The 55129-nt window shown below is 39.2% G+C and carries 28 protein-coding genes and 1 tRNA gene; 22 read left to right on the forward strand and 7 right to left on the reverse strand.

The features are described from left to right. Positions 1-86: 86 nt before the first annotated feature. The 5 genes from ACT3CD_RS11575 to ACT3CD_RS11595 form a co-directional block, all read right to left on the reverse strand. Positions 87-1130, reverse strand: a complete 1044-nt coding sequence (locus tag ACT3CD_RS11575) for an AlbA family DNA-binding domain-containing protein (protein ID WP_444645791.1) — start codon at positions 1128-1130, stop codon at positions 87-89. 351 nt (positions 1131-1481) lie between these two features. After that, complete coding sequence (locus ACT3CD_RS11580) at positions 1482-2483, reverse strand: hypothetical protein (protein ID WP_444645792.1); 1002 nt, start codon at positions 2481-2483, stop codon at positions 1482-1484. 723 nt (positions 2484-3206) lie between these two features. Next, positions 3207-4523, reverse strand: coding sequence for an RNA-binding domain-containing protein (locus ACT3CD_RS11585; RefSeq protein WP_444645793.1), 1317 nt, complete (start codon positions 4521-4523; stop codon positions 3207-3209). 707 nt (positions 4524-5230) lie between these two features. Beyond that, complete coding sequence (locus tag ACT3CD_RS11590) at positions 5231-5989, reverse strand: hypothetical protein (protein WP_444645794.1); 759 nt, start codon at positions 5987-5989, stop codon at positions 5231-5233. Between the two features lie 138 nt (positions 5990-6127). Beyond that, positions 6128-8395 carry an AAA family ATPase gene (locus ACT3CD_RS11595; protein WP_444645795.1) on the reverse strand — a complete coding sequence of 756 codons (2268 nt, stop codon included), beginning with the start codon at positions 8393-8395 and terminating at the stop codon, positions 6128-6130. Between the two features lie 511 nt (positions 8396-8906). Between ACT3CD_RS11595 and rlmD the strand changes: the two genes are divergently transcribed. The 18 genes from rlmD (at position 8907) to ACT3CD_RS11685 (ending at position 45651) form a co-directional block, all read left to right on the forward strand. Then, complete coding sequence (gene rlmD, locus ACT3CD_RS11600) at positions 8907-10316, forward strand: 23S rRNA (uracil(1939)-C(5))-methyltransferase RlmD (protein WP_444645796.1); 1410 nt, start codon at positions 8907-8909, stop codon at positions 10314-10316. Between the two features lie 141 nt (positions 10317-10457). Continuing rightward, a tRNA-Leu gene (locus tag ACT3CD_RS11605) sits at positions 10458-10541 on the forward strand. 558 nt (positions 10542-11099) lie between these two features. Beyond that, positions 11100-13514, forward strand: coding sequence for a glycoside hydrolase family 3 N-terminal domain-containing protein (locus ACT3CD_RS11610; RefSeq protein ID WP_444645797.1), 2415 nt, complete (start codon positions 11100-11102; stop codon positions 13512-13514). Positions 13515-13664: 150 nt separating this feature from the next. Then, positions 13665-16475 carry a heparinase II/III domain-containing protein gene (locus tag ACT3CD_RS11615; protein ID WP_444645798.1) on the forward strand — a complete coding sequence of 937 codons (2811 nt, stop codon included), beginning with the start codon at positions 13665-13667 and terminating at the stop codon, positions 16473-16475. A gap of 668 nt (positions 16476-17143) precedes the next feature. Next, the gene (locus ACT3CD_RS11620; RefSeq protein ID WP_444645799.1) at positions 17144-20221 is read left to right on the forward strand and encodes a SusC/RagA family TonB-linked outer membrane protein; all 3078 of its coding nucleotides are present in this window, start codon (positions 17144-17146) and stop codon (positions 20219-20221) included. A 17-nt stretch (positions 20222-20238) separates the two neighbouring features. Next, positions 20239-21909, forward strand: a complete 1671-nt coding sequence (locus ACT3CD_RS11625; RefSeq protein ID WP_444645800.1) for a RagB/SusD family nutrient uptake outer membrane protein — start codon at positions 20239-20241, stop codon at positions 21907-21909. A gap of 417 nt (positions 21910-22326) precedes the next feature. Beyond that, positions 22327-24333, forward strand: a complete 2007-nt coding sequence (locus ACT3CD_RS11630) for a glycosyl hydrolase 115 family protein (RefSeq protein WP_444645801.1) — start codon at positions 22327-22329, stop codon at positions 24331-24333. 227 nt (positions 24334-24560) lie between these two features. Beyond that, entirely contained in the window at positions 24561-26897 is a 2337-nt protein-coding gene (locus ACT3CD_RS11635) for a GH92 family glycosyl hydrolase (RefSeq protein WP_444645802.1), read from the forward strand. A 199-nt stretch (positions 26898-27096) separates the two neighbouring features. Next, on the forward strand, positions 27097-29649 hold the full coding sequence (locus tag ACT3CD_RS11640) for a glycoside hydrolase family 3 C-terminal domain-containing protein (protein WP_444645803.1): 2553 nt from the start codon (positions 27097-27099) through the stop codon (positions 29647-29649). A 33-nt stretch (positions 29650-29682) separates the two neighbouring features. Further along, positions 29683-31551 (forward strand): alpha-L-rhamnosidase-related protein, encoded by a 1869-nt coding sequence (locus tag ACT3CD_RS11645; protein WP_444645804.1) that lies wholly within the window; start codon positions 29683-29685, stop codon positions 31549-31551. Positions 31552-31875: 324 nt separating this feature from the next. Then, entirely contained in the window at positions 31876-32949 is a 1074-nt protein-coding gene (locus ACT3CD_RS11650; protein WP_444645805.1) for a phosphatidylinositol-specific phospholipase C1-like protein, read from the forward strand. A 38-nt stretch (positions 32950-32987) separates the two neighbouring features. Then, positions 32988-35954: a glycosyl hydrolase 115 family protein gene (locus ACT3CD_RS11655; protein ID WP_444645806.1), complete on the forward strand. Its 2967-nt coding sequence runs from the start codon at positions 32988-32990 to the stop codon at positions 35952-35954. 324 nt (positions 35955-36278) lie between these two features. Next, on the forward strand, positions 36279-38126 hold the full coding sequence (locus ACT3CD_RS11660) for a metallophosphoesterase (RefSeq protein WP_444645807.1): 1848 nt from the start codon (positions 36279-36281) through the stop codon (positions 38124-38126). 397 nt (positions 38127-38523) lie between these two features. After that, entirely contained in the window at positions 38524-42534 is a 4011-nt protein-coding gene (locus ACT3CD_RS11665) for a hybrid sensor histidine kinase/response regulator transcription factor (RefSeq protein WP_444645808.1), read from the forward strand. Between the two features lie 359 nt (positions 42535-42893). Next, entirely contained in the window at positions 42894-43163 is a 270-nt protein-coding gene (locus ACT3CD_RS11670; protein WP_444645809.1) for a SemiSWEET family sugar transporter, read from the forward strand. Between the two features lie 33 nt (positions 43164-43196). Further along, the gene (locus tag ACT3CD_RS11675) at positions 43197-44489 is read left to right on the forward strand and encodes a S28 family serine protease (RefSeq protein WP_444645810.1); all 1293 of its coding nucleotides are present in this window, start codon (positions 43197-43199) and stop codon (positions 44487-44489) included. An 85-nt stretch (positions 44490-44574) separates the two neighbouring features. After that, on the forward strand, positions 44575-44865 hold the full coding sequence (locus ACT3CD_RS11680; RefSeq protein WP_444645811.1) for a hypothetical protein: 291 nt from the start codon (positions 44575-44577) through the stop codon (positions 44863-44865). Positions 44866-45000: 135 nt separating this feature from the next. Continuing rightward, positions 45001-45651 (forward strand): energy transducer TonB, encoded by a 651-nt coding sequence (locus ACT3CD_RS11685; protein ID WP_444645812.1) that lies wholly within the window; start codon positions 45001-45003, stop codon positions 45649-45651. A 3-nt stretch (positions 45652-45654) separates the two neighbouring features. Here ACT3CD_RS11685 and ACT3CD_RS11690 read toward each other — a convergent pair whose 3' ends face one another. Beyond that, the gene (locus tag ACT3CD_RS11690; protein WP_444645813.1) at positions 45655-47778 is read right to left on the reverse strand and encodes an ATP-binding protein; all 2124 of its coding nucleotides are present in this window, start codon (positions 47776-47778) and stop codon (positions 45655-45657) included. A 217-nt stretch (positions 47779-47995) separates the two neighbouring features. Here ACT3CD_RS11690 and argS point away from each other — a divergent pair, with 217 nt between their 5' ends. Further along, positions 47996-49789, forward strand: coding sequence for an arginine--tRNA ligase (argS, locus tag ACT3CD_RS11695; RefSeq protein ID WP_444645814.1), 1794 nt, complete (start codon positions 47996-47998; stop codon positions 49787-49789). Between the two features lie 137 nt (positions 49790-49926). Here the strand turns inward: argS and ACT3CD_RS11700 are convergent, their stop codons facing one another. Next, the gene (locus tag ACT3CD_RS11700; RefSeq protein ID WP_444645815.1) at positions 49927-52365 is read right to left on the reverse strand and encodes a TonB-dependent receptor; all 2439 of its coding nucleotides are present in this window, start codon (positions 52363-52365) and stop codon (positions 49927-49929) included. Positions 52366-52880: 515 nt separating this feature from the next. On the opposite strand from ACT3CD_RS11700, the gene ACT3CD_RS11705 reads away from it, so the two are divergent. From ACT3CD_RS11705 to ACT3CD_RS11715, 3 genes are all read left to right on the forward strand, one after another. Next, positions 52881-54014, forward strand: a complete 1134-nt coding sequence (locus tag ACT3CD_RS11705; RefSeq protein WP_444645868.1) for an RHS repeat-associated core domain-containing protein — start codon at positions 52881-52883, stop codon at positions 54012-54014. Between the two features lie 80 nt (positions 54015-54094). Further along, positions 54095-54454 (forward strand): hypothetical protein, encoded by a 360-nt coding sequence (locus ACT3CD_RS11710; protein ID WP_444645816.1) that lies wholly within the window; start codon positions 54095-54097, stop codon positions 54452-54454. A 77-nt stretch (positions 54455-54531) separates the two neighbouring features. Next, on the forward strand, positions 54532-54759 hold the full coding sequence (locus ACT3CD_RS11715; protein ID WP_444645817.1) for a hypothetical protein: 228 nt from the start codon (positions 54532-54534) through the stop codon (positions 54757-54759). Positions 54760-55129 lie beyond the last annotated feature (370 nt).

Here is a 55129-nt window from a genome sequence, read left to right on the forward strand (position 1 = left end):
ACCTGATTCACGCCATTGTTCTACCATTGCAAACATTTTTTCTTTCTTGCTCATGTTTTTTTTGATGCAAAAATATTTCCGATCATCTAATTATGAAATATGCACGCAATGGGGTGGATACTTTCAAACCTAAAATAATCATTCCTTTCCTTAGAAAGTCTTGCCTTTAAGTTACTAACCTTAGGCCCTTTTTCTTTTAACAACAGCTTTTCAACACTTGCTAGATTCAATTTTGAAGTTACTAAATAGTAATAGATTGGGTAATAAACGGTGTTCTCATAAGCTACTTTTCTAAAGAATTCTTTTGCTGATTCAATATCCAAATCTTGTTCAATAAATGACTTATATAACTCAAAATGAGTAATAATCTGATATTTTTTTTCAATGAGCTGAATCACTTTATTACTATCAATTGGCAAAACATCTCCAATCAATTTTAACGCAGGTGCTCCATCTTTCTCTACGAAACTACCTTCATTTATGAAAGTTAATTTCTCTAATAATTCCTCGGGAATCAATAGCTTATTGCCACTTCCCATAAGTTCACCATTCTCTATGTTCAGTAGTCCGACATTTTCAACTCCAATTGTTGCAACATTATTCATTAGTTTTAACCATCGTTCATTTAAACGATTATATTTTTCTTCAATAATGTTTCTCAAATCACCATATGAAATACGGCGACTTTGTCCTGGATATCGATAGAATATGTCACTCTCATGGATTGTATCGCTTGCTGCTTTAATCGCAACCACGGGTTTGTCATTATTTTTATAAACGTATAAGAACCCTAAATCAATACCTTCTACCTCTTTAATAAATAGTTCGAATTTTATCTCAGGCGCAAAATAGTCAAGCAATTCTTGAGATAAATCTTTATTGTCAAAATCACGCAACCTATTATTTTGCAAGCCTATTAACTCTCCATTATTTTTAACACCATAAAGAATTAATCCTCCATTTGCATTTGCAAAACTTGCAATCCATTTATGGAGTTTTTTATCCTTATGTTTAGGACTTTGGAAACTTTCTTTAAATTCAATTTCAGAATGCTCTTTTTGACGAATTACATTTTCACTTATAATGAAATATTGTCTCCAATCAAATTCCTTTTCAAATGATTTATTCACATTATTCTAATTTTAGGTAGTCTGTTTCTTTAAATTACACACAACGTCTTTACACCGCTATTACCATTTATGGTTTAAAAAGACTATTGACGTTATGAATATTATAGGTTAATGCATTTATCTTCGTAACTCCCTGATATAACGAATATATATCCTTTTTTGCTATATTTTATTATCATCATCAAAAAAGAACCGATTGATGTAAAAACCAGTCTTCTTAAAATCCCTCTTTCCACGATACAAAAACCGTCGTTAATTACCATATAATTTGGCCGGGATGTAGTTCAATCCCGAGGCCTCGGGACTGGGTTCCCGATCCTCGGGACTAGTGCGTGCCGACCGCTCAGAGTCCTATTTATTAGGGGCTGCCATTTCTATTATCTCGTTTAAATTTATAAAGTCAGGTTTATTATCAATCCAATCATAATATAAAATTTTAATGCCCAATTTTTCAAAACGATTCTCCACAATTTTATTCAATTTATCTGGTAATACAGCAATCAGATCAAGATTATTCCTTACTGGAATACTATATATTAACAGTTGTCCAATTGCAGAATAAAGACTTTGAGTTGATGAATTTGTTTTTATTTCAAATAGTCTATTTACTTTTCCTTCATTATATGTAAACAAATCTCGGTTTCTATCATTACCTATTTTTAATCCAGAACGTTCAAGCATAGATGCAAGAGAATTTACAACAATTCCATGAGTCCGTTCAATTACAATCGGTTCCGTTCTTTCAGTAACTGAAGTCCCAGATTTTTCATTTGTATAATTAAAATCAAAAAAAACACTAAAATCATCTAGTTTATCTGAATTGTGTAAGTTTTTAACCCTATGAATTTCCGATATAAAATTTGATACTTGTCTGGGAAAGTGATTAGATTCTAATTCGCCAATTAAACAAAATTCAGTTTCTCTATCTCCATCGATTACAGAAACAAAATCACCACGATAGTTATTTATAAAGAAGTTTTTTCCAATTCCTTTTTTCCCTCCACCAATTTTACCTCTGTGAAGTACAATTATTTCTCCACTGTCTTGTTTTGCAAATGCACCTGCAATACTTCTATTAATACCAGTAATTGGAAAATTTATTTCTCCATTTAATGAATTTCCTCTTCCTTCAAAAGGACGTCCAATACCAAATCCATTCCAATATTTATTGTTAATGATTTCGGTGGAAGTCCATATGTTTAATTCATTTGAGTATCGTACTGTATCAGAAAAACTACCGCCTGGAAAACCTACTATACAATCAATTTTTTCTGTAAAAAAGTCATTTAACCGAGACTGAAATCTCTCATGAAATTTAGCAATCTGTTTTCTATCCTCTATTACTGTAATCATTTTAATGTCTATTTTTGATAATGTAGTGGTTTTTCATGGTTGCCCCTAACGTTTAGTATATGCAAAGTAGGCGATTGCGGGCTTTAAACTTATCAAACCGTTGAAATTACTACTGTTTCGCCTGTTTTGTATATACATTGTGTGTGCCTTGAATGGTAAATATAAACAAATTTTCACATTTTATTGTGAGAAAGTCTGGAGAGTGCAAGTCTCTTATGTGCCTGGTTAACACCGGGAAACATTAGTAAGTCGCAAGCTGGTTTGGAGTGATTCATGCAGTGAAATAAGCGAACCTGCAAAAGTCTGAACTGACGAACAGGAACGGAAAAAGAGGCATAATTGTATGGGTAAGTAACCACATCATTAGTCGTTCCCGGAAAGGGGGATGGCCAATTGCTCAAAGTCCTGTTTTAGGAACAACTATCACTATTTCAAGACTAACGAGACGCGGTTACCTATCTATGCCGGAACTTCATGTGTCGCTTAACCCATCAAGGTACGAACCGCCATATATGCAACAGAGTGAAAAATATCCTGTGAATATTTTGAACGAAAGGTGGGAGCAGAGCTTGCGTACGTACGGTTGTGTGAGATGCTTTCCGTTTGGCTTTTAGCCTGGCGGCAGTCTGCTCGATTATGCGTTCGTGCTCGATTGCTGTTTTGTTGCTTTTTTCAATCTATCAATTATTTTCCATGGTGCAATTGGTGCAATTATGGTGCAATTCAAATTTCATAAAATGAACCTGCTCCTTTCGCGTCAGATGCTTTTATTAAGCCTTTTTCAACCAGTTCGGATAAATCTCTACTGGCTGTATTTCTGGAAACATTGAAGTTTGATTGATATTCACGATTGGTTATTCGTTTCTTATTCTTTAGAAAATCAATTGCTCTTCGCTGTCTGTCATTCAAATCAAGTGATTCTAAGTACTCTTCACTAAGTTTATCTTTCGTGAATTCAACCCAAAAACCTGACATTTCATAAAAATATTTCGGCGAAGGGATGCCAAATCTAACACAATCATTAATCATTTTGATGGTTCCGCGTCCCCATGCTTCAATGTATCCACTTCTGAACAGGGTGTTTGCAATATCAGGATTGTATGGTTTAGATGGATGCTTTGTTAATAGTTTCTCAACCGACCAATTCTCTGGCAATTGGGCATCATTCCAGAAAATTATTTTGTTTTGATAAACACTTATTTGTATTGGTGTTCCCTCGGAATAATCTTTATGAGAAACCGCATTTAATAATGCTTCTCTTATGGCTTCTTTAGGATAATCGTATTTTTCAACTCTGTTTAATCCATCATAACTTATTGAAGAGTGAATATATTTTGCAAATAGCAAGTCCATGGTTTTTTCAATTTGTTCAAATAAATTTCCATGTGCTTCATCTTGAAATTTCAGTTCATCATCAGATTGGAAGAAACCAATTTTTATGTATGCACCGGTAACAAATTTTTCAGGATTTGGATGAAAAAGCAACAGTGCAGCTCTTTTCAAATATTTATTCTCAACTAATTGCAGATTTTCAAGTAAATGGTCGTTTGTGTCTGTAAGCACATCCTCTTCAATCCTTTGTGCTTTAACAGCTTTTTTGCGAAAATGGTCAAAAGTGTCTGATTTTAAATCTTCTATTGAAACATTTGGAATTGGAACCCCATCCCAACGTATCCCTTTTTTCTGTAACAAGAATTTGTCCAAAGCATTGCCTTTCAACTCTTGTTTTGTACTTCCGCTTCGATAGTGATATTGTCCTTTGTAATTTACTGGATAGGGATGTGCCTCAACTCTGATTTCTAAATATTCACCATTTTCGGTTTCGTATAAATTTACATCGACGATTATACCTAAAACATCTTTGACTTTATTGGGAATATCTTCAAGTAGTCTTTTCGCATTCTTTATACCAATTATTTTTCCCTTATCATCTTTTCCGATAATTATTGAACCACCCTTGGCGTTAGCAAATCCACATATCCATTTTAGATACTCGTCTCTCCACGATTCTTTCCATTCAATATTTTGATTTTCTGCCATTTTTCATCATTTTATTCAAAGATAGAAAAAATGAGCTTTAAGCGTGAAATCTTCTCTCTTGCAATAAACGGCAACGTTTACGCGGTATGCGCTTTGCGGGGATTTCGAAGCACAATCCTATCAAACTGTTGAAATGGTTATTAGCTGTACTCACTTTCGAACTTACACCATCCCCCGCATTGCGTATTACCGCCAGTGTGTGCCTTGAATGGTAAATATAAACAAATTCTCTCTATAATTAGAGAGAAAGTTCAGAGAGTGAAAGTCTCTTATGTGCCTGGTTAACACCGGTAAACATTAGTAAGTCGCAAGCTGGTTTGGAGTGATTCATGCAGTGAAGTAAGCGAGCCTTCAAAAGTCTGAACTGACCAGCAGGAACGGAATAAGAGGCATAATTGTATGGGTAAGTAACCACATCATTAGTCGTTCCCGGAAAGGGGGATGGCCAATTGCTCAAAGTCCTGTTTTAGGAACAACTATCACTATTTCAAGACTAAAGAGACGCGGTTACATATCTATGCCGGAACTTCATTTGTCGTTTAACCCATCAAGGTACGAACCGCCATATATGCAACAGAGTGAAAAATATCCTGTGAATATTTTGAACGAAAGGTGGGAGCAGAGCTCGCGTATTTACGGTGGTGTGAGAGGCTTTGCGTTAGGCTTTTAGACTGGCGGCAGTCTGCTCGATTAGCAACCGTAATTTTCTATTTCTTTCCTGCACCTGAATAATCAACTAAAAACTCCATTCCCTTTCCTTTAGGCAAGTGAATTATTGATAATGAATCATCTGATTGTAATCTAAAAGGTTCCACTTCTTTTCGTATAGAATTATCCGAAATATAAAAGATTACAATATATCCACCTATTATAAAAGAATAATGTGTCTTTCCATCTTTTTTATGTCGTCTAGGTTGTGCAATTATATCTTTGGCGGTCTTATCATCATTATGCCATGACATTACAACTATCGATATATCCTTGTCGTTAGATGGTGTCTCAGAATCAATCATCTTTCTGATTTTTTCTCCTAGTGGTCCTAAATCTACTTCATTAAACATTGGTCTATTTGAAATACTTGCTCTCCATAGTATTGAAAGTAAAGCAAGTTTCACTGATTTATAGTCAATATTAGTCACTCTTGTAAACTCAACGCCTGTATCGTTTGTAATTTTTTCACATTTTGGTTTTTGGTCTTCTGGGATGTTCGGATTCGTAAGGATTTTTGATAAATAGCTCTCAAATTGCCCTATCTTTTCATTATCACATTCTTTACAAAGAATTCCACCTTCATATTCTCCAGTTGGAGGTTTTGATACTTTATCAATTCCCTTTGATTTTTCAATTGCATCAAATTTTCGAATTCTGTGGTTTTCGTCATATAAGTCTTTATACATGAAGTTTGGAATAATATGAGACTTCTTAATCAAAGGTTTTTCTTCATTACAAAGCTTACATTTAGGCATGATTCTGTTTTTTTATATTTGCTAACGGCTCGGATTTGCGTAGTGCGGGATTTCAAGGCACTTCACTATCAAACCGCTACGTTGTTTATTAAATGCTTTAAAATTCGAATTTATTAAATCGCCCCGCATTACGCATATTTATTGTTGTGCATTCGTACTTAATATTTCATTTATTTTTTCAAATAATGGCTTTACACTTATGAAGTCATTATTATTTAAGTCATTTAAATTAAGTGCAAAATCTCTTTTTTTGCCTTTAAATAGAACTATCTCACCACCACCTTTTATTTGCTCTTTTTTAAAATAATGATTCAATGATTCTAGACCATAGAACAATAATTCAATAGAGAGAATAGATTCATTTTTAAAGGTATCATTACCTGATTTTATCACCTGCTTAATTATGCTTTCATTTTCAGGAACAGGCAATAGAATCGCATATGCACTTTTTGTTTTATGCTTGATTGTTAATGCCTTTTTGGGATTTTCTTCACAAATCAAATATTTTTTCTTTAATCCATTCCACACATTATATCCCTCTTGGTCAAAATCAAACAGGGCAATAAATGTTTTCTCTGGATAATTCGAAAAAATTCCGTCTTGTGCATCTTCCGCTCTCCTAAAGAGATTACCTAAAAAAGAAGCGTCAAAGCAGTCTTGTATAAAAAAAGGCATCGCTGTTTCAAATAGCTTTTTCCAAGCTGTTTCTAGTATAATTTTGTCAGTTATACCTTCTGTAAATAGAACAGGTAAATCAGTATTTCCAATATTATAATTAATACTTGTACTACTATCCTCATGTGATATTGTTGCTATACCTTCAGTTAGAATATTTATGGCATTTGACTTTATTTCTTTCTTGATTTTCTGTTCTCCATTCTTCTCAATGATGTAAATTGATTCTTCAGGACTTAATGCCACTGTAGTAGGTGAATGTGTTGCCATTATAACCCTAAATCCCTGCTCTTTAATAAATAAATTCTCTAATACATTGAGCAGTCTACTTATCATAGAAGGGTGAAGTGATGAATCAACTTCATCTAATAATAAAACCCTTGGAGTAATTTTGTTTTTTCTTGTCTTATATATCAGTAAGGATAACGCAATTAGTGTTTTTTCTCCTGATGAAAGTTGTTCAAATGTAGTAGTATATCCTTTTTCTTTATGTATTAAAGTAATTTGAACTTTTATGTTCTTTTTATCAACTCCTAGAAATTGCTGATTTGGTGCAGTATGCAAAAAGTATCCATTACAATCATACTCAGTTAATACATTGTTTATTTGTTCAACAGGAGATAAACCATGCTTTTCTATAAATTTCTCTGCACTTAAAAATGCAAGGTTTTGACCATATTCTGTAGCTTGAATTTTATTTAAGCTATTCTGAGTCTTCTTTAATTGATATTCTTTTTCCTCATTAGCTATGTCTTCAAGAAAAAGGTTGGGAGACTCAAAGTCATTGTTGTTAAGACTAAAAATACTTTTACCTTGGACTGTATTCTTTAGAAACTTAAACAAACCCTCATCTTCATCAGATAAGTACTCGTCACAAGTGTTTTCTATTTCATTAAACTTCAGTTTTAGTTTGTCATATGTAAAATCTTCAATTCTGCCTTTACTGCCATTTAAGTATTGATGTGCAAACTGAAAAAACTGAGGAGTAAATAACTGTTGTTTTGCCTGAATAGCATTGGAAATATTTTGTTCATCTTTAAACTGTACAAGCAATTCAAAATCCCTTTTATTGCCAAAACATTGTTCGAAATTAAAATTAGGTTGATTATTAAAATTGAAGATTAATTGGTTAACTAGAGATTCTTTTAATTGAGTGTATCTTATTTTTAAGTTGTCATAACTTATGTCATTTACACTACCTTTAGCATTGTTTAGATATTGATATGCAAATTGAAAGAATTTAGGAGTAAATAACTGTTGCTTTACTCTAATAGCATTAGGGATATTTTGCTCTTTTTTACATTCATCAATTAATTCAAAGTCCTTTATATTATTAAAATGCTGCTCAAAACTAAAACCAGGTTTTTGCATTAAATTATATAAATGTTGGTCTAGTGAGTTGTTTGTCTGTACACTAAATTGGTTGGCTTTATTTTTAAACTGCTGAATCTTATTAAAGTATTGCTGCTTTTCTGTATTCCATTCATTTAATCGATTTTGAAACTGAGGGTTCTGCTGCAAATTACCAGTAAAAACTGTGAAGTCATTGTAGTTATAATACACAATTTCAGACTTATCAACTCCTTCAATTCCAACATTACCTTTTTTTACTGCATTCAACAAATGAGTCTTACCTGAGCCATTTTTTCCTGTTATAATTGAAAAATCATTTAGCTCAATCGAGTCAAATTTTGTTATTGAAATGTATGGTTGTATAAAATTAAGTTTCATTCTTTTCAATTTTAGCAAATGGTTTCATGTATGATGCCCAACGCACTCATAAAGTTATTATTATTTATAAAGTATTCGCGTAATTTTTTTTACGAATACAAAAAAAACTCGCACAGATACTTACATCTATTAAGCTGAATCCATTTGAGATAAACAGTCGATCGTACCAAATTTTATTTTTTTAATTCCCGACTTTCAAATCTTTTTTCTTTAAGCGTTGACGTCGATTCTTCATCGTAAATAATTTACAATAATTAACCGTGACCAAAGAACTGCCGTGATCACTTATAAAGTGCCGGCGGGAAAAGTCTTATTTCGGGGCTTTGATAATAAAACGTCGAGGACAAGGCTTTTGAAACCAGTGCGTTTGCTAATTGTAAATGACTGTTTCAAAAACGAGAATAACGCAGTATGTGGCTTTTCCTTGCAAAGACGATATATTACAGAAACTAAATGCCGAAGGTTTTAACCGACCAATTATTTAATATCTTTGGCGCAAAATAATTTTGTTGTGGGAAGATCCAGAAAAAACAAACCGGTGCTCGAAGGGCTCGAGATTACAGATATAGCCGCTGAAGGAAAATCTTTGGGGAAAGTTAACGATAAGGTGGTTTTTGTCACGCAAACCATTCCTGGCGATGTGGTGGATGTGCAGGTGACCAAAAAACGACGTAATTATTATGAAGGGTTTCCGATCCTTTTTCATAGTTATTCAAAGTTACGAATAGAGCCTTTTTGCGAGCATTTTGGCGTGTGTGGTGGCTGCAAATGGCAGCAATTGCCGTATAAAGAACAGCTGGCTTTTAAGCAACGCGAAGTATTTAACAATTTAACAAGGATAGGGAAGGTGCAGCTGCCCGAAATAATGCCCATCCTGGGGTCGCCGTCCGAAACGTTTTATCGTAATAAACTGGAGTTTACCTTTTCAAATAAACGTTGGTTAACGCAGGATGAAATGGCCTCCGATGAAGTAATAACCGACAACAATGGTCTGGGTTTTCACATTCCCGGTATGTTCGACAAGGTGGTGGATATCAAACAGTGTCATCTGCAACCCGAACCTTCCAACAGTATTCGGTTGGACATAAAAGAATATGCCGAAGCCCATGGTCTCACTTTTTTTGATTTGAGGAATAGGGGCGGTCTGCTGCGCACACTGATGATTCGCACCGCCACCACTGGCGAAGTCATGGTTGTTCTCTCTTTTTATGAGGACGATGAGGTTGCGCGTGAAGCTTTGCTGAACCATCTGATTGAGAAATTCCCGCAGGTAACATCGTGGATGTACGTTATTAATGGTAAAGCCAACGATACAATTACCGACTTGCCCATTGAATTGTTTGCCGGCCGTGATCATATTTTTGAGGTGATGGAAGATCTGACCTTTAAAATAGGGCCTAAATCTTTTTTCCAAACCAATTCGGAACAGGCACTGAATCTGTATCGGGTTGCCCGTGATTTTGCAGGCCTGACAGGTGACGAAACCGTTTATGATCTCTACACCGGAACGGGAACCATTGCTAACTTTTTGGCACATCAGGCCAAAAAAGTAATCGGAATTGAATATGTTCCGGAAGCCATTGAAGATGCCGTTGTGAATGCCGAAATTAATAAAATTGACAACACTACTTTTATGGCGGGTGATATGAAAGACTTGCTAACGGCCGAATTGTTTGATAAATATGGTCATCCCGATGTTATTATTACCGATCCGCCGCGTGCCGGGATGCATGCCGATGTGGTTCAATCTATATTGAATGCGGCGCCCGAACGGATTGTTTATGTGAGTTGTAATTCGGCCACTCAGGCCCGTGATCTTAATTTGCTCGACATTCGTTATACGGTGGCTAAAGTACAGCCCGTTGATATGTTTCCACATACGCACCATGTTGAAAATGTGGTATTGCTGGAACGGCGTTAGACATTTTTTTGACGGGTGTAAATCAATTAATAGTGGAGGAGTGGTACGCCGGCGCTTAAAAAACATTCTTTTTTTTTGCCGATAATTATTGTTACAAAAGGATAACTTCCTATATTTGCACCGCTGAAAATATTAATGTCTGCCCAGATGGCGAAATTGGTAGACGCGCTAGTTTCAGGGACTAGTGTACGCAAGTACGTGCAGGTTCGAGTCCTGTTCTGGGCACTTTTAAAAAAGCACTTAAATCATTTGGTTTAAGTGCTTTTTTGATTTATAAAGCGCAATAGAAAATTCTCTGTCGGTATTCAATTTCTATTTTTCTACATTTTTCACGGCTGTTTGCAACCGAAAGTCACCCTGATATTTTTTGGCTTCTATCAAATTGTTTTATTCGATGTTGATATCTGCCTGGCTAATCGCTTTGATCGCTGTAGTTTTAAAAATGGCAGTGATTGGCGCTGTTGTTTGTGTTGCTCTATGGCTTTTATAGCTGTAAAGCCTTGATCTCAAATTTATAACTTAATTTTTTGACTGTGAAGCATCCACTCTGAATTGAATCGTTTATCCATGCAAATGGTACAAAAATGCATTGTTTGGAAGTCTAAATGGTGTAGTTTTGTTTATATATGGTAAAAAATGATAAATCAGATTGCATTATATTGTTGATTGGTCGAGAAATCATTTTGTTTGATGTTGAGTAAATGAATGGCTTCATGAAGAGGCGGTTTTTGTAATCCAATAGAGAACAGTTAGCTAAAAACAAATACTATGAATTTATTCCGAATGAAAATTTACAAAGTTATTCTATCTGCTTTGTGCTTGATATTATTGACGTCGGCAGGGCGGAAAGATGAACACAAAATCTATCACAAAGGATGGATTGATTTCAATAAAAATGGAGAGAAGGATTTATTTGAAGATCCGACTCAGAGTGTTGACGTACGTGTTGCCGATCTTTTATCGCAAATGACGATGGAAGAAAAAACCTGTCAGATGGCTACACTTTATGGTTTTTCACGGGTTTTGGAAGATGAATTGCCCAATGAGAAATGGAAAAGCAGAGTGTGGAAAGATGGTATTGCAAATATTGATGAACACTTGAATACGATACAAAACCGGCCATATACCTACACCAAATATGCTTATCCGTATAGCAATCATGCCGAGGCCATAAATGTTGTTCAAAAATGGTTTATTGAAGAAACACGGATGGGTATTCCGGTCGATTTTACCAATGAAGGGGTGCATGGATTGTGTCACAAAAGAGCCACTCCTTTGCCGGCTCCCATTGGAATTGGGGCTACCTGGAATAAAGAGTTGGTTTATCAGGCGGGTCAAATTGTTGGACGCGAGGCCAAAGTTTTAGGATATACCAATATTTATGCTCCAATACTTGACGTTGCCAGTGATCCTCGTTGGGGACGGGTTGTTGAGTGTTATGGTGAAGATCCGTTTCATATCGGTGAATTGGGGGTGGCGATGACTAAAGGTTTGCAATCGGAGGGCGTCGCATCCACCGTTAAGCATTTTGCGGTGTATAGTGTGCCTAAAGGGGCCCGTGATGGCCAGGCGCGAACTGATCCGCATGTTGCGCCACGCGAAATGCACCAACTGTATCTTTATCCCTTTAAAAAGGTCATTGAAGAGGCTAAGCCTATGGGAGTCATGAGTAGTTACAACGATTATGACGGCGTGCCGATAACGGGCAGTTATTACTTCCTGACCGAGTTGTTACGACAGCAATTTGGATTTGAAGGGTATGTGGTATCTGATAGCGAAGCGGTTGAATATTTGTTTGATAAGCATGCTGTTGCGACGGATTATAGTGATGCCGTGCGGCAAGCAGTTGAAGCCGGATTGAATGTTCGCACTACCTTTAGAACGCCGGAATCATATATTGAACCTTTGCGTGAGTTGATTAAGGAAGGGCGTATTTCGATGCAAACCATTGATGCGCGTGTGGCTGATGTATTGCGAGTAAAAATGAGACTGGGTTTGTTTGACAATCCTTTTGTCAGTGATCCCCAGTTGGCCAACAAGATTGTTCATACCGACGAAAATGAAGCTTTTTCACGGCAGATCACCAGAGAGTCGATGGTTTTATTGAAAAATGAAAATAATCTTTTACCTCTTGATGTCAATAAAATTGAGGATTTGTTGGTTGTCGGTCCTTTGGCCGATGCAACCGGTTATACTTTTAGCCGGTATGGCCCGGCCGATAATACGTCTGTGTCGGTTTATAAAGGAATTAAAGATTATGGCGAAGGTAAGTTCAATGTGAATTACGTAAAAGGTTGTGACGTGATGGATGCGAGCTGGCCCGAAAGTGAATTGATGGATGTGCCTTTAACTGAGGAGGAGCAAGCTGGTATTGACGAAGCCGTTGAGCAAGCAAAAAAATCAGATGTCATTATAGCCGTTGTAGGTGAGGATGAGAAGAGAGTTGGTGAAAGTAAATCGCGTACTTCACTTCAGTTACCCGGCCGGCAATTGCAACTGGTGAAGGCGCTCTATGCGACCGGAAAACCGGTTGTTCTTGTTTTAATTAACGGACAGCCTTTAACTATTAATTGGGAAAATAAATATATCCCGGCTATTTTAGAAGCCTGGTTTCCCGGAACATCGGCAGGTGATGTGGTGGCTGAAACTTTGTTTGGCGACAATAATCCGGGGGGAAAATTATCTGTTACATTTCCAAAATCAACCGGTCAAATACCTCTGAATTTTCCATTTAAAAAAGGTTCGCATGGCGGACAGACCGAAGATGTGGGTAACGGATATGGAACAACCCGCGTCACTGAACCTTTATATCCGTTTGGGTATGGATTGAGTTATACAACATTTCAATATAACGATTTAAAAATTAGTCCTGTAAGTGCTTTTTCTCAGGCTGATATTCATATTTCGTTTAAGGTAACTAATACCGGGGAAGTTGAAGGTGATGAAGTCGTTCAATTGTACCTTGAGGATGTTGTTAGTAGTGTAACAACTTATGAGTCGCAACTGAGAGGTTTTGAGCGGGTCCGTTTATTGCCGGGCGAGACAAAGACGGTAAATATAACTCTGCATCCTGATGATTTGCAGTTGTTGGATAAAAATATGAACTGGACGGTTGAACCTGGTCAGTTTAATGTGAAAGTTGGAAGCTCATCGACTAACATTAAATTAAATGGAAGTTTTGAGATTCATAGCCTTTAGCATTGTCTGTTGTGCTGAATGAAAGGCCTCGCTTAATAAAGTAGCTTTTTTTGTGCATCATTAATGTGATGCGAGCATGAGAGTGATCACTCATAAAGATGAATGATTACTCTCATGGTTCGTTTCATATGGTAAAAACAAACAAATTATATGAGTTGTAGATTGATAATGGTCCTGACGGCATTCATGTTGTTTTTTGCAGTGGGTAGCGCCTGTGCAGGAAATGAAAATCACCCACGCATCTATTCGGGGAGCACAAGTAATGCCGATTTTTTAAAGTCCGTCAATAATGTTGAGTGGAAGAAACAGTTAATACAGAAGAAGAAAGAGAATGTAGAAAAATATTTGGAGAAATGTAAAGATGAACCTGAGTGGTTGGTTTCCCGCTTACAGATGAATTGGACGACAAAACATACTGAGGTGTTTTTACATGGCGGTAAGTTTTCCCATTCATCAGGAAAAGCGCCGGTGCCGACGGTTCGTTTTTCAGGAACACGTGATTGGGCAACTGATTATCGAACGCCTTCCATCGAAGAGGTGGAGCCTTATTTCGACGACGAAAGAGGAATGCATCTGGAAAATAAGAAAACCGGTGAAAAAGAGTGGGTTCACCCTTCTAAAGTGGGTTTTGCCATTGAAAGAATTAACCAAAGTATAATGAGTGTGGCCGAAGATGCTGCTTTTTTGTATTGGTTAACGGGCGAGGAAAAATACGCGGCGTTTGCTGAGCCCCTGTTTTTAACATACATAGAAGGAATGTATTACCGAAATGCACCCATTGATTTGGATAATTCCCATCAGCAAAGGGTTTCGGGATTATCGACTTTTGAAGTAATTCACGATAAAATCGTAGATTACTTAGCGATTACCTACGATTTTTTGCATCCTTATTTATTAAAGAATAACAGAGACTTTGATCATATTTCGGCTGTTTTTCAAAAGTGGGGCGATCAAATGATAAAAAATGGCATCCCTGATAATAATTGGAACCTTTTTCAGGCCAATCATTTAACGCATATAGCATTGGCTTTAGATGATGATGAAAATTATGCCAATGGTAAAGGCCAGCAATATTATTTGAAATATACTTTTGATCAATCAACAGAACGACAATGGTCTATCAAAGAAGCGGTTTTGGCCTATGATCAAAACACAGGTATCTGGCCTGAGTCTTCCTCGTATTCTTTACACGTGACCAGTTCCTTACTGCATATATTAACTTTGCTCGATAATGTGAGCAATGCCAATGAGCTGGCTAATTACCCGGTTATTGAAAAAGCTGCGCTGGCTGCCTTTCAGTATCTTTTCCCAAGTGGATATACCGTTGCTTTTGGGGATGCTCGTCATGGCATCATTCCACCCGAAAACTTCGAGCTTTTAATTTCTTATTATCGAAAATATAATATGAAGGAAAAAGAGCTGGTTATAACCGGATTGCTTGAGCAATTGATAGATATGGGAGAATATACGCGGGAGGGCAAAGATCTTTTTGATTTATTTTTTTATACCAATCAGTTACTTGAGACCGATGCTGCTAAAACAAAGGAATTAAGCAAGCAATTAATAACGCCGGCTTTTTATGCCCCCAATGTGAGTCTGTTTATTCAACGTATGGGTGAGGCTGATCAGGCTATGATGGTTTCCACGGTTGGAACTTTTGGTAATCACTCGCATGTAAATGGGATATCCATGGAGTTATATGCCAATAACTATGTTTTGGGTCCTGACATGTCAAAAGGCCCCAGCTATTGGCATACCGATCATCGTGAATATTATTCTCAGTTTCCGGCGCATAACACAGTGGTTGTGGATGGAGTCTCCAGTTATGGCAGAATGCGCGGGTATCATCCTTTTACATTGGATAACAATTATCCGGCTGCGGGCGAAGCTAAGGTTACTTTTGATAAAGTGTCTTTTGTAAATGTCTCTTTTGTGGAACCTAAAACACTTTCTGATCAGCAACGATTAACAGCTATGATTAAATCGCCACAGGGAAATGGTTATATCGTGGATGTTTTCAGATCGCGCAAAAAGAGTCAGTCCAATCAAAAACATGAATATTTTTATCATAATCTGGGGCAGTCGCTTGAGCTGTTTGACGGTAATGGTAAACGTTTCAAATTGCATGCGACGGATGAACTGGGAACAGCTCACGGTGATATGAAGGCCTACGATTATCTCACTGATAAAAAGGCGGCGCTCACTTCTGAAAATGTGAATGCCTTGTTCACATTAAAGCGTGAAGGTCAGTCTGATAATTTAATGAAAGTATGGATAAAAGGTGCTGAAGGACAGACTGTGTTTACCGCCCAGGCGCCAAAATCCAATGCCTTATCAAAGGGGACCGCTCCGGTTGAAATGTTGGGGCAGAAAATTCCAACTCTTATTTTAAGGAGAGATGCAGAGGCCTGGCGAAATCCCTTCGCCGTTGTGTTCAACCCTTATATGGATGGAGAAGTTAATTCTGTTTTAGCCGTCGATTATCCGGAGTTAGAAGATAGTCCTGATGCACAAAAAATAGCACTGACACATAACGATGGTAAAACCAGGGATGTGATTGTTGCCAATGCTTCACAAAACGATATTGCACTGGAAAAAGACTTTTACCAGAAGGGACTTCTTTCTGTCATTCGACAACTGGACGAGGAAAAGATGCCCATATTTTTATTTTTGTCGGGTATGTATAAGTTCGATTACAAAGACTGGGGGATACTTGCCTATGCCAGAGCCGTTAATATAAGTATCGAGCGAACCGAACAGGGCTATGTGATACAGAATGATCAACCGGTGGCGGTTAAAATACCTTTTTACGAAGGACACAAACCTGTTCAACTGAAATTTTACAAGAATGAAGAACTTGTTGAACAACGACAGATATTTGTAAATAGAAATAATGGTGCTCAAGTCGATTTTCGTTTAGATAAAGCATACGAAAAAGTACTTGTAGTCCTGAAAAAATAAATAGCCAGTGATTTCAAAATCCTTTTTGTGGCTGGTAAGAAGAGTTTATTTCTGAAGCTTGCGAAGCCAGAGAAACTTGAGTTTCCTGGTGTAAATGATCGTTTTGAAAGCGGACGTGACGAAAAAAAATGCTGTTCTCCTGCTAACATTCGTTAAATGTTTAAGTGAAATTGTATAACAAGAAGCCCGATTCTGTAAAGAATCGGGCTTTTTTAATCAATAGAATTCCTTAATGCCAGTAAAAGGGAGCTGTTTTTTAAGATAGATGTTTCAGAAGTTGCTGTACATGAAAGATGTTTATGAATAAAATTTGTCAAATGCCTGCTGATAATATGCTTTTCGCAGGGAAACTTCAACAGTAAAGTTTTTTTGTCGCTAAGATGATTGTCTTTTTTCATACAGAATGTAATCCGCAAGAATAGAATATCCATCTGTATGATCAAAATGTCCATATCCCATTTCTGATTTTTGCAATTGTTTAATAAACATTAATCGGTGGTTACGATTGTATATTATATTAGGTCGTATATTTATTTTAATTGTATGATTTCTGTGTGTAATCGTCACATAATCAATGTGTGATAATTTATCCATGTCTCTGGTCTGATAATCCATGTGTTAAAAAAGGATGTGCTTTACATTTGAGCCGTTAATAAAAATTAAACTATATGAAAAAGATTAAAACCAGATTCTTGTTGCTGGCTATCGCATGCTTGATGACTTCATTTAGTTGGGCTCAGCAAAGAACCATATCGGGAACCGTTATAGATGAAGGTAATGAAACATTGCCGGGTGTAAATGTTTTTGTTAAAGGAACAAACTCGGGCACTATTACGGATATAGACGGTAATTATTCGTTAATGATTACTGACGCATCTGCTGCGACGCTTATATTTTCTTTTGTAGGATTTACAAATCAGGAAATAAAGGTTGGCAACAAGGCCGTTATCGATGTGCAACTGGTTGCTGATGCTATTGGCCTTGATGAGGTGGTAGCTATTGGTTATGGTTCGGTTAAAAAGAGTGATTTAACAGGTTCTGTGGAATCCATTGGTGCTGAAAAGTTAACCGAGATGAATAAAACGGATGTTGGACAAGCAATTCAAGGACAGGTAGCGGGTGTTGATGTGCGCAGATTGAGTTCTAAACCGGGTGCGCAGTTGTCCATTAAAATTCGGGGTAATACGGTACTTAAGAATACCAATGTTAAAAAGGATGGTGTTAGTAATGACCTGGATGATGACTTGTCAAAACCACTATATGTTGTAGATGGCGTATTTATGGATGATTTGAGCATTTTAAATCCTTCGGATATCGAAAAAATGGATGTGTTAAAAGATGCATCCGCAACAGCTATCTACGGTTCAAGAGGTGCCAATGGGGTAGTTATTATTACTACAAAAAACGGCGTAAGCGGTAAAATGCAAGTTACTTACGATGGCACTTTTGGTGTGAATACGGCTACTAATACTCCTGATTTTTACAATGGAGATGAATATGTTAGCTATGTTTCTGACGCACTAAGAGGAGGTCAATGGGAAAGCCAATGGGAAGATGGTGTTGCCAGTGTAGAAGATTGGAATAATACGGTGATTGATACAGATACTGAATTCTACGACGAAGATGAAAGAAATAATGTGGCCAATAGAAATTATACCAACTGGATTGACTTAGTAAAAGAAACAGGTATTCAAACAAGTCATACCTTGGGTTTTTCAGGCGGAGAATCAGGCCTGCTTTATAATGCTTCTGTGGGTTATACCAAAGATGAAGGATTAGTGGGAATTGAAAATTACGAACGTTACAATATAAGCTCATCTCTTTCTAAAAAAATAAGCAAGGTTGTAACAGCCGGAATCCGATCTTATTTTTCTTATTCCGATCGCGAAGAAGGGAGTATGGAGTTATTCAGAAGTTCTTTTCGTTTAGCGCCAACGGTAAGTGCTTATGAAGAAGATGGTTCCATTAAAACTGTACCTGATGCGCAGGATGTACGTTTTATCAACCCGCTTCATGAAGCAAATGGTTCATGGAATGTGAATACCAGAAAGTATAATATTATTGCCAATGCATTCATTGAAATTAAACCGACAGCGTGGTTTAATTTTAAAACAAATTTTGCACCGGAGCTGATTACCCAACGATATGGTGAATATCGGGGTTTGTTGACTAAAACAGCGCGTAACGATCAAAGTCGCACACGGTCCTATTATCGGGCAAATTATTCAAATTCATATACATGGGATAATATTGCCAACTTTGATTTTAATGTCAGAGAAGGGCATAACCTGAAGGCGACCTTAATTTCGTCTATCTATCTTCAACAAGAAGAAGGTTCGGCTTTGCAGGTTCGTAATATCGATTCTGACTCTTATTCTTATTACAATACTGCCGGAGGAGATGATATACAGGAATATGGTACATTTTATTCAAAAGAAACATTGACTTCTTTTGCCTCCCGTATTAATTATAATATCTATGAAAAATATCTTTTCACATTTACCGGTCGTTATGATGGATCTTCCAAATTAGCGAAGGGAAATAAGTGGGCCTTTTTTCCGTCGGCAGCATTTGCCTGGAGAGTCAGTCAGGAACCTTTTCTGGCTGATAAAGATTGGTTGTCGAACTTAAAATTGCGTTTATCCTATGGTGAATCAGGGAATGATGGGGTTGTGAGTCGGTATGCTTCGCAGGCTTATTTAAGCGATGATTCCTATCTTTTTGGCAATCAATCGGCCTCAGCAAAGGTGATTGATGATTTATCCAATGATGATTTACGCTGGGAGCGTTCAAAAGAGTATAACATTGGCGTGGATCTTGGTTTCTTTGATAGTAGAATAAGGTTAGGAGCTGAATATTATAACAAGAAGACTGTTGATGCGATATTGGGAAAAACACTAATGGCACTAACAGGTTTTTCTGAATCGGAAGGAAACTACGGTTCTGTTCGTAACAGTGGTGTAGAGCTGGTCTTAAATACGGTTAATATACAAAAAGGGGACTTTAGCTGGAGCTCAAGTTTCAATTTTGCCAAAAACAAAAATGAGGTTGTTGAGTTAACCGATGATATTGAAAAAGAAGTTTACGGAACGCACGGCGTACTGATGGTTGGTGAACCAATTGATGCCATGTATGCATACGAAAAGATCGGAATCTGGCAAATGGATGAGGCCGAAGAGGCTGATAAATATGGATATGTCCCCGGTCAATACAAATTTAAAGACCAAAACAATGATGGTATCCTTTCTGCCGAAGATGATAAAGTAGTGATTGGTTCGCACTCTCCGGATTGGACTGGCGGAATGACCAATAATTTCAGCTACAAAAATCTTGATTTATCAGTAATGGTTTATACCCGTCAGGGTGTATTTGGTCACTCTGAATTTTACTCGCATTTTGCCACACACAATGGTGACGGAGCCACATTCAATCATATAGATATGGATTATTGGACGCCCAATAATCAGAATTCAACAAATCCTATGCCCGGTGTTGGCTCTGACGACGAATGGTATTTTGCTGATATGTCTTTTGTGAAAGTAGGTAATATCGGCCTTGGGTATAATATGCCAAAACAAATTATAAAGAAGTTAAATATTTCAAGTTTACGTCTTTCTTTCGATCTTCAAAACCCATTTACATTTACCGATTATAAAGGTCCTGACCCTGAAACTGGTTTGCAGAATTCTTATAACATGGCTTATTCAGTTCAGACTGTTTTATTTGGATTGAAACTTAAGTTGTAACCGAAAAAATTAAAGCAATGAAATTAGGAAAGAAAATTATATATACATGCTCGATGTTAAGTCTCTTATTGGGATTTAATGCATGCGAAAGTTTTTTAGAGGAAGAAAATCCTTCTGAAATTACCGCGGAAAGTTACATAACAGAAGACACCGCAGATGAGTTGGTGGTTGGTATGTATAGTTCGTTGCGTGATGTTTATAAGCAATATGCGACCGCTTTTTATGGGACCGATATTTTTACCACTCAAAATGCTTTTTACAGTAATAATAGTTTGAACGAATATTACAATATGACTTCTTCGGTAGGCGGAGTCGAGGGCGTTTGGGATTCTAACTACAAGGTTATTAGTAATGCCAACTCGACCATCGATCAATACGAAAATGTTATTAGTTGGAGCGAAAGCAATGCCACTGCAAAAGCTTATGGTATTGCACAAGCCAAAGGATTAAGAGCATTGGCGTATTATAATCTGGTGCAACAATTTGGTGGTGTTGTACTTGTGTTGGATGATGTAAATGATATATCATTTAGTTATACAAGATCCAGCGAGGAAGAGGTCTTTAATCAAATCATTGCCGATCTTGAAGATGCCATTCCAGACCTGGAGTCCGCGCCTGAATTTGGGCGTTTTTCCAAAAGAGCTGCTCAGCATCTACTGGCTGATGTTTATGTAACCCGCGGTTATAAATCTTTTGGAAGTTCTGATGATTTCACAACAGCTGCTCAGTATGCTGAATTAGCCATTGATTCTTATGATATTTTAAGCCAAACTTATGCTGAGGTTTTTGATTATGATAATCAGGAAAATGATGAGATTTTATTTTCTATTCAATATGGCGAGGGTGGGGAAGCCGACGATCGTGATAACGATAAACAAGGTATTCTTATGAACCAGGTCTTTAATTATCTCGGGATTGAGCGTACAACAAGTCCTTATGGTGAGGTGGTGTTTGCGGCAATGCCTACCGATTTTTTCTATGGTTTGTTTGACGATAATGACACCCGTGATGAGGTAACGGTATTTCGGGCACTTTTAGCAACCGAAGCCACATCGTATACTTCCGGTTATGGTACTGATGAAATAAATATTGGCGATACAATTATTTATTATCCTAAGAATAAGCTAACCACGGCTGATTTAAAAGATAAATTAAATCGATACTTCGTGTATCAGCCTGGGCAATATGGTTACGATGCGGTAGGCGATAATATTGAAAATGTCATTTATCAATACTCAGATAACCAGATTAAAACAAATTTTCCGATTTTCAGGAAATTCAATGATGAAAATTCAGCAGGTACCGAAGGTGGATATAGAGATACTTATGTATTTCGTGTCGCAGAAACCCATTTAGTAGCCGCCGAAGCATACCTGAAAGCGGAAAATATGACGGCTGCTTTAGCACATATTAATAAAGTTCATGAAAGAGCTACCGGCGTTTCCGATTATTACGTATCCATTGACATTGATGATGTCTTAAATGAAAGAGCAATGGAGTTGGCTGGTGAGTCCAATAGATGGAATATTCTGAAAAGAACAGGAAAACTGGAGGAACGAATTAATATGTATAATCCGCATGTAATAGATCATGGTGCGTTTGATGCAGATATTCACCTGGTTCGTCCTATTCCTTCTGCTGAAATGGAGTTGTCTGATGGTTCACTAAAGCAGAATCCTGAATACTAATTAGTGTTTGTCTATAAAGTCCAACTTCTGCGTTACGCTTGCTTTCAAAATGGTCATTTACGGGAGTAAACTCACATTTTTCGAGCTGCGCAAGCCTTGTATTTGAACTTTATATTTCAAACACTTAGTTTCCGGACAGGCTCTGGTCATAGTTCGTTTACAATACCCGGGCATGTGTTTTTTATACATGCTCAGGTAATATGTCTTTGAACGCGAAATTCAGATATCCATCTGTTTTGCTATCCCTTTTTTACACAGATACATTTTTCTCTTTTTCAAGAGAAGTGGGGATTGTATTTTTTATAAAAAGGATTTTCAAAAGAGGTGTGCGGACGATTTATGTCAGGCAATTTGATGTTTGCTTGCAGGGTGTATAATATCATAAATAAAAATAAAATGATATGTAATTTAAAAAATATGACAATTAAGCTATTATACTTACTGGTTGGGATATTCATATTAAATGCATGTACTTCATCCATCGACGGGGTTTATTTGGTACAAGGGGACAATGCAACAGATCTTGAAAAAAATGCTATTCAGGATTTGAAAAGGGACCTGATGAAAGTAACGGATAAAAATATCGAAATTTTCACTGAGTCCGAGGATATGCCGGAGGATGGAGTGGTGTATTTATTGGGGACTATTGATAGTCATCATAAAATAGCTCAGCTGGCCGGTAGTCATGAAATATCCTTATCTGACGAAAAACCCGGGCCGCGTGGAGGTATTTGGGCAAAAGTTCCTTTAAAAAAAGGAAGAAAGGCTATTGTGATAGCAGGTTCTGATGTTCAGGGATTACAATATGCGATATATGATTATTCACACGAGGTGTTGGGTATTGATCCTTTTGAATACTGGACCGGGAGAACGCCTGATATTATATCTGACAATGATTTATTGGATTTCGAAAACCGACAAATTGCGCCTCCTGAAATTCCTGTTTTATGTTATTTCGAAAATGATGTGGATGAATTGGCAAATTACCGGGGTAAGTTGCTGGAGTACGATTGGGAGACGTATACCGAAATGATTAATTCATTGGTTCGGTTAAAATATAATGCCATTCAGCTGTTCGATATGTTGGGACGGCCTGAGTTTTTCTTACGCGAAGCCTACCAAAAACTGAAACCTGATTACGATATTGATATTAAGTATATTGAAAAGCTCATCGATTATGCCCACCTGAAAGGGATGAAGGTTCAGATTGATATGTCGTTGGGTTACAAGTTGTATCAGTTAAGTGAGGCTGAAGCTAGCTGCTGGAAAGAGAATAAGGACAAATGGATAGAAGCCTGGACTTACTACCTGGAGAAAACGCCTGTGGGTAAATGTGATATATTCTCGCTTCGTCCCCGAAATCAAGTATGGGATTGGGAATACAAGAGTACTTGCGGTGAAGATAAAACCGAAGTGTTTAATGAGGTGTATGCTGAGTTTGGGAAGTTAATAGATAATCATAATCCGGATGCTGTTAAAGTGCTGATTTGCTATCATGACGGGATGGAGATTTTTAATGAAGATTTTAATCCGCCAAAGGATTTTATTGTTGCCTGGAGTGATAATGGCTGGCTCGGATTCGAATACTTACCTAAGAGTACTAAAGGTTATGACTTTGGAACGTATATGCATGCCGGTTTCTGGCGCAATCATACGGTGCCTGATCCTTGTCCTGAGCTTATCGACGAAACCATGACTCATTTTATTGATACCTATGGCGCCAATAAGTATTTACAGGTCAACGGGCAAACATTTCGTTTGTTTATTTTAAATATTACGGCTTTCTCAAAGGTTGCCCAGTCATATAAAGATTTTGACGGTGAAGATTTTTATCGGAAATGGACGCGCTACTATTTTGGGGAGGACGCAGCTGAATATGTGGTTTCAGCCTATAAACATCTGCACCAGGCACAGCTAAATGAAGATGGCTATGTTGAAATACTCTACCGTATTAAGATGTATCATCAGCATTTAAAAACCGATGCTTTAATTGAGAATAGCGAAAGTTATCAACGAGCGTATAGTGCCGATTTGGATCAGCGTATGGCCATCATTGATAGCGCCTGGGAGTTTGTTGAGAAAGGTAAAGAGGTGGAAAAAAGTAAAGCTTATTTTTATCATGATCAGGTTGAATTGCCTGTTTTACTGATTCGACAGTTGCTTTACTACCAAAACGAATTGCAGAATATTGCCATAGCTCGCGATAAATATCAAAAATCGGGAAATAAGCTTGAAAAGCAGGATGCATTGGAGAAGGTAGAAAATGCCCGCATGTTACTCCAGGAGCATATTGCCACACGTATGCGTGGCGATATGAATCCAAAGTGGAAAAATTGGTATAATCCTGCCATACGAAGGCCTAATAATGGTTTCCCTGAATTGGAGGATCTGGTTGAAATAAAGAATGTAACAGAGGCAATGTAGGTAGGTCGTTGTGTTGTTGAGGGGGCAAATGGACAGGAAAAACAGATCTGTAATGGTATGCGAAAAAGGATGTCCGTATTTTTTTGTTCGCTTGCTGTTTTTTGTTGCTATAACCAGACTTTAAATAACGATTAATCTTAAGCAGATAAAAATTATTGTTTTGTAAGGAACATGTGACGTGTTGATTAACCAAAATCAGGGTAATCAGTCAAGTAATTATAGTGAATATGAAGCCGACTAAAAAGAAAATGTTCAAGAATGTGAAAGGTATATTGCTTAACATAGGGGTGTTGGGATTGTTATGCTTTAGTTATTGCAGTACCCCAGATTCAAAACAGCACAAAGCCGTTGTTAAAGAACCTGTTGATCTGGTTTATCCTTTGCTGGATACGGAAAATTCACGTTGGTTCTTTTTTTCTTCCGCCTGTCGTCCTTTTGGGATGGTAAACCTGAGCCCGGACACGCAAGTGGGAGGCGCCTGGGGAAGCGGATATCGTTATAAAACTGATACAGTAAAAGGATTCAGTCATATTCACGCATGGCAGTTAGCGGGTCTTTCTGTGATGCCCCTTACTGTATCAAAGGATCGTGAAAAGTCTGTTTATACCGACTACTATTCTAAATTTAGTCATGAAAGCGAAAAAGTAACCCCCGGCTATCATTTTCTCGAGTTGGAAAGGTATAAAATAAAGGTGGAGCTAAGCAGTACTAAACGAGTGGGGTTTCATCGTTATACTTTCCCCCAGGATGAACCAGCTGCTATTTTATTTAATGTAAACGGGAAATTGGGCCCTTGTGATATTGTGGATGGAAAGCTGGTAAAGAGTGGGGATAAGGAATTAACGGGTGAGTTGGTGAATGCACCAACCATACGACGCCCTAAACCGACCAAAGTTTTTTTTAAGGTAGCGTTAAATACTGAGGTGGAGTCTGTTGTTAGGGATGGTGAAACAGGAAATTACCTGGTTCGTCTTTTAAATAAGGCCCCCGAAGTATTAATGAAAGTGGGGATCTCTTATACTTCAGTTGAAAATGCGGCTGTTAATATGCAGACCGAACTGGCACATTGGGATTTCGATCAGGTGGTTCATGCGTCGAAAGAGGAATGGAATGGTCTTCTAAGTCGTATTGAGATAGAAGGCGGTTCCGATACCGCTCAAAGAAGATTTTATACCGACTTGTGGCATGCCTTGCAAGGGCGCAGAATCATTAGTGATGCCAATGGCGCTTATCCGGACAATACGGGTCATACCTTTAGAGTTGGCCAATTGCCTTTGGATAATGAGGGGAAACCTTTGTTTAATCATTATAATTCAGATGCTTTTTGGGGCGCTCAATGGACCATTAATACCCTTTGGGGATTGGTGTATCCCGAAATAATGAATGAGTTTGTTCAGTCTTTAATGCAATATTATCACGATGGCGGTATTGTTCCGCGTGGCCCTTCCGGCGGTAATTATACTTATGTGATGACCGGGGCGTCCTCAACACCTTTTATCGTTAGTGCCATTCAAAAAGAAATTGTCAAGGATGATCTGGAGGCTATTTATCAGGCATTAAAGATAACACATAGTGCTGGTGGAATAATGGAGAAGGCAGGATATGAACACAAAACATCCATTGGTGGAGGATTTAAATACTATCACGAAAGAGGCTATGTGCCATATCCCCTCCCTGAAGGAGATTACGGCTTTCATCAGGATGGCGCAAGTTTAACGATGGAATATGCTTATCAGGACTGGACCTTGGCCCAGTTGGCAAAGAAACTGGGGCATCACGAAGATTACCAGTATTTTTTAAAGCGCTCTGGCTATTACAAAAATACTTTTGATAAGGAAGCCGGTTGGATGCGGCCTCGCGAGGTGAATGGTCAATGGCATGGAGCCTTGGATCCATATAAGTATGAAACAGGATTTAATGAATCCAACGGAGCTCAGTCAACCTGGTTTGTTCCACATGATATTGAAGGATTAGCCGAGTTGATGGGTGGTAAAGAAAAGGCTGTGGAAAAACTGAATACTCAGTTTGAAACAGCTGAAAAAATTGGCTTTACTTCTGGTGGTTCTCATGATCGGGAGCTACATCCTGAATACCGACGCATACCTATCAATTATGGAAATCAACCTTCTATGCAAACGGCGCAGGTGTTTAACCTGTTAAACCGTCCTGATTTGTCACAGTACTGGACTCGTAAGGTCGTGAATAAAGTGTTTTCCGGATTGAGTCCTGCCACAGGTTTTAATGGCGACGAAGATCAGGGTTTAATGGGGAGTTTATCTGTCTTATTGAAATTAGGTTTGTTTCAAATGAATGGTGGTACTGAGGAGAATCCTCAATATCAAATCGGAAGCCCAATATTTAATCGGGTAACGATTCATTTGAATCCGGATTTTTATCCGGGCGAAACCTTTGTGATAGAGACCAATAATAATAGCGATGATAATTTTTATGTTAAAAGAATAAAGTTGAATAATCAGCTGTTAAATAGTTTCAGTATTCAGCATGGTGATATTGTAAAAGGGGGCACATTGGTTTTAGAAATGACGGATGCATTGAATAAATAGATTTTATGAATCGGGATTGTCCGATTGTGTCTTTGGTTGTTTTATGTCCTTAAGGTGTTGGTCTTTAGCTGAGAAATTTAATTGAAGTTTGTGAAGTCATAAAAATTAAGGAGCTTGCTTTTCGTAAATGACTGTTTTTGTGGCAAGCATAACGAAGTCGTTGACTTTATAGATAAATACTAAATAGAAAATTACGAAAATGAAGTTGTTTCTTATATTGATGATTGCTTTATGCCCATTTATTGGCATTGCTCAAAATAGTTATCCTTTTAAAAATACAGCTTTACCTGTAGAAAAAAGGGTGGATGATTTGTTGAATCGCCTTACTATAGAGGAAAAGGTATCTTTGTTAGTCAGCACATCAGAGGAAATTACACGTCTGGGGGTTGCCAAATATTATCACGGAAATGAAGGCTTGCATGGAGTAGTTAAAGGTGGACGTTTTACCGTGTTTCCACAGGCCATAGCGCTGGCTGCCACATGGAATCCTGCGCTTATTAATGATGTGGCTACAGCCATCTCTGATGAAGCCAGGGCCAAATGGAACTTCTATAATCAGGGTAAAGATCAGCTGAACCCTTATAGCGACCTGCTAACAATGTGGTCGCCCACCATCAATATGGCCAGAGACCCTCGTTGGGGACGAACCCCGGAAACATATGGTGAAGATCCTTTTTTAACCAGTAAAATTGGGGTGGCTTTTGTTAAAGGGCTCCAGGGTGATGACGAAAAATACCTAAAGGTGGTTTCTACGCCCAAACATTTTGTTGCCAATAACGAGGAGGAAAACAGGTTTGCATGTAACGCTGATATTTCAGAAAGCGCATTGCGGGAGTATTATTTGCCTGCCTTTAAGTCTTGTATAACCGAAGGTAAGGCACAGTCAATAATGAGCGCTTACAATGCCATCAACCAAACACCCTGTTCTGCCAATAGCTGGTTGCTAAACGATGTTTTAAGGGATGAGTGGGGTTTTAAAGGTTATGTAGTGAGCGATTGTGGCGCACTAACTTACCTGGAGAAATCGCACCATTTTGTGGCCGATAAAAAGCTGGCTGCAAAAGCAGCTATAGAGGCTGGACTGGATTTGGAGTGTGGTAACGATATCTATAGAAATTACCTGGTTCCTGCTTTTAAAGAGGGACTGGTGAGCGAGGCTTCTATTGATAAGGCGGTTCGAAGGGTGCTGGAGGCTCGTTTTAAATTGGGTATCTTTGATCCGGTAGAGGATAATCCTTATTCCCGAATTTCGCCCGATGTCATTGCTTCGAAAAAGCATCAGGATCTGGCACTGGAAACAGCAAGGCAGTCCATTGTGTTGCTTAAAAACCAGACCCATTTATTACCGTTGAAAGCGAATGAAATAAAGAAAATTGCAGTGGTTGGTTTTAATGCCGACCAGGTCGTTTTTGGTGATTATAGTGGTCTGCCTGTGATATCTCCTGTTTCTCCCCTTAAAGGAATCCAAAATAAAGTGGGAGACCGGGTAGAGATACAACATGTGAAATGGAAAACAGCTGCAAGAAACCTGTCCTTACTTGAGTCGGAATATTTGCGTAATGATATGAATGATGAAAAGGGTTTGTATGCTGAGTATTATGATGATAAGTTTTTAGAAGGGACGCCACAAACCCGTACAGATAAAGTGGTGAATTTTGACCCGGTAAATCAGCCACCGGATTCATATAGTAATTATCGCCATAAGTCCATGAGGTGGACTGGTTATATTGTGCCTGATATTTCAGGTGCCTATAAAATTGGCGTAAACTCAGATGATGGAATTCGGTTGTGGTTAAATGATAAATTGGTGGTTGATGAGTGGCACAACCGCGGTACAACAACCGATCAGGTGGATATTAAAATGGAGGCAGGTAAGAAATATGCCATTAAGTTGGAGTATTTTGACAATGGAGGTGATGCTATTTGTCAATTACTTTGGAAAGTACCGGGTAATTCAGGTGATTTGTACGAAGAAGATAAACAAGCGGCTCAAACGAGCGATTATGTGATTGCCGTCATGGGAATCAATAAAACCATTGAAAAAGAGGGGAAAGATAGGGTGGAGTTAGGTCTTCCTGAGGACCAAATAGCTTATTTAAAGGAAATCTACAGCATCAATAAAAATATGGTGGTTGTGTTGGTAGCCGGAAGTTCTTTGTCTGTTAATTGGATGGAGGCGCATGTTCCGGCTATTGTAGAGTGTTGGTATCCTGGTGAGAGTGGAGGTACGGCTCTGGCTGATGTGCTGTTTGGAGATTATAACCCGGCAGGAAGATTGCCTTTTACTTTTTATAAATCAGAGAAGGACTTGCCACCCATGAACGATTATGAAGTTTCCAATGGAAGAACCTACCAATACTTTGAAGGAGATCCTCTGTATCCTTTTGGTTATGGGTTGAGTTATACCTCCTTTGCATATTCTCATATGAATATCTCTAAACACAAAGAAAGTGTTACGGTTTCAATGAAGGTTAAAAATACAGGTGAGCGAAAAGGCGATGAGGTTGTGCAACTCTATGTGAGAGATGTAAAATCATCTGTGCAACGCCCCTTGAAACAACTGGTCGGTTTCCAAAGGACTTCTCTTGATCGTGGTGAAACGAAGTCGATTAAATTTGAAGTCCCCATATCTGCCTTGATGTTTTGGGATGAAGATTGTGACGAATGGCAACTTGAAAAGGGAGCTTTCGAATTTATGATAGGCGCATCGTCAAAAGATATCCGGTTAAATAAGATTTGTACGATTAAATAGTCACCAGTATTTATGTTATTTATTTTTGGGAGTATGAAAAAAATAAAGATGCCATTCAATGGCAAGTCTTATGTGTTACAACTCCTGTTTTTGCTGGGGTGTTTCGCCGTGCAAGGCCAAATAACCGATGTGCCACATGAAAATGATTTTGAATGGGAACTGATTAGTCCCCGGCAGATTGTTGAAGTGGGGCAAGGACACTATTTTATTGATTTTGGTAAGGCTTATTTTGGCACGGTGGTATTGCGCTCCAAAAGAGATCAGAAGGATAGTCTGATTGTTCGTTTAGGTGAGAAATTAATCACAACGCATAAAATAGATAGAAACCCGGGCGGTACCATCCGGTATCAGGAAGTGCGACTTGATCAGATAACAGGCCATCAGGATATGGTGGTTAATCTGAAGGCCGATAAGCGAAATACCAAACCGGGAGCCATTTCACTTCCCCCGTCATTTGGTGTGATCATGCCTTTTAGATATTGTGAACTGGAGAATCTTCAGATTCCAATGGAAGAGCTGGAGATCCGGCAAAAGGTATATCATTATAAATTTAATGATGAGGCAGGCACTTTTTCGTCGTCTGATACAATTTTAAATGCTGTATGGGATTTGTGTAAGCATACCATTAAGGCCACCAGCTTTGCCGGTTATTATGTGGATGGGGACAGGGAACGTATTCCTTATGAGGCGGATGCCTATATCAATCAGCTGAGTCATTATGCTGCAGATAGTGTTTATGCCATAGCACGCAGAACCAATGAATATTTCATTCATCATCCCACCTGGCCAACCGAATGGCTTCTTCATACAGTATTGCTGTTTTATCAGGATTATATGTATACAGGAAAGGCTGATATGCTTGAGAAATATTATGATGTTTTGAAAGTAAGAACCTTAATGGATCTGGAACGTGAGGACGGATTAATAAGCTCAAAGTCGACGAAGTTAGATTCATCTTTAATTGTAAAATTGGGATTTAGTAATCCGGAAACCAAAGTAAGAGATATTGTTGATTGGCCGCCTGCTCAGAAGGACACAGGATGGAAACTGGCCACCGCGGCGGGAGAGCGTGATGGCTACGAAATGATGGCGGTTAATACGGTGGTTAATTCTTTCTATTATTATAATATGTATCTCATGTCGGAGATAGCCGGTTATCTTGGAAAAACAGATGATGTTAAGTTTTTTCATCAGAAAGCCGACAAAGTAAAAAAGGTGATCAACGAAAAGTTATTTGATAAATCACGAGGTGTTTATGTTGATGGAGAAGGTTCTACGCATGCGTCTCTTCATGCCAATATGTTTCCACTGGCCTTTAACCTTGTTCCCGATGGATATACGAAGACGGTTGTTGAGTTTGTAAAGACACGGGGCATGGCCTGTAGTGTTTATGGTGCACAGTATTTGCTCGAGGCATTGTTTAATGCCCATGAATCCGAATATGCCCTGCAACTGATTACTGAAACAGAAAGTGACCGTTCCTGGTGGAATATGATAAAAATAGGGTCTACCATGGCATTGGAGGCCTGGGATATGAAATATAAGCCCAACTCAGATTGGAACCATGCCTGGGGAACGGCCCCGTTGAATGTTATTACCCGTCATTTATGGGGAGTGACGCCCCAAACACCAGGTTTTGCTGAAGTACAAATTAAACCTCAATTAGATGGGCTGGAATTTTCAGACATCAAAGTGCCTACCATCAAGGGTGTTATAGAGGCTAAGTATAAGGTAGGTAAAGATGGCCATCCGGTTTATGAAATAAAGCTACCCCAAGGTATGAATGGGGAGTTCATTTTACTGAACAGTAAGAATAAGATTTTGCTTAACAACCGTGTGTTTAGAAATAAGAAAATGCTGAAACTTAATGAAGGGTTAAATACTTTGCAGATTCAGCAGTAAAAGAATTACGGGACGCAGATAATACTGAGCAGAGAGAGGAGCTTAAAAAGTGAATTTTTCTGCTCAATTTGTTTGTATCATAAATTTTCGAATGCCTCAGACGGCTTTTCGCACTTTGAGCAATTTGTCCATGTCTGTGATTGTTTTATTCATCCTTTTATAATCGTGTTTGTGTAATTTAACAGCCTAATAAGAAATGTGTTGAGAGAGCAGGTCAATCTGTAATCTGATTTATATGAAATGAGCCATGGGAATTATTTCACACACAGGAGGATGATGAATTGCGGCGAGTTTCATCTGACAACTAAAACAAATTATAAATAGATGAAAAGGAATAGGGGATATATATTTTTCACGTTTTTAGTGTTTGTCTTATCTGCTTGCAGTAAGCCGGAAACGCACTTAAACGAAATACAGGTTATAGGAAGTCATAATTCCTATAAAATAGAAATTGAAAAACCATTGTGGAATCTTTTGTATCAGAAGGACTCGGCAAAAGCACTGTCTTTGCAATATGCGCATATTCCCATTTTGGAACAATTGAAATTGGGTTTGAGAAATATAGAGTTAGATGTTTTTTATGATCCCGATGGGGGCCATTTCTCGAATCCCAAAGGACTGGACATACTGCGTGAAAATGGGATCACTCCGTTGCCATACGATACCCTTAATAAGCTGGCACAACCAGGTTTGAAGATGTTTCATATTCAGGATATTGACTTTAGAAGTCATCATTTATTATTTAGTGATTGTTTACAGATGATGAAAAAGTGGTCCGACGAAAATCCAACCCACACACCGGTTTTTGTGTTGATGAATACCAAGGATCAAAAGGTGGAAGGAACACGGGATCCGCTGCCTTTTACCAAAGAAGCATTTGATCGGTTGGATGAGGAAATCAGTGCTGTTCTATCTGAAGATGATCTTATTACGCCTGATTTGGTTAGGGGTGATTGTAAGACACTGGAAGAAGCCGTGCTGAAAAATGGTTGGCCCGGTCTGGAGGCGATGAAAGGGCGTTTTTTGTTTGTGCTGGATGAAAAAGCAGAGAAAATCGCCTCATATCTTCAAGGGCATGCCGGATTGGAAAACAGGATCCTTTTTGTGAATAGTCCCGAAGGAAACCCTGAGGCTGCATTTAGAATCATCAACAACCCAATTCGCGATTTTGACTATATAAAGGATTTGGTGGCGAAAGGTTATATGGTAAGAACACGGGCAGATGCAGCCACCAGGGAGTCCAGAATTCTTGATTATACGCGCTTTGACAAAGCAAAGGCATCGGGCGCTCAGGTGATTTCAACGGATTATTATATACCAACCAGGCTTTATAATTCATCTTTCAAAGTGGCCTTTGAAGGAAATACCTACGAGAGAATACCGGCGCAGGACGAATAACGAAGTAGTTAGTGATTTTAATGAAAATATAAAGGGTTATGTTTCAAAACAAGATAATTCTAATAGCAATAATTATTGGTTTAGTGGTGCGGGTAAATGGCGTAAGTGGACAAGCAACTAACTTTCCAATAGCATCAGGACACCACATTGTAAATATTGCGATAGATAAAAAGGAAGCAAAAGTCGTTCATATTGCCGCAGATATGTTGGCGTCTGATATATTAAAAGTCAGTGGAAAAAAGGCGGAGGTTTCTTCTGCGATCAAGGAAATGGGGATTGTGGCCGGAACGATTGGAAAAAGCAGGCTGATTGATCAATTTATCTCAAATAAGAATCTGGATGTTAGTAAGGTAAAAGGTAAGTGGGAGACTTATTCTTTACAAGTAATTGCGAATCCGGACAATAATCAGGGTCAAATATTGGTTATTTCGGGTAGCGATCGCCGGGCTACAGCTTTTGGCTTGTTGGAGATTTCCAGAATGATTGGTGTGTCACCCTGGGAATGGTGGGCTGATGTAACACCGGGAAAAAAAGAAAATCTGACCATTGCTGTTGAGAACAGAATTTATGGTTCTCCATCGGTGAAATACCGGGGTCTCTTTTTAAACGATGAAGATTGGGGCTTGCAGCGCTGGGCTGCTTTGAATTATGAGCCGGAAACGGGAGATATTGGCCCCAAAACCTATGCGAAGGTGTTTGAGTTGTTGTTGCGTTTGCGTGCCAATACCATTTGGCCGGCCATGCATTCGTGTACCAAACCTTTTTATTTTTATCCGGAAAACAAACAGGTAGCGGATGATTATGCCATCGTTGTGGGTACGTCTCATTGTGAACCGATGCTTTGTAATATTAATGCAGAGTGGGACAGTGAGAAAATGGGCGAATGGCGTTATGATAGCAATTCTGAAACCATCAGGCATTTGTTTGAATCCAGAACAGGTGAAAGTGCCGGTTTTGAGAGTATGTATACCATGGGTATGCGTGGGGAACATGATTCGCCGATGATTGTGGGTGCCGATGATACGGAATCGCAGGTTCAATTGCTGGAGCAGGTGGTGCGCGATCAACGAGTCATATTGCGTAAAAAAACAGGCAAGCGGGTAGAGGAATTACCCCAGATTTTTATTCCATACAAAGAGGTATTAACATATTATCAAAATGGAATGGAACTGCCAGAGGATATCAGTCTGGTTTGGACCGATGATAACTATGGGTACATACGTCAACTGAGTAATGTACAGGAACAGAAACGTTCGGGAGGTGCCGGTGTGTATTATCATACTTCATACTGGGGACGTCCTCATGATTATCTGTGGCTTAATTCAACAAATCCTGTTTTAATGTGGGAGGAGATGGCAAAGGCCTTTGAATTTCAGTCCCGTGATTTGTGGATTTTAAATTGTGGCGATATAAAACCGCATGAATATAATATTGAGTTATTTCTGGATATGGCCTGGGATATGTCTTCATTTGAAAAAAGTGAAAGTGTTAAAACGCATATGGAATATTGGGCAGGCAGAGAATTTGGTGAGAAAAATGCCCAAGCGGTGACTGAGTTGATGGATAAATATTATCGTCTGGCCTTTCAACGTCGTCCTGAATTCATGGCCTGGAGTACAGTGGAACCTGTAACTAAAGCTGGTGAAACAACATTAAGTCAGATTCATTACGGGGATGAAGTTTCCCAAAGAATTGATGCGTATCAGGAATTAGTGGATAATGCCATTGCGTTGAGAGATCGTATGGCGGCCAATAGACAGGATGCCTTTTATGAACTGGTGTACTATCCAGTGGTGGGTGCAGCAAATATAAACCATAAATGGTTGTATGCCTATAAAAATAAGTTTGCAGCGCAGCAAGGAAGGTTTAGTGCTGCTTATCTGGGGCAAAAATCCTTGGAGGCTTATCAGCGAATACAACAGGAAACAGATTATTTTAATAGCCGACTGCAAAATGGAAAGTGGAAGCACATTATGAATATGTCTCCGCGAAATTTGCCTGTATTTTCGACTCCCATCATAGCTGCGGGAGTTAACAAGGATGAGGCACAGCTGGGCCTGGCTTTGGAGAGTTACGAGATGGAGGTGAATGACAATGTGATTAATTCATTTGCTGATGTATTGCCTGTTTTTAATGCCTATACCCATAACCGCTATTTTATAGATCTGTTTTTAAAGGGTGATGGGAAAATAAACTGGAAGGCGGTGGCTAATGCCAACTGGATTAAAATTTCGAAAACAGAGGGTGCTATCAACCATCAGTTACCGGAAGAACGTATATGGGTGAGTATCGACTGGGATAAAGTTCCGGTTGGAAAAAATAAAAAGGAAGCTCCTTTGGGGCACGACTATCAGTTGATTCCTCCTGGTTATAAGGTCAATTCATCCATTGATTTTGTGACAGCTGATACAACTATTAGCATAGGAATCTCTGTTTTTAATCCTAAGTTAAAGGAACTACAGCATTACAAAGGGCATATTGAAGATAAAGGTTTCGTATCCATCAATGCCGAAAATTATTCCCTTAAGAAAGCAGGTAAACAAGCTGACTGGCAAACCTATGAGGGTATTGGTTATAGCGGTAAAGTGGTAACAGCCTTGCCGCGTTCTGCAGATTCTCAGTTTCATCTACAATCTATTGTGGATAACAGTCCTGTGCTGGAATATGATTTTTATACTTTTAATTTTGGTGAAGCCCATGTGTATTTGCAGGCCATCCCGACCCATGCTCCCAATAGTGACGGGGGTGTTCGTTGTGCGGTGGCTGTTGATGATGCCGATCCGGTAATCGTCGATTTTCAGACTTTTGGAAGAAGTGAGGAGTGGATGCAGAATGTATTGAAAAATGCCTCCGTTAAGTCAGTGCCTCAGATAGTAAATAAAGCGGGCATGCACACGCTTAAAATATGGATGGTGGATCCCGGTGTGATGATTGATCAGATTTTAATTGATTTGGGTGGATGGAAGAAGAGTTATGCTTTTCCCGCCGAATCAAAAATTAAGTAGTGCCTGTCCATAAACTAAGTGTTTGAAATATAAAGTTCAAATTCAAGGCTTGCGAAGTCATAAAAATCAAGGCGTTTACTTTTCGTAAATAGCTGTTTTTATGACAAGCATAACGCAGAAGTTGACTTTATGGACAAACACTAAGTAGTGCCTGTCCATAAAGTCGGGAGTTTGAGCTATCAAGTTCAAATTCAAGGCTTGCGCAGCTCGAAAAATGTGAGTTTACTCCCGTAAATGACCATTTTGAGAGCAAGCGTAACGCAGAAGTTGGACTTTATAGACAGACTCTAAGTAGAGTTGAATTTATTATTGAATTGAAATATTATGACTACGAATCGTCTTATTAAGTATGCCGCATTTGGTCTTTGTTTGGTTTTTATTTTTGGTTGCAAAACAGCCAAAACAGAATCATCCGATGAACTTCAAATTGCATTTATGGCCGATATTCATTTACAGGATATTTATGGTACTTTAAATGATTCTGATTATAAAGGGGTGCTGAATCCGGGTAATGGGAAATACGTGATGGCTCGCACTATGCAGGCACAACTGAATTCTACCCGTATTTTTAATGAAAATTATTTCGCTTTTTTAGCGGCATTGGATGATGTCGTTAATCGAGGCGTTAAATATGTCGTGCTTCCCGGTGATTTTAGCGACGATGGTCAACCCGTTAATGTGCGTGGTTTGCAACAGATTCTGGATACTTATTCAAAAGAGTACGGCATTCATTTTTTAGCAACCACCGGCAATCACGACCCTGTTCGTCCGTATGATATAGATGCCTGGAAAAGTGATTTTTTGGGTGAAGATGGGAAATCGCAAATCATATCGAGTCAAAAAGACCGGTTTACCACTAATAGCGCAGAAGAACTTCCTGTTGTGTTTTCTCAGGATGTGCGCAAAATGGGTTACGAAGGAATTATTACCTACTTACATGATTATGGCTTTTTCCCAAAAAAAGAAGATCTCTACTGGGAAACTCCGTTTTCTAAATACGATTATTCCGATTATAATTTTCGGGAAGCGCTGCTCCAGGCTGATTTGCGTCTCCGTAACTATTTAATTCCGCCTTATTATACCCCAATACCTGATGTGAGCTATCTGGTAGAACCTGAAAAAGATGTATGGTTTTTGGCCATTGATGCCAATGTATATGTGCCTACCCAAAAGGTGAAAGGACAGCCCGAAGTTGGTTCTAATTATAAGGGTTCCAGTGTCGGGTATAATAATGTGCTCTCTCATAAAGCCCATTTAATTTCATGGGTAAAAAAGGTGACGCAGAATGCAGCCAAATATGGTAAGACTTTGATTGTTTTTAGTCATTACCCAATGATCGATTTTAATGATGATGCGAGTTCCTATATTAATGAGTTGATGGGGGTTGGTAAAATGCAAACGCACAGAGTCCCTCAGGAAGATGTCGCCCGTATCTTTGCCAATGCCGGAATAAAACTGCATTTTGGCGGACACTTGCATATTAATGATACCGGTATTCGTAAGTCGGAAACAGGGAATTGTTTGATTAATGTTCAGATCCCTTCTTTAGCCGCCTACATTCCTGCTTACAAATTGCTGACGGTTAAAAATAAAGATTTAATGGAGGTGGAAACAATTGTTTTGGATTCGGTCCCTCGATTTAATGAACTGTTCCCATTGTACGAAAAAGAATATGCGTATTTATCAAGCATCGGAGCACAAAACAGATGGGATCATGATATATTGTCGGCTTCCGATTATCACGAGTTTACCAGCTGGCATTTGAAGGAGTTGGTGCGATTGCGCTTTCTGAAAAGCGATTGGCCGGCGGATTTTACAACGTTTTTATTGAAGTCTTCGGGCCGGGATTTGTTAAATTATTCTAAAGCCTCCATTCCCGAAGCGCAGATATTATCGGACGAATATGATGGCTGGACTGGTTTTGATATGATTTATGATTTTTATAGACTGCGAAGTGCCGATAAATTAGCCATTAACGATATTGGATGGGATAGAATTAAGCAGTATCAACTCATCAATAGCGCTATTCTTAATCATTTAAATGAAGACGATCCGATGTTTTCTGAGTTTAAGAATTTTGCAATCATATTACATCATTTTTTGAACGGCGCTCCGGCCGACCATTTTCAGGTTAATTTGGTTGAGGGGGTTATTACAAATATGGCTGATTAGTCGTTTTTTATTTGTAGTGCATCGGTTACAATAATATTGAGGCATCTCTCTTCCGATATAGTTGTTCTCGCACCAATGATTCCTTATATTGTATACTTTTATTGCTGTCCGGGAAATTTTTAATTTGTTTAATGAGTGCCTGTCCGCAAAGTCAGAAGTTTGAGCCGGATAGTTCACATTCAAGGCTTGCAGTGTGCGAAAAAAATGAGAATTTTAAACGGTAAATGGCCATGTGGAGAGCAGACAGAACTCAGAAGTTGGACTTTTTTTATATGTAACGCGCCTTTTAATATAATATAATTTTGCTAAGCCCGGCATTGGTTCAAATAGGGTCGCGCACGGCCCTTATTCATCGCGAAGTTGTTGATTGATTTTTTTCGCTATAGATTGTTTTATTATGGCAAGGACTCCTTTTATTATTGGGTTACTTTTAATTATTTCCTGCGTAATCCGGGCTGAAGAGCTCCGTTTTGAGCATTATAACGATGAACGGGGACTGTCTCATAATTCCATAAGATCAATTTTGCAGGATTCTAATGGTTACATTTGGCTTGGTACATTTGGTGGCGTTAATCGTTTTAATGGTTTCGATTTTGATGCTTTTAGCGGGGAGATTGACAACCCTGATTATTTGCAGGATGATGATATTACGCAATTAGTACTCGAAGATGATACCTATTTGTGGATAGGCACAAGTAATGGTTTAACCAGCTTTCATATTCCAACTTCCACTTTTAAAACTTTTCATCCAGACGTCAATAATTCTAATCTGGTTGGAAATAAAATCCGGTCTTTATTTGTTGATGCACAGAAACGGATTTGGGTCGGAACCAAGGAAAATGGCGTTTGTTATTACGACCATCGTAACGATTTATTTGTCCCTGTTAAAATTGATGGCGTTGAATATGTCCGTTCTATTGTTCAAACGCATGATAAAACGATTTGGACAGGGACTTTTGGACAGGGGGTGTATGCCTTTAAGCTGGACATCAACGACAGTATCAGAGAGCTTAAACATTATCGTATAAATAATTCTTTGGTTGATAACAGCGCCGATCCGGATGTGTTTTTTATTTATGAAGATCATAAATTCGATGTGTTTGTTGGTACGCGTAACGGATTGTTTAAAAGGAATAAATTCACAGATGAATTTGAGCTGCTGGAGCAAAAGAATAGCTCACCTGATTTTTTTCGATGCATCACCCAGGGGCCTAATGGAAGATACTGGATTGGTACTTTAAATGGTTTATTGGTCTGCGATCGGTTAGAAGATATCTCTATTGGTAAATATGACAGGTATGTGAAAGATTTGTTAAACCCCTTATCCTTAGTTCATAATTATGTTATATCCTTGTTTTTTGATAAGTCGGGCGTGCTTTGGATAGGGACTGAAAATGGTCTGGATAAGTACGATCCCTTTCGAAATCAGTTTAAAACAATAAGCGGCCAAAGTCTGGCTAAGGATGTGGCTTTGGATATAAGTAGCTATGGAAAAACAGTGGACGGTAATCTGCTACTGGGAACTCATTCCAACGGATTGTATTTGCTTAAAAATAAAACGTTAATACAAATATCATCCAAACAACAGCGAATAGGCAGTATTTATACCGACGATGGAAAGGTCTTTTATTGTGGCTTATGGGATGGCAGAATTCTAAAATACAATTATCTCACTGCTCAAAATGAGATTATTGACGTGGGAATTAACGATTCGCCTGTGTTTTCGATTTTAAAGGTGTCACCCTCAAAATTGCTCGTCGGATCGCATTATGAAGGGGTGCTGGAATACGATCTATTAACTAAAACACATGTGAAAATAAAATCAGAGGTCCAAAATCTCAAAGGCATCAATAAAATTATTCAGGATGATTCTAGTGTTATATGGTTTGCAACTCAATATGGTGTTTTTAAATATAACAGAGCCCATAATACACTTAAAAATTACATAAATACCGAAGGTGGTAGCTCCGGGGTGTCTACTATTGAGATAAAAGATATTGTTATTGATGATGAAGGCATGTTATGGGCCGGAACCCGTTGTGGGCTTTATTACTACGATCAGGAGATCGATGATTTTGTGAAAGTTGTTCGCCCCGATGAATTAAAATGTCTTTGGATTACCGATATGGCCGTTGACTCGCTGGGGAAAATATGGCTAAACGTTAATTACAACAAAATTGCCAGTTTTAATCCAAGAAATAAGGAACTGAAATTTTTTTCAGTTAAAACAGGGGTCAGATCTACCATCTATAATCGTAGGGGGTTTCTGTATTTTGATCATTCCAGAATTTATTTAGGAGGCGAAAATGGAATTGTCTACTTTTCTCCTGCCGGTATTTACGAGAATACTTATTCGCCTAAACCGAATATTGATAAGTTTATTGTTCATAATAAAGAGGTTATTATTGGAGAGGAGATTAATGGGCAAGTGATTTTAAGTAAGGGGTTTAATTATTTGAAGGCGGTTGATTTGAATTATCAAAACCGCGATTTTTCAATTTCTTTTTCATCCCCTTCTTATGTTAGCGAGAAGCTGAATCAATATCAGTATATGCTACAAGGGTACGATGAGGAGTGGATTACGGTAGGACGGGATCAGCGAAATGTTCAATACACCAATTTAAAGCCGGGTAACTATAAATTCAAAATAAAAGCCAGAAATAATAATGGGTATTGGAGCGATGTTTCGGAATATCAGATAAATATTTTACCCCCATTTTGGTATACCTATAAAGCTTTTGTAATTTATTTTTTAGTCATTTCTTTTTTGCTTTTTCAAATCAGGCGGGTTATCATTTTTAGGGTGAAGATGAAACAAGAGTTGCTGTTTGAAAAAATAAGACGCGAAAAAGATGAAAAACTTAATGAAGAAAAACTTCGGTTTTTTACCAATATCTCGCATGAACTTAAAACGCCTCTCACGCTTATCTTCGGCCCGGCCAGGCAATTACTTGAGCTTAGTAATGTAGACCAGGAGGTGCGAAAAAAGCATCAGTTAATATATTCCAATGCTTCGCGTTTGTTGGGGCTTGTAAATCAGATTATTGATTTCAGAAAAGTAGAGCAGGGTGAGGTTAAATTAATGGTGTCGCACATTGAAATAGTGCATTATACGCAGCAATTGTTTGAGTCTTTTCAGATAATGGCCGACCAAAAACAATTGGCTTATTCTTTTGAATGTAAGGAAGAAAAGATAGAGGGATGGATTGATGTTAACAAGTATGAGCGAATTATTTTCAATCTCCTTTCCAATGCTTTTAAGTTTACCTTAAATGGGGAAGTGAAACTTTTGTTGGATATCGTGGAAAAGGAAAGCCGATATATTCAGATAGCTGTTCAGGATACCGGGATAGGAATTCCTAAGAATAGACAAGGCAAGATATTTAATCGATTTTATCAGGTAAGGGAACAGTTAAAGTATAACACAGGTTCTGGTATTGGTCTTTCTTTTGTGAAATCACTGGTAGAGATTCATCATGGGGAAATATCGTTTGAAAGTGAGATAAATAAAGGATCCTCTTTTTTTATTCATCTGCCCATTGGTAAAGAGTCATATGCCAGCGATGAATTGTTCGAATGCAACATTATTACACCTCCTGTAAAAGCCTCAATAGAGGAACATAAAGAAGATGTCATTACGTCTTTTGCGAATAAGGAGTCAGTGCTGATTATAGAGGATAATGAAGAGCTTCGTGAATATATTGTCAATACACTGTCTGACACCTATGGCACCTATGAGGCTTCTAACGGGGAGGAAGGACTGGAGCTGGTGAGGAAAACCCGACCGATTATGGTCGTGTCTGATGTGATGATGGAACGAATGGATGGCTTTGAATTCTGCCGGCAATTGAAAAAGGATGACGAAATAAGTCATATCCCGGTTATTCTGCTTACCGCTTTGGACGAAATAGAAAATAAGAAAGAGGCGCTGAAACTAGGCGCCGATGCTTATATCTCAAAACCTTTTGATCCTTCATTGTTGAAGGTTCAGATCGCAAATATCATCGATAACAGAAGAAAATTAAAAAAGCGCTATTCTGCGGATGCAGACATGGAAATAGACCAGCTTTCTCACTCGCAGGCTGATGATGAATTTATCCGCAAAATACAAGTGTTTATTCAGGAAAATATAATGAGTCCGAAACTGAATAAAGAGCTTCTATGTTCTGAATTTGGCATTAGTTCTTCTAAGTTATATCGAAAGATTAAGGAACTTACAGATCTTTCGCCGAATGAAATGATCAGAACAGTGCGGTTGAAGAATGCCTTTGTATTATTAAAGAATGGTAACAATAATGTTTCTGAAGTTGCCTATAAGGTGGGCTTTAGCGATCCGTTTTATTTTAGCAGATGCTTTAGTAAGCAGTTTGGACATCCGCCTAGCACCGTAAAAGGCCAAATTAAATAGTGCCTGTCCTTGTGGATGGGCCTTTAGTCCGGAAGTTCAAATTCAGGGTTTTTGTCGTCTGAGAATGTTTTTTTGGAGTATAAATGATCATTTTGAGGACAAGCGTAAGGCAGTAGTTACTCTTTCCCTGCCGGCACTTAATAGAAACAACAACCAGTTTATTGATTGTGCCAATTGGTACCATGTTTTTTTATGGGGGTTATGAAAGAATCTCTTTGTAAAGGTTCTGATTTGTGTAAACAAAGTTAAATTTGTGGTTTTTGCTAATTGTGCCTTTCCCCGAATTTGGGATGTAAAAAATGGAGTCTGTTAGTTTTAGGTTGCAATGGGTTTATTTTTAATTATTTATAACTGGGTTGATGTTGGTTAATACATTTGGAATTATGGCGGCTGTGATGACCACTACAGCCATGTTTCCACAGGCTTATAAAATTATTAAGTATCGAAATGTGACCAGCATTTCGTTGCTCATGTATGTGATCAATACTTTGGGTATTGTCTTTTGGTTGATATACGGGATACTGCTTGATAACTGGATTCTTATTATTACCAATATTATTGGTTTTGTTCCGGCATGTACAATTGTGGTTTTAAAGATTGTGCTGGGGCATAAGCGTCGTTTTGAATAGTGTGATTTAATTGTTGATATTAAAATTATTGGAATGTTAATTTCTACCTCTCGTTTTTTTTGGTTTGCAGGCCTGATTCTGCTGTTACTGAGTGGTTGTAGTACCACCTATTCGTCGTTGGATGACCTTCAGAAGGCTTCTGGTACATTTTCGGTTGAGACCATCGATTGCGATACGTCTTTCCAAAAGGCTTATCTGGTCTGGGTTGAACAACCTCTCGATCATGACAACCCGGCTGCCGGAACTTTTAAGCAGCGGGTCTGGTTGTCGCATAAATCATTGTCGGCCCCTACCGTTGTGATCACTGAAGGCTATTCGGCCTCTCGTAATTATGTGAGTGAGTTGGCCTCTATGTTAGGTGCTAATCAAATCATTATTGAACATCGTTTTTTTGGGAAATCGGTTCCACAAGGGATGCCATGGGAGTATCTGACAGTTGAGCAATCAGCGCGTGATCATCAGGCTGTTATTGATCTGTTCAATGATTTATATAAAGGAAAATGGATCACCACCGGCATTAGTAAAGGCGGACAGATGGCTTTGATTCACCGGGCTTTTTTCCCAAAATCAGTGGATTTAACAGTGACTTATGTGGCTCCGTTTAATCTTGAGCGCGAAGATCATCGCTTACCCGATTTTTTTAATAGTGTTGGGAGTGAGGCCGATCGTTTAAAGATCTTAACTTTTCAGAAAGAGGTGTTGAAGCGGCGCGATGATATGATTCTGATGCTTGGCGAGCTGGCTAAGACCAAAGGATGGACATTTAAAATGGGACTGGAAAAGGCATTTGAATTATCGGTGCTTGAATACCCCTTCAGCTTTTGGCAATGGTGTGTTCCGGTTTCTGAAATCCCCGATGCCACAGTAACTTCTCGTGAGCTTTTTGACCAGTTGTATCGCGGTATTGATTTTAGTTATTTCTCCGATCAGGAATCGGCTAATACGGGGCCTTTTTTCTATCAGGCCTATCACCAGTTGGGCTATTATGGCTACAATACGCATGACTTGAAACCCTGGCTCAAGGTTTTAACATCCGATTTTGTGAGTAGCGATATATTAATTCCCGAAGGTGTTGAAGATGTGGAATTCATACCCGAAACATCGGTTTCTATTTTGAAACGGTTTATCCGGGCTGATCCGCCTACCATTCATATTGTTGGCAGTAACGATCCCTGGAGTTCCACTTCGCCTGATGTGTCGGACTTAAAACATAGCCTGAAAGTGGTGTGTCCCGGCGGTTGTCATCTCACCCGAATTAATACGTTACCCGACTCTTTAAGACGTCAGGTAATTGATTTTATGGAGTCGCAGCTTGGTTCTAATTAGTGCCTGTTTATAAAGTCAGGAGTTTGGTTATATAATTCAATAATTTGAATATCTTTGGAATTGCAATCCTTTAAAATGAATAGTTATGGCAAATGTTCGCACCTTAAAAAAAGATATTAACTTTTTAACTTCTGAGTTGGTAACTCAGGCTTATATGAATCAGATCTTTTTTAAGACTTCTGATGAAGAGTTGGTGAATCAAATTACTGAAGCTTTGGAGTTTCGAAATGATTTGATCGCAAAGGTGAATCATCCCGACGGAAAGGATAATCCTAAATTGATCAAATCCTATTTTTCAAAGGTTCGTAAAGAAATGGTCGAGAAGTTTGGAAAACTATTTGACGTAGCAAATAAAGAGAGTGTCAAAGAGGCCTGATTAATGTAACAATACGAAGCCTGTTTGGGCTAAATATTTTTGGGGATTTGTGAATTAGCCTGTATGGTTTTCGCAAATCCTTTTTTATTTAGTAGCAGCAAGAAATAAAGATCTGGTGACAAATTTTATTTTAGCATGATGAGGTGGCGATTATTTGCTCTGATGGTGTTGGCCCTGATGAGTGTTTATGGTAGTGAACTGGAGGCGCAATGTCGGCGTTTAATTATGAACGACATGCTTCAGGAGGTGTATAATGTCAATCCGGCTGACACCTCGCAGAAAGACGGTGATTACCGGCTTTATTATAAAAGTCATCTCATCGAAGCCGGACAGTACCACCGTGGACGTAGAGTGGGGAAGTGGGTCTTTTTCAACCTGGGGAAAGTTATGGAGCTGGTTTATGATTACGACCTCGATTCTTTGGTTGAAATAGCCGGACGCGATCGACAGGCAGAACTTAGCCGCGAGTCGCCCTGTTTGTTTTTGGGAAGTTCTCTGGTGCCCTACACTTTTATTTCTTCCTTTGGTTACCCGGCCGAGGCGCTTGATAATAATATTCAGGGCACTGTGAAACTACTTGTTTTTATTTCATCCGAAGGTGAAATAAAGAAATTTTCGGTCGAACAATCTGCCAGTCCTTTGTTAACTGAGGCGGTGTTGAATCGTTGTCAGAAATTTCCTGATGACTGGAGGTGGTTGCCTCGCCGCATCAACAATAAAAAGGTGGATGGCACCTATTCTATTACTATTTACTTCAACATTGAAGATGAATCTCCGGTTTTGTAGATTTTAATTTTGATTAAAAGATGTTGTAAGAAATTGAAGCGATGGCACTTCATTTCTTTCCAGTATATTGAGCAAAACAGGAATGTTAATGGTGGTTTTAATCACATTGTTAAGGCCCATCGTCATTAACCGTTCTTTACGTTTTATATCCACGGTGTTTGATATTCCAACTATCCGGATATCCTTGCTAAATGCATTAATCTTGCCGACCAGTTCCTGCCAGAAAGGAAGATTATCAATGTCAATCAGGATAATTCTGATTTTGTTGGATAGCATCATGCTCTTCATCTCGGAAGAATTTTGGGCCCAGAAAATTTGATAATTTATGGGTTTTGAATCCTGACTGAGATCTGAATATATGCTTTCATTGGGAGATATTATCATGATTTTTTTAATCATGGTTGATGGTCCGCCTGACACCTGCCGTATTGGTGAATCGAGAGGATAGAGTGAGTCAGGCACTACAAAGCGGAATTCAGATCCTTTTTGTGGCTGGGAAACGACCCATTGATGACCGCCCAAAAATTGAATTAGCCGTGCCGCAATAGATAATCCCAGTCCCATACCGTTGAAATTGCGGCTTTTAGTATCATCCGCCTGTCGGAAATTCTCAAATATTTGTGCGTGCTTTTCTTCAGGAATACCAATGCCTGTATCGCGGACATAAAACTCGTAAAGCTGAGGAGCCTTGAGTTTGACTCCTATTTCAACAACCCCGTTGTCGGTGTATTTGAGTGCGTTTGACAGGAATACTTTTAAAATTTGTTTCAACCGGAATCGGTCTGTTATGATGTTGCTTTGTGAAATCTCTTCGGGTAATTCAAAATATAATTGAATGGGTTTATCACTTATTAAATCTTCGGTGGCATATTCATGAAGGTGGTGAAACAGTGTCTCAATGTTACACAGTTCAGCTTTAATGTTAATTAACCCGGCTTCAATTTTTGAGAAGTCAATCATATTACTGATTTGGGTTAACAGATTCTTGCCGCTTTGTCGTACCATGCGCAGGTATTCTTCCCGGTCTCTTCGATCTGTATCGGGTTCTGCCAGTAATTCGGAGAAACCGAGGATGGAGTTCAGAGGCGTGCGCACTTCATGCGATAAGTTGGATAGAAAGGATGATTTTAGACGGTCGCTTTCTTCAGATTTCATCTTGTAGTCTTCCAGCTCTTTTTTTACGTCTATAAAATCGGATAGGTCTTTTACAATGTAACAAACAGCTTGCCGGTCAAAGTAGGTGAATCGTCCGGCCAGAATTTGTGCCGGCATAGCTTTTCCCGTTGAAGGGTAATAAAGGGTTTTGAATTCCTGATAGCTTCCTTCCGACGATGGCTGGGTTTGAAGTAATTCTTCTCTGATTTCGTCCAATGATGTGTTGGTAATGATTTCAGTTTTTATTTGCGACAGGTCGATGTTTTGCATCTGGCAGGCTGTTTTATTAGCTGCCAGCAAAACGCCGTTTAAGTCTTCAATAAATATGGCCGAAGGGTAAAAGTCTATTGCTTGTAAAAAAGCGTCTTCCTGACTTTGTGTGTTTTTTCGGTTTCCTGCTGTGGTTTCGTGTGTGGTTTCCAGAAAGACCCAATAACTGTTGGCCGAAAAGATTTTTTTGTCGGCCTTTTCCCAGCTTACGCTGTAATGACGGTTGGTATTGGGACTAAAAAACAGATGTTCCGAATGTCCCGAAAGACCAGCGGCTGTTTCATTGGTAAAAGTCAGGGACTGTGATATGTTGGACGGAAGAATATTGAATATTAAGAGTTTATTTATGTGCTCGGAGGTGGAGCCAAAGACATTGGCGAAGAATCGATTGGCATATAGAATAATGCCGGTGCTGTCGCACAGGGCGGTAGGAATGGGAATTTGGTCAAATGAAAGTGTCGGCTCACTGGTCCCTGTTGAATCCGGCGTTTCGGGTTTAAGAAGTGGCGTACGTTGCTTCCGTCGCAAGTTCTTGCGCAGATTGAGGTAAAAGAAGACAACCATGGCGACGCCTACCAGTATAAGTGTTGCATACAGAGCTGCCTGAAGTGTTTCTATCATATTGGCTTCATTTGCTTGTGGAACGGATAGCAAATGATTTAAAAATATATTATTGAATGATATTATGATTAGTGGATTCATTATTCGTGTTTTAAGTATGACCGTATATATGTATGGCTGTTAGTTGTATTTTTGTAGTTGCTTTGTCAAAATAAAACAAAACAATATAGATATAAAAGTACACTATTTTTTTTATTGTGAAAATAGCTGTTGTATTGAGTTTGTTCTAACGGCTCTAATCAATTCAAATTTTTATCTTTGCAGTTTATATTGTGTATAACGCCCAAATATATTTGAGATGACTATTGAATCGCAATTGAAGCAACTAGCCCTGGAGGCGGTTGAAGCTTTGTATGGTGAAAAAATTGATGAGAAGTTGCTGCTGGTGCAGCTGACCCGTAAGGATCAGGCGGGTGACTTTACGGTGGTGGTTTTTCCATTGCTTAAAGTGTCGAAGAAGAAGCCTGAAGATACAGGACGCGACATCGGACGTTATATGCAGGATAAAATGTCTGTGATAGATTCCTTCCAGGTGATTAAGGGATTTTTAAATATTACGTTGTCGCAGTCATACTGGCTGCAAGCACTCAACGAGGTTAACGAACAGGCGTCGTTTGGTTATGTTCCGGTTAGCGAGACGTCGCCATTGATGATGATTGAGTATTCTTCGCCAAACACCAATAAACCACTTCATTTAGGCCATATCCGTAATAATTTATTGGGCTTTTCGCTGTCACGAATTGCTAAGGCCAATGGGTATAGAGTGGTTAAAACCAACATTGTTAACGACCGTGGTATTCACATTTGTAAGTCGATGTTGGCCTGGCAAAAGTGGGGCAATGGCGCTACGCCTGAGTCAACCGGGAAGAAGGGGGACCATTTGGTTGGCGATTACTATGTGAAGTTCGATCAGGAATATAAAAAGGAACTGGCGGCCTTGCAGGAAAAAGGTCTGAGTAAGGAGGAGGCCGAGAAAAAATCGGCGCTAATGGCCGAAGCTCGCGAAATGTTGCTGAAATGGGAAGCCGGCGATGACCAGGTGGTTGCCCTTTGGAAAATGATGAACGAATGGGTTTACGCCGGTTTCGATGTGACGTATAAAACATTGGGCGTCGATTTCGATAAAATATATTACGAATCGAATACCTATTCCGTGGGGCGTGATTTAGTGCTGGCTGGTCTTGAAAAAGGTTTATTCTTTAAAAAGGAGGATGGCAGTGTTTGGGCCGACCTCACAGATAAAGGTCTGGATGAGAAATTGTTGTTGAGGGGAGATGGTACATCTGTTTATATGACGCAGGATATTGGAACGGCCCGTCTGCGTTTCAACGATTTCAAAATCGATAAAATGGTATATGTGGTTGGTAATGAGCAGGACTATCACTTTAAGGTTCTTTCGGTGTTGCTCGATCGACTGGGGTTTGAATGGGGTAAGGATCTCGTACATTTTAGTTATGGAATGGTGGAGTTACCTCAGGGTAAAATGAAATCACGTGAGGGAACCGTTGTCGATGCCGACGATTTAGTGGAAGAAATGGTCAATACGGCCCGCGATATGTCTAAGGAGCTTGGAAAATTGGAAGGTTACTCCGACGAAGAAGCCGAAGCGGTGTACCGAATGATTGCCCTGGGTGCCCTGAAATATTTTATCCTGAAGGTCGATCCTCGTAAAACCATGATGTTTAATCCTGCCGAATCCATCGATTTTAACGGTAATACAGGCCCCTTTGTGCAATATACTTATGCACGTATTCAGTCAATATTCCGCAAAGCACAGGAAAAAGGAATGGCCTGGAAAGGGCGCACACCCGAAACAGTCACCTTATCCGAAAAAGAAAATAATTTGGTGCGTACTCTGGCTAACTTGCCCAATGTGGTGAAAGATGCCGGTAATTCTTTCAGCCCCGCTATTATTGCCAATTATGTTTATGATCTGGCCAAAGAGTACAACCAGTTTTATCACGACAGCCCAATACTGTTCGAAGAGAACGAGGCGTTGCGCGAAATGCGTCTGGCTTTGTGCAATGGGGTTGGAAATACCATACGTAAGTGTATGTGGTTACTTGGTGCCGAGGTGCCTGAGCGGATGTAATTAGAGTTTGGTTATAAAGCCCAACTACGTCGTTACGCTTGTCCTAAAAACAGTCATTTACGAAAAGGAAACTGACTTCGTCGCTGTTTTTTTTGTTACGGAGAACGGTCCCTTGAAAGTCAGTGTATATCTGTGTTTCAAAATTTACCCGTTAATCGTATGTTAATGCGACGACTTGTGAGGTAGTTGGGAACGGCATACTGACGATCGAATATATCGGTGACCCAATAGTACGACACTGTATTGTCAATATTTGGAAGGTTGAATATCTCAATGCCCAGCCATAAGTTTTTGAGATGTTTAGCCTCCTTTTTTGTTAGGGCATGCCATTTTAGTAAGTCGTATGATAACCCCAGATCAACACGTCGGTATGGAGGCATGCGGTTGATTGCCATATAACGTTCTGATCGGGGCGGGCCAAAGGGCAGTCCGGTGCCGAATAGAAAGCTGAGATGGGCTTTGAAATTCGGATTGCCGGGTAAATGATCCTGCAGATACATGGAGAAATTTAACCTTTGGTCGGACGGCCGTGGTATGTAACCCGGCTCTCCACTGCGATCGGGATCTGACCACTGGTCGTTATAAAGGTCTTCTTCGGTCTTTAGCAGCGATAGTGTAGCCCATGATTCCTCGCCGGGGACCAGTTCGCCGTTTATTTTAAAGTCAATACCGGCGGCATAGCCTTTGGCTTCATTTTCCCCGCTGTACACAATTCTGACATTGTCTACCTGATAGGGAATAAGGTCTTTTAACCATTTATAGTATACCTCGGTGGTGAATTTAAACGGACGCTGCGCGGCATCAAAATAGAGGTCGTAACCGGCTACTATCTGAATGGATTGCTGCGATTTTATGTCTTTATTTAATGTGCCGTCGGTGCGTCGCAGTTCCTTGAAAAAGGGGGGTTGGTAGTAATAGCCGCCCGAAAGACGATAGCGACTGTTTTTGTTTTGCGGCAGGTAACTCAGTAATAACCGGGGGCTGATAAGCCATTCATCGTTAAAAGAATAATAAGTGGAACGTACACCGGCATCTGCCAGTAAGCGACCTTTTCCCACAAACCATGACATCTCATTTTTTATAAATGCGTTTATACGGTGATTGGTCAGTTCATGATGGGCATTTTTGCTGTATGCCAGTTCCAGATTCGCGCCATTATAGGGGATGGAATAATCTGATGAGTCGATCATTTCCCACTCATTGACGCGGTCCTTAAAGAATTCGCGCCGGTATTCGAGGCTCCATGAGGTTTTACTTTTGGGGTGCTGGTGCAGCCCTTTTATACTGGCCGAAACAATTTCTCCCAATAGGTCGTTGCGGGCGTGTTGAAGGTACTCGCCAACGCCAATCTGTGTGAAACTATCACTGTCGCCTGTTGGGTCGTCAGTCTCCTGTAGCCAATAAGCACCATCTATGTCGTAGGCTTCTTCTTCAAAGGTGCGGAATCCGGACAGCGTTAATTTTATTTCGTTAGTTGTATTTATTTTGAAGTTGGTGGTGTAGGCAGCATATCCGGTTTCAAAACGGTCTTTTTCCTGTCCTTCAAAATATATTTTTAATTGTTTGACTTCGTAAAGTGTGCCAAAGGTGGTTTCGCGATCCTGAGGTATAAATTCGTATTTGTTGAGCGAATAGTAGCCCAGTAATTCCAATGATATGCGTGGCGAGAGCTGATAGGTGAGATAAGTCTGCACGTCGGTGAAGTTGGGGTTGTAATCGCCTTTTTCGTCCAGACTACCCAACAGGTAACGGTTTGTTTTGTATCGGACACCGGTTATCCAGGTCAGTTTTTGATTGCGTGAGGCGCCTTCAAGATGCGCTGTGGCGCCTAAAATGCCGGCTGAAAAACTGCCGGCGGTTGCCTGGGGGCGTTTGTATTGTATATCAAGAACGGAACTCATTTTATCACCGTATGAACTGCTGAATCCGCCTGCCGAGAATTCCACTTCTTCAACCAGGTCGGGGTTTACAAAGCTGAGGCCTTCCTGCTGTCCCGAATGCATCAAAAAGGGACGGTACACTTCCTGTCCGTTAACATAAACCAGATTTTCGTCGAAATTACCGCCTCGTACCCGATACTGGCTGCTTAGTTCATTATTGGTTGATACGCCCATCTGTGACTGCACAAGCCCTTCAATGCCGCCACCTGCAGCTGAGGGCAGGAGATTGGTCTGTTCAACATTTAAACGCTGATTGTGTGTGCTGCGCGTACCCGAGGCTTCTACATCCACTTGCTGCAAAACTTCGCTTTGTGGTTGCATCTTTATGGTTAGGGGAACGTCATTTTTTGAGGTGATGGTGATTTCCTTTTTTTTATATCCTATCATTGAAATGGTGATGACGACAGGTAGTTGCTCCGGCGTATCAAATGTAAAGTGCCCTTCCTTATCGGTCACGCTCGACCTTCCACTATTACTGGTGATATGACCGCCAATCAGTGGGGCCTGCTTTTCATCCAAAACAATACCCGATATCACAACAAAAGTTGTGTCCTGCGCACTGGTTTTTATTACTGAAGCGGTAAGCAGCTGTAATACGATGAATAGTTTATAATTATGGTTTGCGATTTTCAACATATATTGATCGTCTTATTGCATTCATGATTTTTTGAAGAAGTCCGTTTTAGTTCTTCTTTAATATTGCCGCATTTCATTATTGGAGGCCCAAGCCCAGTCATTTTATTTTCGCAAGTTATAAATCATCCTAAATTATCAAGCCTATAACTTTTGCGCTTTTGATTTTTTTGTGATGGCCGATCATTTTTTATTTCTCCGGATGTTGAATAATAGTGTGTCATTGGTGTCTTTTGCTGTTTTTGTGGGACGGAAATTACTCTTTTTTTATTTTGTTTGAGATGCCATTTTTGTTGTCTCTATGTTGATGCTATTTTGAAAACGCTTAGTACGGATTTAAAATTGTTGTTAAACGAAAATAAATGATCTGTTTGGTGTAGAACGCCGAAAATAGTTGTTTTTTATTGTATGAAAACTCTAGTGGTAGAAAAGAAAGTTTCTTTTTTGAGGTCTGCGGAGTCTTAAAAATGTGTGTTTAATATCGTAATTAACCCTTTAAGGACAAGTATAACGCAGAAATTGTATCTTTAACCGACTATTATCCCTATGGCATGGATATGCCGGGCCGTAGCTTCCAGTCAGAGGCCTACCGTTACGGCTACCAGGGTAGTGAGCGCGATCCCGAAATGTCGGGCGGCGCAGGTTACACCACCTTTTTTAGAGCATTAGATCCACGCATTGGCCGTTGGCTTACGCCCGACCCCAAAGTGTACCCATGGCAAAGTCCGTACGTTTCAATGGACGGGAATCCGGTGGCGATGATTGACCCTTGGGGAGCGAGTACGGATGGTCCGGATGGCGGCGAAGATTTCACCACTGGTCCTTCCGGAGGGTCTTCTTCCGGGGAAGGGAGTACGAGATTTTTTGATAAGGATAACACAACAGGATATGGGCCTAATAAATTAGGAACAACGGCAAACCATTTTGTCTTAAGTGATGTTGATATTGTTGTAACTAAAGGGAATAATACACCTATAAGAGACATTTTTAGAAATTTAGCTAATCAGGCTTTTTATTTTGTAGGAGGTACTGCAAATGCGTGGGCTTCGGATAACTTGATGAGTGCCGGACATCACGATAGTTCTAACATAATTGATAAGTATAAGGTTTCCTATATTAGTGGTCAACTTGTTGGGCATGCCGCAGCCATGATAACTGGTATTTTTGAAGCACTGCTTGGCCTAGGTGGAGACTTTGTTGGTGCCGTTCTTACTGCTACAGGTTTTGGATCTGTACCTGGTGTTGTAGTCATTGCTGGTAGTACCACAATAGTAGTCCATGGAGGAGCTACGGTTATAAATGGTGCAGTTGAGTTCGGTGCAACTTCAAGTCAGCTTTACTATGCCATCAAAAGAAGCGGGAGTGAAGAAATTCATAAAAATACAGGGGGGACTTCAAATCAAGGGACAAGAGTTGTAAGTAAAACAATGTGGAAAGGAAAGGGGAAAGAGCGGATTGATGTTGAAAATCCAAATCCTTCCCAAAGGCGAGGACAGGTGCATTATCAAGATAATGATGGAAATAAATATATATATGATCCGTCTTCAAATTCTTTTCCAAACGCTCCTAAAAAAGTTAATGATTTGTTGAATAATCGAAGGTTTAAAAAAGGAATAGAAAAAGGATTAAAATATTTAGGAGAGATAGAATGAATATAATTAATCATAAGATGCTTAACTTGTTTATAAGGGATATAGGCAAGGGTACTCGGTTGAGTAAATCACTGGTAACAATGTTAAATAGAGGATTCGTTGAAAAGGATGGTTGTTATTTGTTAAAACATTTTTCTGAACTTCAAAATCATATGGAATTAAGTGATTTTGAAGATAGAACTGGTTATGAATGCTTTATTAATTCTTTTCACGTTGATGACTATGTTAGAACAAACGTTTTTAAACAAGCAATTCTTTTTTTGAATAAGTTGCTGATTATTTGGGATAAACAAAATAATAATTTGTCGTTAGAAGTTATTTTGAGCAAGACAAATACCGGGTTTCATATTAGTTTTTATGTCAGGCGCATTGATGAATGTTGGATACCTGCTGAAAATGTAGATGATTTCAAAGAAGCGATTTTGATTTGTAGGAGTTAAGCTCTGGATCCCGTTTCTTTTTAACCGGCAGTTCGTAACTGCCATTACTGTAAGGGAAAAAAACACCACACTATTATATGTTGTATGGCAGTGGTCGCCTGGGTAGCTACCATGTAAACGAACCCGCCGGAGGCACCGTCTTCGTGTCCTTAGTGGCCGCCAACCTGCGTTTTGAGCTCACCGATCATTTGGGCACCGTACGCGCCGTAGTAACCGGACAAAAAACTGGCACAGGTAACGCAGAAATTGTATCTTTAACCGACTATTACCCCTACAGGGGATGTTTCAGCCCCCAAAACAAATAAGAAGGTTAAAGAAGTAGATTTTGATGGCAATCAAATATGGCCAGATGCCCCCCCCGCTGGTGCACGATTGTATCGTGTACCATAAGCTTTAATTGATAGAAGGCTTGCTTGCGATAGCAAACAGTGTATTCTTAAAAGATTAAATATTAAGAGCCGGCTTTTAAATAAAGTAAGGATTTTGTTTATTTATAATGAGCCACACGATACAATCGTGCGGCAGCGTTGCACAAGTGCCGGATGACTCTGCACAAGTGCCGCATGATTCTGCACAAGTGCCGGATGGCTCTGCACAAGTGCCGGATGACTCTGCACAAGTGCCGCATGATTCTGCACAAGTGCCGGATGGCTCTGCACAAGTGCCGGATGGCTC

Origin of the sequence: Geofilum sp. OHC36d9 (genome assembly GCF_052400685.1) — a bacterium.
Classification (GTDB): domain Bacteria; phylum Bacteroidota; class Bacteroidia; order Bacteroidales; family Marinilabiliaceae; genus CAZHHH01.

Excerpts from the sequence above, each read along its gene's own strand:
- ACT3CD_RS11660 (WP_444645807.1), top strand. The coding sequence starts at position 36,279 with ATGACTACGAATCGTCTTATTAAGTATGCCGCATTTGGTCTTTGTTTG.
- ACT3CD_RS11615 (WP_444645798.1), top strand. The coding sequence starts at position 13,665 with ATGAGTTGTAGATTGATAATGGTCCTGACGGCATTCATGTTGTTTTTT.
- ACT3CD_RS11625 (WP_444645800.1), top strand. The coding sequence starts at position 20,239 with ATGAAATTAGGAAAGAAAATTATATATACATGCTCGATGTTAAGTCTC.
- ACT3CD_RS11685 (WP_444645812.1), top strand. The coding sequence starts at position 45,001 with ATGATGAGGTGGCGATTATTTGCTCTGATGGTGTTGGCCCTGATGAGT.
- ACT3CD_RS11670 (WP_444645809.1), top strand. The coding sequence starts at position 42,894 with ATGTTGGTTAATACATTTGGAATTATGGCGGCTGTGATGACCACTACA.
- ACT3CD_RS11610 (WP_444645797.1), top strand. The coding sequence starts at position 11,100 with ATGAAAATTTACAAAGTTATTCTATCTGCTTTGTGCTTGATATTATTG.
- ACT3CD_RS11690 (WP_444645813.1), bottom strand. The coding sequence starts at position 47,778 with ATGAATCCACTAATCATAATATCATTCAATAATATATTTTTAAATCAT.
- ACT3CD_RS11650 (WP_444645805.1), top strand. The coding sequence starts at position 31,876 with ATGAAAAGGAATAGGGGATATATATTTTTCACGTTTTTAGTGTTTGTC.
- ACT3CD_RS11680 (WP_444645811.1), top strand. The coding sequence starts at position 44,575 with ATGGCAAATGTTCGCACCTTAAAAAAAGATATTAACTTTTTAACTTCT.
- ACT3CD_RS11580 (WP_444645792.1), bottom strand. The coding sequence starts at position 2,483 with ATGATTACAGTAATAGAGGATAGAAAACAGATTGCTAAATTTCATGAG.
- ACT3CD_RS11595 (WP_444645795.1), bottom strand. The coding sequence starts at position 8,395 with ATGAAACTTAATTTTATACAACCATACATTTCAATAACAAAATTTGAC.
- ACT3CD_RS11665 (WP_444645808.1), top strand. The coding sequence starts at position 38,524 with ATGGCAAGGACTCCTTTTATTATTGGGTTACTTTTAATTATTTCCTGC.
- argS (WP_444645814.1), top strand. The coding sequence starts at position 47,996 with ATGACTATTGAATCGCAATTGAAGCAACTAGCCCTGGAGGCGGTTGAA.
- ACT3CD_RS11700 (WP_444645815.1), bottom strand. The coding sequence starts at position 52,365 with ATGTTGAAAATCGCAAACCATAATTATAAACTATTCATCGTATTACAG.
- ACT3CD_RS11645 (WP_444645804.1), top strand. The coding sequence starts at position 29,683 with ATGAAAAAAATAAAGATGCCATTCAATGGCAAGTCTTATGTGTTACAA.
- ACT3CD_RS11630 (WP_444645801.1), top strand. The coding sequence starts at position 22,327 with ATGACAATTAAGCTATTATACTTACTGGTTGGGATATTCATATTAAAT.
- ACT3CD_RS11585 (WP_444645793.1), bottom strand. The coding sequence starts at position 4,523 with ATGGCAGAAAATCAAAATATTGAATGGAAAGAATCGTGGAGAGACGAG.
- ACT3CD_RS11710 (WP_444645816.1), top strand. The coding sequence starts at position 54,095 with ATGTTAAATAGAGGATTCGTTGAAAAGGATGGTTGTTATTTGTTAAAA.
- ACT3CD_RS11675 (WP_444645810.1), top strand. The coding sequence starts at position 43,197 with ATGTTAATTTCTACCTCTCGTTTTTTTTGGTTTGCAGGCCTGATTCTG.
- ACT3CD_RS11715 (WP_444645817.1), top strand. The coding sequence starts at position 54,532 with ATGTTGTATGGCAGTGGTCGCCTGGGTAGCTACCATGTAAACGAACCC.
- ACT3CD_RS11640 (WP_444645803.1), top strand. The coding sequence starts at position 27,097 with ATGAAGTTGTTTCTTATATTGATGATTGCTTTATGCCCATTTATTGGC.
- ACT3CD_RS11655 (WP_444645806.1), top strand. The coding sequence starts at position 32,988 with ATGTTTCAAAACAAGATAATTCTAATAGCAATAATTATTGGTTTAGTG.
- ACT3CD_RS11590 (WP_444645794.1), bottom strand. The coding sequence starts at position 5,989 with ATGCCTAAATGTAAGCTTTGTAATGAAGAAAAACCTTTGATTAAGAAG.
- ACT3CD_RS11635 (WP_444645802.1), top strand. The coding sequence starts at position 24,561 with ATGAAGCCGACTAAAAAGAAAATGTTCAAGAATGTGAAAGGTATATTG.
- ACT3CD_RS11620 (WP_444645799.1), top strand. The coding sequence starts at position 17,144 with ATGAAAAAGATTAAAACCAGATTCTTGTTGCTGGCTATCGCATGCTTG.